The sequence below is a fragment of the Fortiea sp. LEGE XX443 genome (assembly GCF_015206815.1).
Classification (GTDB): domain Bacteria; phylum Cyanobacteriota; class Cyanobacteriia; order Cyanobacteriales; family Nostocaceae; genus Nostoc_B.
In genome coordinates, this window is record NZ_JADEXZ010000017.1 from 1 (window position 1) to 57,671 (window position 57,671).

47 protein-coding genes and 1 pseudogene (1 of these 48 running past the window's edge) are annotated in these 57,671 nt (G+C 40.8%); 30 read left to right on the forward strand and 18 right to left on the reverse strand.

The window, feature by feature from the left end:
- The 4 genes and pseudogenes from IQ259_RS09105 to IQ259_RS09120 form a co-directional block, all read left to right on the forward strand.
- Positions 1-97, forward strand: a pseudogene (locus IQ259_RS09105) (IS1 family transposase); the annotation flags it as partial.
- A complete protein-coding gene (locus tag IQ259_RS09110) occupies positions 84-1,079 on the forward strand; it encodes a WD40 repeat domain-containing protein (protein WP_228014450.1) in 996 nt (331 codons plus the stop codon). The pseudogene IQ259_RS09105 and the gene IQ259_RS09110, both read left to right, overlap by 14 nt.
- Positions 1,080-1,150: 71 nt before the next feature.
- Complete coding sequence (locus IQ259_RS09115; RefSeq protein ID WP_193883859.1) at positions 1,151-1,594, forward strand: hypothetical protein; 444 nt, start codon at positions 1,151-1,153, stop codon at positions 1,592-1,594.
- Between the two features lie 32 nt (positions 1,595-1,626).
- The gene (locus tag IQ259_RS09120) at positions 1,627-2,154 is read left to right on the forward strand and encodes a hypothetical protein (protein WP_193883861.1); all 528 of its coding nucleotides are present in this window, start codon (positions 1,627-1,629) and stop codon (positions 2,152-2,154) included.
- A 169-nt stretch (positions 2,155-2,323) separates the two neighbouring features.
- On the opposite strand, the gene IQ259_RS09125 is transcribed toward IQ259_RS09120, so the two are convergent.
- The 4 genes from IQ259_RS09125 to IQ259_RS27535 all read right to left on the reverse strand — a co-directional run bounded on the left by IQ259_RS09125 (position 2,324) and on the right by IQ259_RS27535 (position 5,084).
- Positions 2,324-2,914: a hypothetical protein gene (locus tag IQ259_RS09125; RefSeq protein ID WP_193883863.1), complete on the reverse strand. Its 591-nt coding sequence runs from the start codon at positions 2,912-2,914 to the stop codon at positions 2,324-2,326.
- Positions 2,915-2,922: 8 nt separating this feature from the next.
- Positions 2,923-3,888 (reverse strand): GTPase, encoded by a 966-nt coding sequence (locus IQ259_RS09130; RefSeq protein ID WP_193883872.1) that lies wholly within the window; start codon positions 3,886-3,888, stop codon positions 2,923-2,925.
- Between the two features lie 549 nt (positions 3,889-4,437).
- Entirely contained in the window at positions 4,438-4,815 is a 378-nt protein-coding gene (locus IQ259_RS09135; RefSeq protein ID WP_193883874.1) for a hypothetical protein, read from the reverse strand.
- A gap of 137 nt (positions 4,816-4,952) precedes the next feature.
- Positions 4,953-5,084, reverse strand: a complete 132-nt coding sequence (locus IQ259_RS27535) for a hypothetical protein (RefSeq protein WP_255525267.1) — start codon at positions 5,082-5,084, stop codon at positions 4,953-4,955.
- A 65-nt stretch (positions 5,085-5,149) separates the two neighbouring features.
- On the opposite strand from IQ259_RS27535, the gene IQ259_RS09140 reads away from it, so the two are divergent.
- Positions 5,150-5,509, forward strand: a complete 360-nt coding sequence (locus IQ259_RS09140) for a hypothetical protein (protein ID WP_228014451.1) — start codon at positions 5,150-5,152, stop codon at positions 5,507-5,509.
- Positions 5,510-5,527: 18 nt separating this feature from the next.
- Positions 5,528-5,905 (forward strand): HNH endonuclease, encoded by a 378-nt coding sequence (locus IQ259_RS09145; RefSeq protein ID WP_193883876.1) that lies wholly within the window; start codon positions 5,528-5,530, stop codon positions 5,903-5,905.
- A gap of 18 nt (positions 5,906-5,923) precedes the next feature.
- On the opposite strand, the gene IQ259_RS09150 is transcribed toward IQ259_RS09145, so the two are convergent.
- A complete protein-coding gene (locus IQ259_RS09150; RefSeq protein ID WP_193883878.1) occupies positions 5,924-6,367 on the reverse strand; it encodes a GNAT family N-acetyltransferase in 444 nt (147 codons plus the stop codon).
- A 320-nt stretch (positions 6,368-6,687) separates the two neighbouring features.
- On the opposite strand from IQ259_RS09150, the gene IQ259_RS09155 reads away from it, so the two are divergent.
- Together IQ259_RS09155 and IQ259_RS09160 are read left to right on the forward strand one after the other, a co-directional pair.
- Positions 6,688-7,518: a dienelactone hydrolase family protein gene (locus IQ259_RS09155; protein WP_193883969.1), complete on the forward strand. Its 831-nt coding sequence runs from the start codon at positions 6,688-6,690 to the stop codon at positions 7,516-7,518.
- Between the two features lie 121 nt (positions 7,519-7,639).
- Positions 7,640-8,440 carry a class I SAM-dependent methyltransferase gene (locus IQ259_RS09160; RefSeq protein ID WP_193883880.1) on the forward strand — a complete coding sequence of 267 codons (801 nt, stop codon included), beginning with the start codon at positions 7,640-7,642 and terminating at the stop codon, positions 8,438-8,440.
- A 74-nt stretch (positions 8,441-8,514) separates the two neighbouring features.
- Here IQ259_RS09160 and IQ259_RS09165 read toward each other — a convergent pair whose 3' ends face one another.
- Both IQ259_RS09165 and IQ259_RS09170 read right to left on the reverse strand, forming a co-directional pair.
- Positions 8,515-9,468 carry a stage II sporulation protein M gene (locus IQ259_RS09165; RefSeq protein WP_193883882.1) on the reverse strand — a complete coding sequence of 318 codons (954 nt, stop codon included), beginning with the start codon at positions 9,466-9,468 and terminating at the stop codon, positions 8,515-8,517.
- Positions 9,469-9,527: 59 nt separating this feature from the next.
- Positions 9,528-9,977, reverse strand: coding sequence for a Fur family transcriptional regulator (locus IQ259_RS09170; RefSeq protein WP_193883884.1), 450 nt, complete (start codon positions 9,975-9,977; stop codon positions 9,528-9,530).
- A gap of 515 nt (positions 9,978-10,492) precedes the next feature.
- Between IQ259_RS09170 and gyrB the strand changes: the two genes are divergently transcribed.
- A complete protein-coding gene (gene gyrB, locus IQ259_RS09175) occupies positions 10,493-12,430 on the forward strand; it encodes a DNA topoisomerase (ATP-hydrolyzing) subunit B (protein ID WP_193883886.1) in 1,938 nt (645 codons plus the stop codon).
- A gap of 1,522 nt (positions 12,431-13,952) precedes the next feature.
- Entirely contained in the window at positions 13,953-15,128 is a 1,176-nt protein-coding gene (gene rpoD / locus IQ259_RS09180) for an RNA polymerase sigma factor RpoD (protein WP_193883888.1), read from the forward strand.
- A 132-nt stretch (positions 15,129-15,260) separates the two neighbouring features.
- Here the strand turns inward: rpoD and IQ259_RS09185 are convergent, their stop codons facing one another.
- Both IQ259_RS09185 and gyrA read right to left on the reverse strand, forming a co-directional pair.
- Positions 15,261-15,443, reverse strand: coding sequence for a chlorophyll a/b-binding protein (locus IQ259_RS09185; protein WP_193883889.1), 183 nt, complete (start codon positions 15,441-15,443; stop codon positions 15,261-15,263).
- Between the two features lie 349 nt (positions 15,444-15,792).
- The gene (gyrA, locus tag IQ259_RS09190; protein ID WP_193883891.1) at positions 15,793-18,294 is read right to left on the reverse strand and encodes a DNA gyrase subunit A; all 2,502 of its coding nucleotides are present in this window, start codon (positions 18,292-18,294) and stop codon (positions 15,793-15,795) included.
- A gap of 227 nt (positions 18,295-18,521) precedes the next feature.
- On the opposite strand from gyrA, the gene IQ259_RS09195 reads away from it, so the two are divergent.
- Positions 18,522-18,926, forward strand: a complete 405-nt coding sequence (locus tag IQ259_RS09195; RefSeq protein ID WP_193883971.1) for a response regulator — start codon at positions 18,522-18,524, stop codon at positions 18,924-18,926.
- A 258-nt stretch (positions 18,927-19,184) separates the two neighbouring features.
- On the opposite strand, the gene IQ259_RS09200 is transcribed toward IQ259_RS09195, so the two are convergent.
- On the reverse strand, positions 19,185-20,063 hold the full coding sequence (locus IQ259_RS09200; RefSeq protein ID WP_193883892.1) for a tetratricopeptide repeat protein: 879 nt from the start codon (positions 20,061-20,063) through the stop codon (positions 19,185-19,187).
- Between the two features lie 158 nt (positions 20,064-20,221).
- On the opposite strand from IQ259_RS09200, the gene IQ259_RS09205 reads away from it, so the two are divergent.
- From IQ259_RS09205 to IQ259_RS09230, 6 genes are all read left to right on the forward strand, one after another.
- On the forward strand, positions 20,222-20,851 hold the full coding sequence (locus tag IQ259_RS09205; protein WP_193883894.1) for a TetR/AcrR family transcriptional regulator: 630 nt from the start codon (positions 20,222-20,224) through the stop codon (positions 20,849-20,851).
- Positions 20,852-21,728: 877 nt separating this feature from the next.
- Positions 21,729-23,270, forward strand: coding sequence for an efflux RND transporter periplasmic adaptor subunit (locus IQ259_RS09210; RefSeq protein ID WP_193883896.1), 1,542 nt, complete (start codon positions 21,729-21,731; stop codon positions 23,268-23,270).
- A gap of 66 nt (positions 23,271-23,336) precedes the next feature.
- On the forward strand, positions 23,337-24,626 hold the full coding sequence (locus tag IQ259_RS09215) for an ABC transporter permease (protein ID WP_193883898.1): 1,290 nt from the start codon (positions 23,337-23,339) through the stop codon (positions 24,624-24,626).
- A 107-nt stretch (positions 24,627-24,733) separates the two neighbouring features.
- The gene (locus IQ259_RS09220; protein WP_305038591.1) at positions 24,734-25,405 is read left to right on the forward strand and encodes an ABC transporter ATP-binding protein; all 672 of its coding nucleotides are present in this window, start codon (positions 24,734-24,736) and stop codon (positions 25,403-25,405) included.
- Positions 25,406-25,847: 442 nt separating this feature from the next.
- Complete coding sequence (locus IQ259_RS09225; RefSeq protein WP_193883901.1) at positions 25,848-27,314, forward strand: efflux RND transporter periplasmic adaptor subunit; 1,467 nt, start codon at positions 25,848-25,850, stop codon at positions 27,312-27,314.
- On the forward strand, positions 27,311-28,528 hold the full coding sequence (locus IQ259_RS09230) for an ABC transporter permease (protein ID WP_193883903.1): 1,218 nt from the start codon (positions 27,311-27,313) through the stop codon (positions 28,526-28,528). The genes IQ259_RS09225 and IQ259_RS09230 overlap by 4 nt, the downstream gene beginning before the upstream one ends.
- Before the next feature lie 80 nt (positions 28,529-28,608).
- Here IQ259_RS09230 and IQ259_RS09235 read toward each other — a convergent pair whose 3' ends face one another.
- Positions 28,609-29,013 carry a DUF4351 domain-containing protein gene (locus IQ259_RS09235; RefSeq protein ID WP_193883905.1) on the reverse strand — a complete coding sequence of 135 codons (405 nt, stop codon included), beginning with the start codon at positions 29,011-29,013 and terminating at the stop codon, positions 28,609-28,611.
- 135 nt (positions 29,014-29,148) lie between these two features.
- On the opposite strand from IQ259_RS09235, the gene IQ259_RS09240 reads away from it, so the two are divergent.
- The 8 genes from IQ259_RS09240 to IQ259_RS09270 all read left to right on the forward strand — a co-directional run bounded on the left by IQ259_RS09240 (position 29,149) and on the right by IQ259_RS09270 (position 36,506).
- Positions 29,149-29,319: a hypothetical protein gene (locus tag IQ259_RS09240; protein ID WP_193883907.1), complete on the forward strand. Its 171-nt coding sequence runs from the start codon at positions 29,149-29,151 to the stop codon at positions 29,317-29,319.
- Between the two features lie 152 nt (positions 29,320-29,471).
- A complete protein-coding gene (locus IQ259_RS27120) occupies positions 29,472-30,251 on the forward strand; it encodes a tetratricopeptide repeat protein (protein WP_228014452.1) in 780 nt (259 codons plus the stop codon).
- 24 nt (positions 30,252-30,275) lie between these two features.
- Positions 30,276-32,591: a CHAT domain-containing protein gene (locus IQ259_RS09245; protein WP_228014453.1), complete on the forward strand. Its 2,316-nt coding sequence runs from the start codon at positions 30,276-30,278 to the stop codon at positions 32,589-32,591.
- A 274-nt stretch (positions 32,592-32,865) separates the two neighbouring features.
- Positions 32,866-33,210, forward strand: a complete 345-nt coding sequence (locus tag IQ259_RS09250; protein WP_193883909.1) for a hypothetical protein — start codon at positions 32,866-32,868, stop codon at positions 33,208-33,210.
- Positions 33,207-34,604: a hypothetical protein gene (locus IQ259_RS09255; RefSeq protein ID WP_193883911.1), complete on the forward strand. Its 1,398-nt coding sequence runs from the start codon at positions 33,207-33,209 to the stop codon at positions 34,602-34,604. The genes IQ259_RS09250 and IQ259_RS09255 overlap by 4 nt, the downstream gene beginning before the upstream one ends.
- A gap of 637 nt (positions 34,605-35,241) precedes the next feature.
- Positions 35,242-35,442, forward strand: coding sequence for a hypothetical protein (locus tag IQ259_RS09260; RefSeq protein WP_228014454.1), 201 nt, complete (start codon positions 35,242-35,244; stop codon positions 35,440-35,442).
- A complete protein-coding gene (locus IQ259_RS09265; protein WP_193883913.1) occupies positions 35,443-35,700 on the forward strand; it encodes a type II toxin-antitoxin system RelE/ParE family toxin in 258 nt (85 codons plus the stop codon).
- A gap of 83 nt (positions 35,701-35,783) precedes the next feature.
- Complete coding sequence (locus tag IQ259_RS09270) at positions 35,784-36,506, forward strand: ABC transporter ATP-binding protein (protein ID WP_228014455.1); 723 nt, start codon at positions 35,784-35,786, stop codon at positions 36,504-36,506.
- Between the two features lie 334 nt (positions 36,507-36,840).
- On the opposite strand, the gene IQ259_RS09275 is transcribed toward IQ259_RS09270, so the two are convergent.
- The 4 genes from IQ259_RS09275 to IQ259_RS09290 form a co-directional block, all read right to left on the reverse strand.
- Positions 36,841-37,701 carry a nitrate ABC transporter ATP-binding protein gene (locus tag IQ259_RS09275; RefSeq protein ID WP_193883915.1) on the reverse strand — a complete coding sequence of 287 codons (861 nt, stop codon included), beginning with the start codon at positions 37,699-37,701 and terminating at the stop codon, positions 36,841-36,843.
- A gap of 586 nt (positions 37,702-38,287) precedes the next feature.
- A complete protein-coding gene (locus IQ259_RS09280; protein WP_193883917.1) occupies positions 38,288-40,291 on the reverse strand; it encodes a nitrate ABC transporter ATP-binding protein in 2,004 nt (667 codons plus the stop codon).
- Between the two features lie 104 nt (positions 40,292-40,395).
- Positions 40,396-41,235: a nitrate ABC transporter permease gene (gene ntrB / locus IQ259_RS09285; protein ID WP_193883919.1), complete on the reverse strand. Its 840-nt coding sequence runs from the start codon at positions 41,233-41,235 to the stop codon at positions 40,396-40,398.
- Positions 41,236-41,328: 93 nt separating this feature from the next.
- The gene (locus IQ259_RS09290) at positions 41,329-42,708 is read right to left on the reverse strand and encodes a CmpA/NrtA family ABC transporter substrate-binding protein (RefSeq protein ID WP_193883921.1); all 1,380 of its coding nucleotides are present in this window, start codon (positions 42,706-42,708) and stop codon (positions 41,329-41,331) included.
- A gap of 648 nt (positions 42,709-43,356) precedes the next feature.
- On the opposite strand from IQ259_RS09290, the gene IQ259_RS09295 reads away from it, so the two are divergent.
- The 3 genes from IQ259_RS09295 (at position 43,357) to IQ259_RS09305 (ending at position 51,416) form a co-directional block, all read left to right on the forward strand.
- Positions 43,357-44,811, forward strand: coding sequence for a YdiU family protein (locus tag IQ259_RS09295; protein ID WP_193883978.1), 1,455 nt, complete (start codon positions 43,357-43,359; stop codon positions 44,809-44,811).
- 993 nt (positions 44,812-45,804) lie between these two features.
- Positions 45,805-50,436 carry a PAS domain S-box protein gene (locus IQ259_RS09300; RefSeq protein ID WP_228014456.1) on the forward strand — a complete coding sequence of 1,544 codons (4,632 nt, stop codon included), beginning with the start codon at positions 45,805-45,807 and terminating at the stop codon, positions 50,434-50,436.
- Positions 50,433-51,416 (forward strand): PleD family two-component system response regulator, encoded by a 984-nt coding sequence (locus tag IQ259_RS09305; protein WP_193883924.1) that lies wholly within the window; start codon positions 50,433-50,435, stop codon positions 51,414-51,416. Before IQ259_RS09300 ends, IQ259_RS09305 begins: the two co-directional genes overlap by 4 nt.
- Before the next feature lie 17 nt (positions 51,417-51,433).
- Here IQ259_RS09305 and IQ259_RS09310 read toward each other — a convergent pair whose 3' ends face one another.
- A complete protein-coding gene (locus IQ259_RS09310; RefSeq protein ID WP_193883926.1) occupies positions 51,434-52,471 on the reverse strand; it encodes a glycerate kinase in 1,038 nt (345 codons plus the stop codon).
- A gap of 30 nt (positions 52,472-52,501) precedes the next feature.
- Entirely contained in the window at positions 52,502-52,834 is a 333-nt protein-coding gene (locus IQ259_RS09315) for a DUF565 domain-containing protein (protein ID WP_193883927.1), read from the reverse strand.
- A gap of 592 nt (positions 52,835-53,426) precedes the next feature.
- On the opposite strand from IQ259_RS09315, the gene IQ259_RS09320 reads away from it, so the two are divergent.
- Positions 53,427-54,059 carry a hypothetical protein gene (locus tag IQ259_RS09320; protein ID WP_193883929.1) on the forward strand — a complete coding sequence of 211 codons (633 nt, stop codon included), beginning with the start codon at positions 53,427-53,429 and terminating at the stop codon, positions 54,057-54,059.
- Between the two features lie 116 nt (positions 54,060-54,175).
- Positions 54,176-56,071 carry a glycosyltransferase family 39 protein gene (locus tag IQ259_RS09325; protein ID WP_193883931.1) on the forward strand — a complete coding sequence of 632 codons (1,896 nt, stop codon included), beginning with the start codon at positions 54,176-54,178 and terminating at the stop codon, positions 56,069-56,071.
- A gap of 22 nt (positions 56,072-56,093) precedes the next feature.
- Here the strand turns inward: IQ259_RS09325 and IQ259_RS09330 are convergent, their stop codons facing one another.
- On the reverse strand, positions 56,094-57,671 hold the 3' end of the coding sequence (locus IQ259_RS09330; RefSeq protein WP_193883933.1) for an ATP-binding protein. It continues 1,812 nt past the right edge of the window; the window shows 1,578 of its 3,390 coding nt (coding positions 1,813-3,390); its start codon lies off the right edge, out of view; the stop codon is at positions 56,094-56,096.

Genomic DNA, 57,671 nt, shown 5'->3' on the forward strand with positions numbered 1-57,671 from the left:
CCGCAAAACTTTATGCTATTCCAAATCAGAACAAATGCTGAGATACTCGATTAAATTATTACTTCATTATTTAAAGTATAAAATTGTACCCATATAAATCAATTCATCTCTTCATTCAGCAACGCCACCCTAATGATTGTATGTTGGCGACAGGTAGTTTAAATGGTTTGATTCAGCTATGGGATGTTGCGTCTGGGTACTCTACTAGAATTTTACAAGGTCACACAGATTGGGTATGGTCAGTTAGCTTTAGTCCCGATGGTTCAATATTAGCGAGTAGCAGTGATGACAAAAGCATTAAGCTGTGGGATGTTATTTCTGGTGATTGTATTACAACCTTATATGGTCATAGCGGTGGAATATCATCAGTTAGCTTTAGTCTAGATGGTCAAACCTTGGCTAGTGCTGGTAGAGACAAGAGCTTGAAGCTGTGGAATATTCACGAGCATAAATGTGTAAAAACATTAGAAGGTCACACTGACGAAATCTGGTCAGTTAGTTTTAGTCCAGATGGCAATACTTTAGCTACAGGTAGTCAAGACTGCTTGGTTAAGTTATGGGATGTGGGTAAAGGTAAATGTATAACAACTTTGTCAGGTCACACTGATGGAGTCTGGCCATTGAGTTTTAGTCCAGATGGTAAAATGCTCGCAAGTGGTAGTGTTGATGGCTCAATTCAATTGTGGGATATCAGTAACTTTACTTGTGTAAGAGTGTTGCAAGAGCATACTTCTACTGTATGGTCAGTTAGTTTTAGCCCTGATAATTACACCTTGGTATCTGCCAGTTCTGACCAAACAATTCGCTTATGGGATCTCAATAACTTTACCTGTGTAAGAGTTTTACACAGTCATAGTAGTAAAGCATGTTCTGTTAGTTTTAATTCTCTAGGTAATATCTTAGCCAGTACTAGTCAAGATGATGTGATTAAGCTTTGGGATGTGGGAACAGGTGAGTGCATTAAAAACCTGAAAGTCGATCGCCTTTATGAAGGGATGAACATCAGGGGTGTGACTGGGTTAACAGCAGCACAGCGATCTGCGCTTTTGGCTTTGGGAGCGGTGGATGGTGTTGGTTAAATTTCAGATTTAAACCAGTTTTAGGTAAAGAAAAAAGTGTACTGGAAATTTGAAAGTTTAATATTGGTTAAATGACAAAAATTTACTACCGAGGAATGGCAGAGAAAGATGGAAAACCGAAAATAGGACGTAGCGCTCGTTTATTAGGGGTTAGACTCGGTATTGATATTGATGTTGAACAAGTTCCTAGAGATTGGTTGGACGAGCAAGGGTATTTGTTAGCAGAACCACAACGCAATAATTCAGGCTACATTGTCGCTGTTGCAATCAGAAACGATAAAGGTATGTCTGTTTCTCTTTCAATAGAAAGTTTACCCGCATTTCGCAGACCTGCTATTTTTGGAGGGACTGGACTCGACCCTTTGTGGCAAATAGAATCTAGTAAAATTACTGGAGAACTTCAAGCAGTTCAGGATAGTGCTACCCATGTCAGCATACTACCAATAACTACAATGTTATTAGAAAAATATGAAACCGCACTTGCGAATACAAAGAATGACTGGGAAAGAGTTTGATCGGCTAAATTATAATCATTAGGAGGCAGATTATGGCAATTATATTTAGCTTATCAGTTGAATGTGGTTCCGATGAGGTTAGCGCAACGCAATTTTCCCAACATTTTGATAACTTAGAATGGGTTCTTGCTAATAATCAACGTTCGCAATTAGTTGTTAATATTTTTCAGGATGTAGAAGAAAATTGGTGGTGTAGAATTGTTCCGAGTGTAATTAGTTCTTTGGGTATTGATACTCCAGAAACGGCGTTTATTATGACTGAATTAGGTCTCATGCTTTATCAACGCCTAAAATCCGCTCCAAGTTTTCGTTACGCTTTGGTAGGTATAGAAGTAGATGAATTTAGAACTTATAGTGAATTAATTGAAAATCCCTCTGAGCTAAATTTTCCAGGATTAGTTATAGCCGAAAATATTTGGCAAAAACTTGGCTCATCAAAGATGTTTAGACCCTTTAGTTTAGGCTATGTTTGGAAGCCTTATGAGGGTGAAGTTTATAAACCACTAATAACATCATTAGATTTAAAAAATAAACTTCTAGAATTGCTGATTTTGCAATAAATTCAGTAATAAATCTTGAAGCATCGCCTTTATGAAGGGATGAACATCAGGAGGGATTTTTAGAGGGGGCGATCGCATTTTTGATACGATTGGTAAGAGGGCGATCTCCTTGACAAAGAAAGGTTGAGGAATATGCACTTTTTGGCATTCCTTAATATTTGATTGTGGACTATTTAGAATTAGGTGGTGTAGTACATAATTGATTTTGTATATTATTTAGCTTCTCGTTTATTTTCTTGAATTCGTCTTGTTCGATAATAATTGGATTGTTTTTGCCTAAACTATCTGTTAATTGTTGCAATTCTTTTACTTTTTTAACTGTATCTTCATTTACCTGTTTCATCTGACATATATTTACTAAAGATTCTTTGAAGCCCTTGTTTGCAGGAGTTCCTAATACAAAAAAATTGAAGAAACTTGAAATAATTATAATTAATGATATAAGCAATGCTATCACAGGTAACTGTTTATTTCCCCAAAAAACATTTAACCACCAATGAAGATTATTTTCACCAAAACGATTATAAATAGAAGCTTTATAATCATATATTTTATTCGTAAAATATCGCCATCCAATACTGGAAATAGGAGCAATTGTAAGATAAAGTAAATTTAAAATTCCTTTATTTGTATTAATTAAAGCAGATGTTGAAATTATGATACCAACTAAGTACATAAATATAAAAGCAATAGATATTCTTTGATTTTTATATACTTCTAACTCTAATTCTGTTTTTTCTTCGGAATCAAAATATGCCATAGTACTTTCTACCTTGTTTTTTTGAGTAAATCTGCAAGATATGCACGCAGTAATAATACAGAAAATCTGCTTTTTTGTTTTGAAGCACCTTCTATTGGCGATTGACCAACAAAAGAGTCATAATTAGAAGATACACCTAAAAAATGTGCTTTTTGATAAGAATTAGCCAATATACTTACCAATTTTTCTATTATTGGATTATTTGTATAATTATCTTTAACTTGCTCATATTTATCACCCCACAAATCCATCTTGTTGGCAACAATTACTATATGTTGAATTTGAATTTTTGGAGGCTGGCATTTAGTTTTTTTGACAAAAGCTTCTAACCAGTCCATTTCTTCTTTTTTTGTATATTTTAGATATTCATCTTTATTGTCAAATTTTATTGCTTGATTATGCAAATCATGTCCTCTTTGTAGCAAAGGATCATCTACAGTCTCAAGATACGAATTAGCTAATACAAGACAAAGTATTTTAGGAGGATAACGTAAACATTCATCTATAAGCATTGAATTACTATCTTGATGTCTTATTCTACCTGGAGTATCTCTTACACAAACTACCTCATTACAAATAGTGGTATATATTTCTTTTATCCCTGGCGTTGATAGTTTAGATTCTTTAATTTCCCCAGAAACAAAAGCATTAACCAAGGTTGTTTTTCCAGCACCACTAGGGCCTAAAAACATTGCTCCGCGATGATCTACAGGTTTTAATTGCGCTAATATTCGATTCCACTGATTCTCATTTTTTGATAAGAATTTAAGTGCTTTTTTTGCTTCTTCTTGTTGTTCTAAGGAAACCTTCTCTTTAATAACATCTTCATCATTTACACAATTGGCAAGTTCGATAATTGCCTCTGGAGATAACTTTGCACCAGAATTTAAAATCGTTTTAACAACATGCTCTTTTCCAGAATTAAAAAGAGCTTTAGCAGCGAGATTAAGTAATGTAGGAACTATCGCTTCCATGATATTTGGATTCCCTCATTATGAAATTCACTTGGTTTACTTCTATTTTTTAACTTAAAATCTATCTAATTAAAAAAAAAGCAACTATTAGAAAAAGCAGTAAACCTATTACCATCCACATAAAAAACTCAAAACCATTCTTCGGAGTTCTAACTTTCATACTATCACGTAATAATAGATAATGCAAAGTTTTAATTTCAATTTATAAACCTTTTCTTACACCTTATAGGTTTAAATTATTGGTTTAGTAAAGAAAACATGGTTTATAAAAAAAGAAATTAAATCAAAAATGTCAGTTAATCTTAATCAAGATTATAATTTATTTCATAATCAATTATCTACCCTTAATAAGTGTCATTTAAAATGAAATAAAATTGATGAGCAATGTAGTTCTTACATATTCCAGTTTCCGTACTTTACCTTACTTACACAAGGCAACTTTAGCAAGTTTAAGTTCAACTTAAACCTTTTGTAAAAAACGAGTGCGATCGCCACATCAACTCCATCATCACAAGTGCGATCGCTCAATACCTCTACTCACTAGAATGACTAACTAGGATTGACAGTAAGAATGTTTGTACATGAATCCGGGGAACAATTATGAACAAAGAGTTCTTTGCATTCATTAGCAACAGCATCCTCAAAATAAATAGGCGTGCTTTTTCCTGGAGCTAAAGAAAAACTTTCATCATAATAATTTGATCCATTCTGCCCACAATTACTCCTCCACTTGCCAACTTTAAAAGAAACTTCTTCTTGTATACGATTACCAATTTTAATGTTGTCTGATTTATAGTTATCTTTTGCACATCGCCATTCACTATTTTTATGTATTTGACATTGTGTAGCTACAGCAAAGCTTGGTGGTGAAAAAATACAGAACATAAGCACGAAGGCTGCAAAAATCGAAAGTAGACGCAATTTCATAATAAAGACTCTGCCTTGAATAAGTAAGTGTTAGGTAAAATGAAACCAAATCGATGAGCGATTGAGTTGTTGCATATTTACAGTTTGCGTACTTTCACTTGCTTACACAAGGCAACTTTAGCAAGTTAAGTTCCAACTTAAGGCTTTTGTAAATAAACAAAAACGATCCGCCACATCACCCCATCACCAGAAGCGCGATCGCCCACATCAACCTCATCATCAAAAATGCGATCGCAGTAACTAGTTATACTAGATACTGATACAATCAAACTATTAGATAAATTTATAGCTAGACTTATAGCTAATAGATTGATTTAAAAAATAACAGAGCTAGATGATGCAAATCACTGTTGAGGTATCTGAGGAGCTAGGACAGCAATTACAGCAGTTCCAAGACCGCTTACAAGAGATAGTAGAACGCGGTCTAAAAGAGTTATTGAGCGAACAGTCTGGCCATTTTCTTGATGAGAAACAGATCATTGCGTTATTAGCTAGTCAGCCTACACCAGAACAAATTTTAGCAATCCGCCCATCACCAGAGTTTCAGGCTCGTGTCAGTGATTTGTTAGCACAAAGTAAAGCAGGAACACTTTCAGCGAAAGGTGAAGCTGAACTAGAACGCTATCTGACCATAGAACATCTTGTCCGGATGGCAAAAGCTCATGTCTTTGAGCAATTACGCCACAACCCATGACTTAATGTATCAGCCCAGTTGCGGAAACTCGTAATTGAACGAGCCAACCAAAGATGTGAGTATTGCTTATTTCCTCAAAGTGCTGCGCTATTTAGCTTTGAGATGGAACATATTATCGCTGAAAAACATCGTGGCACTACTGAACCAGAGAATTTAGCTCTCGCCTGCCCATACTGTAATCGTGCAAAAGGTACTGATTTAGGGTCAATCGATCCTGAAACGGGGAGGCTAACACCATTTTTCAATCCAAGGACTCAAAAATGGAGCGATCACTTTCAGCTAAATCGAGCAGAAATTAAACCATTGACAGCAGAAGGGCGAGTAACTGTTGCAATTCTCCAATTTAATCAATCAGAGAGATTAGAAGAACGTAACAGGTTAATTTCGCCAGGTTAGTATTTTTAGGTTTACATTTCAATGCAATCGCAAAGCATAATGGTAAAACTCTTCATTCTTTATGTAATCTCGCGCTTCATAGAGTTTCTGCGCGGTTATGTTAGAAATTTGAGTAGCTAAAATTACTCGAACTGCTCCACTCCCTTTTGCGTATTCTTCCGCAGCACTCATCAATAGTTTTGCAATTCCCCTCCGGCGATAAGACTCTTCCACATACAAATCGTTCAATATCCATACTCGTTTCATCGACACTGAAGAAAAGCTGGGATAAAGCTGAGTAAATCCAACTAATTCCCCATTGTCATTAGCCGCAAATACTATTGAGTCATTATTCTTGAAACGTTCTTTGAGAAACTCTTTGGCAGCTTCAAGGTTTGATGTTTGATTGTAAAAAATACGATACCGATCAAATAGTACTGAAACACTTTCAAGATGATTAATATTAGCCAAGAAAACTTCCATTGACTGTCCTCATCACTTCAATGCAGTTTACACCTATAGACTGTTCAGAGCGTTGCAACTAATTTAAAGAATATTGATACTGTAAGTTACTTTACTTCTTACCCAGATTATGAGCGTAATTTCTTTAACTGAAAAATGTATAAAATACAAATTAGTTGTGCATTAGGAGTAGGTTAGGTTGTAGAACAAAACCTAACTTCCAAAATCTATTACAACATTTTAGACTAGACACGCTACTACGTGTCTGTTCAAAAATCAAATATGATTCCTATAGCTGATTACTATCAGAGTATTTGCTACATCCAAATAATATAAAAATGATGAAAGACATAACCCGTCGCCAATTTATCGCCACAGCCACCCTGACAACAGGCTTTGTTTTGGCGGTGCAGCCTATTTTTGCCAAAGTGATTACCACCGATAGCAAGGGATTAACAGCTGGCGCGGTGAAAATTCCGGTGAAAGATGGTGCAATCCCAGCCTACAGAGCCGTACCTACCACGGGTAAAAATTTCCCGATTGTTTTGGTTATTCAAGAAATTTTTGGTGTCCATGAGCATATTCAGGATGTTTGTCGGCGTTTTGCCAAGTTGGGGTATTTAGCGATCGCGCCGGAATTATATGTGCGTCAAGGCGATGTGTCAAAATTAAGTAATATAGACGAAATCCGTCCGATAGTCTCGAAAGTTCCAGATGCTCAGGTGCTATCTGACCTTGATGCCACAGTCAAATGGGCTGTAAAATCAGCTAAGGGAAATGCCGATAGAGTAGGAATTACAGGCTTTTGCTGGGGTGGTCGAGTTACCTGGTTATATGCTGCACACAATCCTCAAGTCAAAGCTGGTGTAGCGTGGTATGGAAGACTCGTAGGCAATTCAACTGAACTCACACCCAAACATCCCGTGGATATTGCATCTAAATTAAAAGTCCCTGTTCTTGGACTCTACGGTGGTCAAGATACAGGCATACCTGTAGATACAGTAGAACAGATGCGCGATCGCCTCAAGTCTAGTAACAGCAAATCTAAAATTATTATCTACCCAGATGCACCTCATGCTTTTTTTGCCGATTATCGCCCATCCTACCGTGAGAAAGAAGCGAAGGAAGGCTGGCAAAAACTCCAAGCATGGTTTAAGCAGCATGGTGTGTAATTCGTAATTTGTAATTCAGAAAATTAAATTTCATTTAGGTTTCCGGACTTGAATCTGTTACTGAATTTTAGAAAATTGGTTTAAGTCCAGGAAACTATAGTACAGGCAGAAGTTTTAATACATGAAAAAGTCCAACTACTACGACAATATTGCACCGATTTATGACCAAACACGCTGGTTAACAGAGACAATAGCCGAAGAAGTAGCCGATTTTATTCTTGACTTTGTTTGTGCCACACCAGAAACATCTTTTTTAGAACCAGGCGTTGGCACAGGATTAAATGTTATTCCTTTTGTGAAACGTGGTTATTCTGTAACAGGAATTGATGTCTCTGAACAAATGCTTCATCAATGCCGGCAGAAACTAAATGGCAACCCTTCTAATTTGCAACTGATTCAAGGTGATGCCTCACAGTTACCTTTTCCAGATAACAGTTTTGATATTGTATTAACTGTTCATATGCTCCATACTATCTCTGATTGGAAAAGATTTTTAGACGAGATTGAGCGAGTGCTGAAGCCAGGAGGTTTTTATCTCAATTGTCAATGGATTACCCCACCAGCTAGAAAAGAATTTGAAGGCTATTTTAGAGAAGTGCTATCTAAGTATAAAGAATTAAAACCACAATCACAGCCTGTTAATACAGCAAGAGAAGAGGTCAATGTAGAAGGATATTTACGTCAAAAGGGATACGTATCAAATTACTTGGTAGCGAAAGAATGGACAGTTAGCAATACAGTTGAGGAACTAATAAATTTTTTTCAATTGCGAGCATACGGTTTATGTTGGGTGACTTCAGATGAAAATTTTGACTTGAGCATAAACGAGTTTAAAGAATTTTGTATCAAGCATTATAGTTCTTTGGAAAAAATTATTTCCTCTGAAGCAAAGTTTGAAATCTGGGCTTACAGAGCCGTCTAAACTGCGTTGAAATTGGCTAACTTGCCAAGCTTGGAAGTTGAACAATTTTGATATGTTGCAATTTCGCGTCTTTATTAGGAACGCTTGCGACTACAATACAACACCAAAAACACAAATAATCCCAATCCAGCTAGATATTTAACAACATCTGGCACACTAGGATTCGGAGAAAAAAAGCCTTCAATCGTACCAGCAATAATTAACATTGGCACAATCCCAAACACTAATTGTGCGGCTTGGGAACCATAGAACTTTAACGCATCACCACGGCGATATTTACCAGGAAATAAAATTGCTCTTGCTAATAATAAGCCTGCACCACCAGCAAAAAAAATAGCTGGCAATTCTAAAGAACCGTGGGGAAATACAAAAGCCCAAAAGGGATAAGCCAGATTATTTTGACCGACTAAAGTACCAACGGCACCAATTAATAAACCATTAAATACCATTAAATAAGTTGTATACACTCCCGCAGTGATTCCACCAGCAACCGCACCAAAAGATACAGAAAGATTATTAATCATGATGCTGCTGGATGCTAACGGTTCAATGCCGACAATCGACCCCATCCATAATTTATGCTCGTCTCGTACCTGAGAAATTAACCGCTGTGGTACTATCAGCGACATAAATGTTGGGTCTTGCCAAGCATACCACCAAGCCACCAATGCCCCCAGCAAAAATAAAGCCGTAGCAATGGCAATGTAGGGAAACGTTTGCTGCACTACAGATGGTAACCCCCAACGGTAGAATTCCACCGCAGCGTGCCATTCTTGTCGCCGCGAACCTTGGTAAATCTGCGTGTATGCACGAGTTGTTAAAATTTGTAGACTTTGGACTAATGTATGACCAATTTGTTGTGTACGGGCTTTTGCTAAATCTGCTGCTACTGAACGGTATAAACTGGCTAATTCTCTAATTTCCGCTGCTCGGACTGATTTTAGCCCTTTTGTTTCTATTTGTTTTAATAGGGCATCTAAACGTTGCCAATTGAGTTCTCGTCGTGTAATCCAACGTTGAATATTCATAGATTTTGGGAATATGAGGAATTAACACCCAAAAACCCGATAAAACTCACAGCATACCCTTACACATCCTCTGATGGATTACGATAACCATAAAAGTTAATACTGTATTCAGTAATCCGCACGCCTGTTTGTTGTTCAACTTGACGCAATAACTCTTCTGGTAATTCTATGTGTACATCGACGATTTGATTAGTATCAAGACAGTTCACATGGCTGTGAGCATCGCTAATATTGCCATATAAACGACCATCGCAGCGTTCAATACATTCAATAATACCTTGACTAGATAAGGCTTCTAGATTTTGATATACAGAAGTATGTCCAATGTCTTTGCCTTGTTGGTTCAGGCGATCGTAAATTTCTCTAGCAGATAGATGCTCATTTGCTTGCCATAGCAATTCTAAAATAAAGCGACGTTGGCGACTGACGCGCATACCTAGCGTTTGGCACTGTTCAAGCGCATCTTCTAGGGAACGAATTGGTTTTTTAGATGTTGTTGGCTTTTGCATATTAAAATTCGTTAACTAGTCAGAAAATTTTTCATAATTATTGCTGCTGTTTGATATGAACAAATATTACATGCTGCTGTTTTCTTATCGCTGTTTAACTCACAGTCTAAAACAATGATATTTACAGCTTGTTGAGGGGTCACTCATCATATCCCTATCTAAAACAAACTCATTACAACTTTAGCTTAAAATTCCAGTCAATGTCCACCTTGGGATAGGTGTGATTTCCATGACTTACTCTGTCGCCATAGCCATTTTTTTCATAGGATTTAGCACAACTTTTCATTTTGATAATCAAGTTTTCTTGCTCAAAACTTATGGAGTTTGGAGTAAATAAGTGAATTTTGCAATCATGCGGCTATTCATCCGAAAAACTTATTGGGATACATCCCCTATAGAAACTTCTCACAAAATTGCCCTACAGTCGTCACTAAGGCTTTTGTGCTAGAATTTTGGGGTGTTTTTACTTTTTAAGCCTTTAGGCAAGTTCAACCCCACGCATCAGGAGAATTTTCATGACGAGCAGTTACAGTGCCGATCAGATTCAAGTTCTGGAAGGTCTGGAAGCCGTCCGCAAACGACCGGGGATGTACATTGGAACTACCGGGCCGCGAGGACTCCACCATTTAGTTTATGAGGTGGTAGATAACTCTGTTGATGAAGCTTTAGCAGGACACTGCACTCATATAGAAATAGACCTTAATGCTGATGGTTCCGTGACTGTAACAGATGACGGTCGAGGTATTCCGACAGATACTCACTCGCGCACAGGAAAGTCGGCTTTGGAAACCGTGATGACGGTACTGCACGCTGGAGGTAAATTTGGTGGCGGCGGCTACAAAGTTTCTGGAGGATTGCACGGGGTTGGGATTTCTGTAGTTAACGCTCTGTCTGAAGTTGTAGAAGTGACAGTTTGGCGAGATAAAAAGGTTCATACCCAACGCTATGAACGGGGTGTACCGGTGACTGAACTGGTAGCTAAAGCGTATAAAGAAGCAAGAACTGGGACTTCTGTTAGTTTCAAACCAGATGCTCAAATCTTCACTACTGGTACAGAATTTGATTTCATTACCCTAGCTGGCCGTTTGCGAGAATTGGCTTATCTCAATGCAGGGGTTAAAATTACTTTCACAGACAACCGTTTAGAACTGCTCAAAAGCGATACACCCAAAGTAGAAACCTACGAATATAAGGGTGGAATCAAAGAATATATCGCTTACATGAACCGTGATAAACAACCATTGCATGAAGAAATTATCTATGTGCAGGGAGAGCGGAACAATGTACAGATAGAAGTCTCTTTGCAATGGTGTACTGATGCTTACACGGATAATGTTTTGGGTTTTGCCAATAATATTCGCACCGTTGATGGCGGGACGCATTTAGAAGGTTTGAAGGCGGTGCTGACTCGGACATTAAATGCGATCGCTCGTAAGCGCAATAAAATTAAAGAAAATGAACCAAACCTCAGTGGTGAACACGTCCGAGAAGGTTTGACAGCGGTAATTTCTGTCAAAGTTCCAGATCCAGAATTTGAAGGACAAACCAAAACCAAACTCGGTAACACCGAGGTGCGGGGAATTGTTGATTCTTTGGTGGGAGAAGTTCTGACTGAGTACCTGGAATTTCACCCTGGTATTGCTGATTCCATCCTAGATAAAGCTATTCAAGCATTCAAAGCCGCAGAAGCAGCACGCCACGCACGGGAGTTGGTACGGCGTAAATCTGTACTAGAATCCTCACCATTACCTGGGAAATTGGCAGATTGTAGTTCCCGTGATCCCAGTGAATCAGAAATTTATATTGTGGAAGGTGATTCAGCAGGTGGTAGTGCGAAACAAGGACGCGATCGCCGCACCCAAGCTATCCTGCCCCTACGTGGTAAGATACTCAACATCGAAAAAACTGACGATGCCAAAATCTATAAAAATAACGAAATTCAAGCGTTAATTACAGCCCTGGGTTTAGGGGTAAAAGGTGAAGAGTTCGACTCCACCCAACTACGCTATCACCGCATCATCATCATGACTGACGCGGACGTGGATGGAGCGCACATCCGCACACTGCTGCTAACATTCTTCTACAGATATCAGCGATCGCTGATTGAACAAGGATTCATCTATATTGCCTGTCCTCCTTTATATAAAGTAGAACGCGGTAAGAATCATGAGTATTGTTATAGCGATCGGGAACTGCAAGAAATCCTCGCCAAATTCCCCGCTAACGCCAATTATACGATTCAACGTTTCAAAGGTTTGGGTGAAATGATGCCAGCGCAACTCTGGGATACCACCATGAATCCAGAATCTCGCACTCTCAAGCAAGTAGAAATTGAAGATGCTGCCGAAGCCGATCGCATTTTCACAATTTTAATGGGCGATCGTGTCGCACCCAGACGTGAATTTATCGAAACCTACGGTTCTAGACTCAACTTGGCCGAGCTAGATATCTAATATCAAGCTAATATCAATTGTTATCCTGATGTGCAGTCATGATGGGTAATGGGCGATCGCTCATTACCTTTTTTATCATCCGGGACATTGTTTGCTAGAATACATAAGTATTAATTACTAAACCTATCAAGTTTATCCCAATACACTAATACATAAAAGTTTTTTGTTGTCAAGTTTTTAATTAAGTTTTAATCATGGATGCCAACCTAAACTGGTACTCCAGTAAAGTTTACAAACCATCATCAATAACTTATGTGATCAACTTTCTTATAAGCTAGAAAAGCATTTGTTATCCTGGGAGTACAAAGCTTAATCTTGTCTAACTGGCAAAATTGGCTTAGTATCCGAGGATAAAGAGAATTACATCAAGCAATAATTCCCTTGAGGAAAAAGTATTGTATTTGACATATTCGTACGTAAGCAGATTAACTAATAAATTCCGAACTCAACTTTAAACTTCTCTATGTTCAAATTATTGGTTGCTAGTGATAGGCAATTGCTAATGACAAACGTGCGAACATCGTTTATCTTGTCATAATCAAAACTATTATTTTGTCTGTATCCAACAAAATTTTGTTAAAGGTAGCCAAGTGTTTCAAATTATCAACTGCCAAATCCTTGATGAATTGATTAAAATATCTTTGTATACAATAGGAACAGTTTGTCAAGATTCATAGGGTTGAAATCTCAGCAGTGCGCTAATGTGTGAATAAGACTGAATTAGTTAAATCTTTATTTAACGCCATCCAGCAGATTCTGCCTCAACCTCAACTCCTCAGTTAAGGTAGCTGGCAAACACAAAGTTCATTATCTTGAGATAAACACTGTCATTCTTACTGTATCTACCATGCAGGAATTCCCATCTGAGTGTTTGAAATGAGTCATTTGTGAAGGAAATGTAAAAATATGAGCCTAAACACTTCTTCTCTAGGTTAATATAAAACACAATGCTTCTAGGTAATTAATGTTGTACTTAATACCTAAAATCGTGTAAATGTCGGAGCAATTTCCTTTGAATGTAAAGATATTGCCACTGTGATTCCAAAAAGGTTTAAAAAAAATTTAAGGGCATATCTACCGTTTTTAATGTCTTTTTGATAGTAGTGGCTTTAACTTACTTAATGACTTCATGATTAATACACAAGAAGAGTGCAATTTCTGTGAAACAGGCTACAATCGGAACAGTCTTTGTAAGAAAATATGCCAACAGTCATAATTGTCTATAGGCATTGGTTGATTTTTTATCAAGACAAAGACAAACCCTGTTTTAGACAAATAAGTTAAAAGTTGTGTGCGACAGCAACACGCGACTATTACTAAAGTGAGTAAGTCAGCACTAAATGTGGCTTTTCACACTTCAATAAAAAACTCCTTAAAAATGGAGCGAAACTACCGAAAAAATTTCAGGGAAAACAGCCTAAAACCCGATTTTCGGTTGTGAACTAGCCCTCATAAACAGAGAGCTAAATATATCTTGAGTAATTGAAGTAATTGATTCTGCAAGGAGCATGAGGAACGCGGCATGAACCAGGCTAACAACGTACTCGAAAGCAATTATCAGCCTGACCTAGAAATAATAAATCAGCCTGATTTCGAGGAGCTAGAAGACCTCTTAATTGAAGAAGAGGATGACTTGCTACTCGGTGATGATGGCGAAATGGATGAATTTTTAGAGCCTCAGTCTGATGAGGACGACGCAAAGTCTGGAAAAGCCGCTAAATCGCGTCGTCGCACACAAAGCAAGAAAAAGCACTACACAGAAGATTCGATTCGCCTTTATTTGCAAGAAATAGGGCGAATTCGCTTGTTGCGGGCAGACGAAGAAATCGAATTGGCACGGAAAATCGCGGATTTACTCGAATTAGAAAGAGTAAGAGAAAGACTGTCAGAACAGTTAGATCGCGATCCACGTGATAGCGAATGGGCAGAAGCAGTGCAATTACCATTGCCAGCTTTTCGTTATCGCTTGCATGTTGGCCGCAGAGCCAAAGATAAAATGGTGCAATCGAACCTACGGCTTGTGGTTTCAATTGCTAAGAAATACATGAATCGTGGCTTGTCATTCCAAGACTTAATTCAAGAAGGTAGTCTAGGTTTGATTCGTGCTGCTGAGAAGTTTGACCACGAAAAAGGATATAAATTCTCCACCTACGCTACATGGTGGATTCGTCAAGCTATCACCAGAGCGATCGCGGATCAATCTCGTACTATCCGCCTACCAGTTCACCTTTACGAAACCATCTCGCGGATCAAGAAAACCACCAAGCTACTTTCTCAAGAAATGGGGCGTAAACCCACAGAGGAAGAAATCGCTACTCGCATGGAAATGACCATTGAGAAACTGCGGTTTATTGCTAAATCTGCCCAGCTACCAATTTCATTAGAAACACCCATCGGTAAAGAAGAAGATTCTCGATTGGGTGATTTTATTGAATCCGATGGTGAAACTCCAGAAGATCAGGTTTCTAAAAATCTGTTGCGTGAAGATTTAGAAAAAGTCCTCGACAGCCTCAGCCCCCGCGAACGCGATGTTCTCAGACTTCGCTATGGCTTAGATGATGGCCGCATGAAAACCCTTGAGGAAATTGGCCAAATTTTCAACGTCACCCGCGAACGTATTCGTCAAATTGAGGCGAAAGCACTCCGCAAATTACGCCACCCCAACCGTAATAGCGTTCTCAAAGAATATATTCGGTAGTTAAAAGTCGAAGCTAAATAGTCATGAGTTTTTGACAAATGACTACTAGCAAAAAATAAATAACCTGGTAGTTAATCACCACTACCAGGTTTTTATTTTTTATATTTTTAGACAATCTACGTTACTCAAAACTTATAGAATACCCCAGAAATGCAGGAAGCCTTGACCAGAAAAAATCTCAATCAATACAGCCGCTGAAAAACCAATCATTGCCAAACGACCGTTCCAAATTTCTGCTTGAGGGGTAAAGCCCCAACGCCAAGCATTGCGATCTTCTACTGCTGGGGCGGTAATTTTTGTAGTTGTATTAGTCATGGGTAGGACTCCAAACAGGATTTACTTAGGTTGATTACCTTATGTAAACTAATATAACAATTTTTTTCAAAAATGTAATGTTAAGGTGTAGTTTTTTTAAGAAAATCAGTTCTTATTAGTAATCATCTCCCTCAAGCATAAGCAAATATACTTAATCCATCCCTGGATTAAGCTGTTAATAACTTCATTTGCATGTTAAGACCGAAGGGAAGCAAGGGAGAGGGTTTGAAGCTTTTATCTACAATTTAAATGGTGTGTATGCACAACAGCTTACTTAATCTGGGGTCATACCATTTCACGGAATACTTGATACAAATAATGAGTCCCTAGTCCCTAATTAGCATCTGTGCTAACGTACTTCAGCAACAGCGATAATTTTTTCATCTCGATTGAGTTGAAGAATACTTTCACCTGTAGCATCTCGCCCTAAGATAGGTACTGAATCTACAATTAGCCGAACTACGCGCTCTTTATTTGTTACCAGCGCCACTTCTGCCGAAGTTGCCTTCACCATACTAGCCAAGTTGTCAGTTTTACTAGCAAATTTTAGTGCTTGTGTGCCTAAATCCCCTCGATTAGCAGCTCTTAATTGACTCGCAGCGATGCGCTTGGCATATCCTTGTTGAGTAATTAACAACAGCTGGTCATCTTTAGCTATAGTCGCACAGCCCACCATTTGCTGATTTCTCAACAGGCGAAAGGCTTGCAAACCCATTGCTGTGCGCCCCATCACTGGTAATTGTTCATCATTCACCGCAAACCGCAACAGTCGCCCACCTGAACTAGCTAAAATCAGATGTTCTCCGGCATTAATGGAGTGGGTAAATAACAATTCGTCATCATCTTTGAGTTTGACAATCGTAATCCCGCGACGAGTCAGATTAGTAAATTCGGCCAAAGACAAACGCTTAATTCTGCCTTGTTTTGTGATCAGAATCATTTGCTGGGAGTCTAAATCTTCTGGTAATAAAAAACGGCTGACTACAGCTTCTTGAGTACCTTGGGCTGTAGTTGTGAGTGTGGTGATCAATGGTGTTCCTCGTGGAGAACGGCCGGTAGTTAGAGGAATATCTCCCACGCGTACAGGATAGACTTTGCCACCACTGGTCAGAATGAGTAAATCTTTGTTGGTGTTGGTTAACTCAGTTTGGATGAGGAAATCATGATCCGGTAGACCGTTTTCTGCTTTTGATTTTTTTCCAGAGGTGGGAAGGCGACGCACATAACCCCGTTGGGTAAATTCTAAAATTGCTTCTTCCGCAGGTTGTTCGGTAGTCAGATTTTCATCAATTTCCTCTGACTTACGACTTCTTGACCCTTCTGCGGCTTTGCTTTTCAATTCCTCGCTAATACTGGATAGTAGCTTAGTACGCCGAGGATCGCCATACTTGCGCTTGAGCGATCGCAAATCTTTTTTCAGTGACTTTAATAATTCGCGGCGATCGCTGAGTAAATTTTGCAAAATGGCAATTTGTGTCGTTAGTTGCTCAAACTCTTGCTGCAAATTTTGTTGTTCTAAACTGGTTAAGCGACGCAAGGGCATTGCTAAAATTGCATCTGCCTGCACTTCACTCAATTCCAGACGACTACACAGGTTCATTTTTGCTGTGCTACCATCAGCAGCTTGCCGCAAAATGGCGATGACTTCATCCACCTGAGATAAAGCTTTGAGTAAACCTTCAACAATGTGCAATCGACTTTCCGCCTTACCCAACTCATAACCATAGCGACGGTTCAGGGTTTCTTCTCGGAAATTCAAAAACTCTTGCAACAATTGGCGCAAGCTTAATTGTCGGGGTTGCCCATCCACGATCGCCAACAGAATTGACCCGAAGTTAGATTGCAATGCGGTTTGGTGATACAAATTTTGCAGTACTTCTTGGGGGTTAGTGTCGCGTTTGAGTTCAATTACCACTCGCATACCTTCGCGATCGCTTTCATCTCGAAGATCCGAAATTCCTTGCAAGCGACCTTGATTGACTAATTCTGCTACTTTTTCAATCCAACCTGCCTTATTCACTTGATAAGGCAATTCGGTGATCACAATTGCTGTCCGGCGCTTACTTCCTCTAACAGGGGCAATTTCTTCTATTTGGGCAACTCCCCGCAGGACAATCCCACCTTTACCTGTGGTGTAAGCTTCTCGAATGCCTGTATCACCAACGATTTCGCCACCTGTGGGAAAGTCTGGCCCAGGAATTAACTCTAATAACTTTTCATCGGATAAATCTGGTTGGTCGATTAAGGCAATTAAGCCATCAACTATTTCTCCCAAATTGTGCGGCGGAATATTCGTAGCCATCCCCACGGCAATTCCCGAACAACCATTGAGTAACAAAAAGGGTAGCTGTGCAGGTAATACTGTTGGTTCCTGCTGGGAATTATCAAAGTTACCGATAAATTCCACCGTTTCTTCACCGATTTCTGTCAGCATCCCCTCATGACTAATGGGTGCTAAACGAGTTTCGGTGTAACGCATCGCCGCTGGTGGGTCATTATCGACACTACCAAAGTTGCCATGTCCTGCCAGTAAGGGATAGCGACTGGAAAAGTCTTGCACCAGCCTAACCAAAGCATCGTACACGGCTTGATCACCGTGGGGATGGTATTTACCCAGCACATCCCCTACAACACGCGCACATTTACGATAAGGTCTATCGGGTGTCAAACCTAGTTCGTGCATGGCATATAAAATGCGGCGGTGAACAGGCTTTAAACCATCACGCACATCTGGCAAGGCTCGCCCAACAATCACACTCATGGCATATTCTAGGTAAGACCGTTGCATCTCGGTGTGCAGGGCTATTGTAATTACCTGTCCCGTTGAGAGAAGGTTTAACTGTTTTGCCATGAGTTTTTTCCCTGAAATTTAACTACACAAAAATCTCTATAACTGAACAATGCAGCAAACACAGCATAACGGATGAAAAGGGATTCCTAACACAATCTTGTTAGTCATAGGATAAACGGCAGTAGTATTATCCTTGATGACGGGGATACGCATTCATGATTACAAAGGAGCTAGGCAACTGTGTTGCTCAAGTTGTTCTCCCCTTCACCTCTATAAATAAAATTCTCATGAAAACTGTTTTAATTGTTGAAGACGATCTGATTAATGCTCGCGTGTTTTCCAAAATTTTGATCAAGCGCGGTGGCTTAGATGTGAAACACACCGAAAATGTCGAAGAAGTGATGCAAATTGCTCAATCAGGAGCAATAGACTTAATTTTAATGGATGTTTCTTTATCTAGAAGTGTTTATCAAGGTAAGTCTGTTGATGGCATCAAAATTACCCAAATGTTGAAGTCTGATCCGCAAACAGCAAATTTACCTGTAATTTTGGTGACTGCACATGCGATGGAAGGCGATCGCGAAAACTTTCTTAAACAAAGCGGTGCTGATGGCTATATCTCTAAGCCTGTTGTAGACCACCAACAATTTGTTGACCAAATCATCGCACTTCTCCCCACTAATGACCACTAAAAACAAGGCAAAAGTAAAAAGAAGAAATACTCATACCACAAGCTTTTTACTCATTTAGAATGACCTGCTTCTTTTTGCGCTGACTGTACTATACTCTGCGTGAAATGTTCGCCCCCAACATTTAAGGGGCGAATATTTTCATTCAATCTAGTATAGATGTACTACAAGATACTGTTTTCCGCAAGTGGTAGTTGAAAAAGTCAAAAAGTAAAAAGCAAAAGTCCAAAATTTTTGACTTTTAACTTTTGCCTTTTGGCTTTACTGAGTAGGTGGTTGCTGTAGAGCAGCTTGAATGCGGGGTAGTTCCAAAAATTTCTGTGTATCAGCTAGTAGACGTTCACCCCAAAGATTTTCCTTGAGGAAATCCAAATCAGCATAGCGCTGATCGATGCGTAAAGCAGCTTCACCCATTGCTAAACTTTGCTGGCGATCGCCTTTGGCATATAGTGCCACTGCTAAGGCCAATAAAGGCTCGGCGGCTTGCTTATCGATAGATATAGCCGTTCGCCATTCCTTAATTGCAGCATCAACATCACCCTGTTCGTATTTGATCAAGCCAATGTTATTAATCGCCGCCCAGAATTTTTTATTTTGGGCAACAGCTTGATTGTATTGAGCGATCGCCTCTGGTAGTTTACCAAGCATATAGTAGGCGTTACCTAAATCAAACAACCCTTCTGGGTCATTAGGTTTGAGCTTTAAACCTGCTTGATAATTAGCAACAGCGGCATCATACTTTTTCTGTTGAAAATTAGCCGAACCCATAGCAAAATGAATGTCGGCATTTTTGGGGTTAAGCGACTGCGCTCTTTTTAAAGCTGCGATCGCCGGCTCAAATTCTCGATTTTGTAAATGCAAACCACCCAATAGAAGCCAAACTTTATCATTTTTGGGAGCTAGTTGACTAGCCAACCGCGCTCGCGGCAAAGCCAAATCAATCTGCTGAAATTGAGCTAGTTGTGCTGCTTCTTGTGCTAAAGTCAGCCCTTGCTTCTCTAACTTAGCTGGATCTAATTGCAGCGTATGGGGAATTAGTGCCTGTGCGTGAGCAGCTTTGGGCATACTCAATAGACTACAGGCAACCAGAAATGAAATCAAACCAACGTGTTTAGGCACACTACCGCCTCTTAGCCACATATCAAATAATCTTCCAGTTAGCTTAAACGATCTCCACTTTAGGCGAAAGGCAAAGTTTACAGTCGTTATTGCTGGCTGTATTCATCACCTTAACTTAAAAAAATTCTTGACAAGAGCATTAACCAAGAATAAATTAGTAAGTGTGTAGTTACTAATTTATGGCGCGTAAACCTAAAATTACTAATCAGCAAATTTTAGAAGCTGCCCGCGAAGTCTTCCTTCAGCAAGGTTTTGGTGGTTCAACCGTAGAAATTGCTCAACTAGCAGGTATTTCTGAGGCTTCAATTTTCAAGCGCTTTTCCACCAAAGAAGAATTGTTCTTTGCGGCGATGGGGCTTCCTGAAAGGTCTTTGTGGATGAAAGAACTGGAAAACTTATGCGGTAAAGGCAATCTCAAAGAAAATCTGATTCTAGTGTGTCTTCAAATTCTAGAATTTTACAGTGAAGCACTGCCCCGCTTCATGATGCTGCGTTCTCGTGGCAGCGCTCTCCCAGAACCTGGAATCAGACTAGAACAGGGGCCAGTGCAAGATGTCACAGTCCTAACTTCTTTCCTAGAGCGAGAAATCAGCCTAAATAGATTGCGTTCTGCTAATGCCAAAATTGTGGCTCAGATTTTAGTAGGGACGCTGATGAACTATGTTCTCTTGGAGCAGCTACCATGCTCTCAGGCTGGGTTAGTAACTGAAGCAGTCAGAGGCATTGATTCAGAAAATCCATCAACAGCAGTGTTTTCATTTATTCAGAGTCTTGTAGAAACAATCTGGTTAGGTGTTGCACCTATTTAGGTTGAGAGAATTTGCCAAATAAAAATTTTATTGATTAATAGATAAGTTAGTTTTTGTCTGAACTTTTTGATATTTACTAGAAGTGACCACCAGAAAACTAATAAATAAAAACATAAATATAGCAGTCCTAAATCATTCGTGAAATTCTTTTTCTTCTCTTTATTCTCCTTCTTCGTGTCCTTTGCGTCCTTCTCTGCGAGACGCTGCGCGTAGACTTCGGCGTGAACTCAGTCGAACGCTTGCTCCCCCGCAGGGGTATGCGGTTCGTTAAAAAGAATATTTTTCAAAATTAGTGACTTTAGTCATATATAAAAATGCAACTACTAGTGACTTTAGTCATGCTATAAATATGGACTTTCTGGTTGATAATTTAGTTGCATAAATTTCCAAGTTTCTTGGTTGAAACTCGAAAATTTTATCATCAATAAAGAGTCAATATTATGCCGTCTAAAAACCGTGCAATGCTTGTTTTAGCTGCCACGTTATTTATTACTCCAATTTTTGCAGCTACACCTGCCAGCGCCGAAAGAACAATTTATCGCAGAACTGTTAACTCAAGACGGGTAAGTAGAAAGGTGCAAATAAACCGAACTATGTAACGGAAAGTAAAGTAGCTTGAAAACCTCTTCCCTTCTGCCTTCTGCCCTCTGCCTCTTGCCTTGTCATAACGACAATTTTTAACACCGACCTACTTAGTTAATCCCAGAGTAGGTAGACCAGTCGTTGTTAACCGTTGGTAATTGAGCAAAATTTCCTCAATCTATATAGTCACTTCTGCGATTGCATACAATGAGGAAATTAAAAGTATGGGCTACCAAGTTACAGTTTTAGCCCGGAAGAACTGGCTCGGTAGCCATTTTTTACAACGGACATAGTTATGAAACTTGATACATCAAACCCTGTAGATTCATCAGCTTTAGCTCCAGAGTCGAAAAAGCAACGTCAGTATCATTGGCTATCTTGGTTACTGATCCTTGGGCTGTTGGGTGGAATTGGCTATGCAATTTATTACCAAATCACAGTGATGCCCCGTCAAGAAGCCAGACGAAGGACTGTCACACAGCCAGTAGAAAGACAAAATTTAGCGATCGCTGTTTCCGCCAATGGCACAGTCAAGCCTGAGCGCTCAATTAACCTCAGTCCCAAAAACTCTGGTGTACTAAAAAAACTGCTAGTCAAGGAAGGAGATATTGTCAAACAAGGCCAAATTCTGGCTTACATGGATGATTCCAACCTGCGAGGCAATCTGATTCAAGCACAGGGACAATTGGCACAAGCCCAGGCAAATCTGCAAAAAGCCCAAGCAGGTAATCGCCCTCAAGATATCGGCCAAGCTCAAGCACAACTAGACGAGTCCGAAGCAAATCTGCGTAAAGTAGAAACAGGTAATCGCCCCCAGGATATTGCCCAAGCTCAGGCACGTTTGAGAAGCGCTCAAGCTAACCTAACTCAGGCAGAAGATGATTTACGTCGCAATCAGGAACTCTACAACTCTGGGGCTATTTCTCTCCAGACTGTGATTCAAAAACGGTCGGCGCGTGACAGCGCTCAAGCTCAAGTGAATGAAGCACAGCAAGTATTAGCATTACAACAAGCAGGTTCACGCTCAGAGGATATTCAACAAGCTAGGGCTACAGTCAAACAGAGACAAGAAGCTTTGGCATTGTTAAAAGCTGGCACACGCCGAGAAGATATTGAAGTAGCCCGCGCTCAGGTAACTTCCGCTCGTGGCTCACTGCAAAACATCCAAGCCCAAATCAATGACACGATAATTCGCGCCCCTTTTGATGGTCTTGTAACGCAAAAATTCTCTGATCCTGGCGCTTTTGTAACACCAACTACTTCAGGTAGTTCCGTTTCTTCCGCCACTTCTTCTTCGATTTTGGCTTTAGCTTCGGAGAATCAGGTTGTAGCTAATTTATCAGAATCGAATATTGCCAAAATTAGCCTTGGTCAAAAAGTGACAATTAAAGCCGATGCTTACCCAGGAAAAGTTTTTGAAGGTAAAGTTAGCCAAATTGCTGCTCAAGCAACCATCGAACAAAACGTTACCAGTTTTCAGGTAAAAGTATCTCTGTCAGATCCACAAAATCTACTCCGGTCTGGGATGAATGTGGATATGGATTTCCAAGTTGGTCAAATAGAAAATGCCTTAGTTGTACCCACAGCTGGAGTTGTCCGCCGAGAAAGGGCTACAGGCGTATTTGTTTTAGACGCGAAGGAGCAACCTGTATTCACTCGCATTGAAACTGGCGTTACAGTGAATAACTTTACGGAAGTGAAGTCGGGATTAACAGGTAATGAAAGAGTATTGCTGAGTTTCCCACCGGGTTCAAGACCGCAATCAACACCACGCGGAGGTGTATTTCCTGGTTTAGGAGGTGGCGGTGGACGTTCTCGTGGTAATGCTGCCCCGTAGTCAAGTCAAAAGTTAAAAGTCAAAGTTGAAAGGTTCATACATTAAGGCTGTTAATCCAAAATTGTTATGCTTCAGGGTTTAGAGAAAATTCAAAAAATTCCGAAAATTCCGAGTAAGTCTACAGTGCCATTGACAGAAATATTATCAATGGCGGTAGAGACACTGTGGAGTAATAAATTACGCACAGGACTTACCATGCTAGGGGTGATTATTGGTATCGCTTCAGTTATTGCCATTACTTCGGTTGGTCAAGGGGTGCAAAAAAGCGTTGAGAACCAAATACAGGCATTGGGTACAGATGTGCTGCAAGTTTTGGCGGGTGCGCCCAGAAGTGGAAATGTTCGTCAAGGGTTGGGTTCTACCAGTACCTTGACTTGGGAAGATGCCAAGGCCATAGCTCAACAAGCACCATCGGTAGATTTGGTTGCGGCTTATCTGCAACGGAATGCCCAAGTAGTGTATGGCGGCGAAAACACTTCAACCACAATTTACGGCACAGATTTAAATTATCCAGACGCACGAAATACTTATCCTCAAGAGGGGCGATTTTTTAATCAAGAAGAACTCGATTCTCGTAAGCAAGTTGCGGTGATTGGGCCGACAGTCCGAAGGACACTGTTTGGGAATAGTACTAACGTTATAGGTGAAAAAATTCGGATTCAGGGTGAGACTTATGAAGTGATTGGGGTTACGGAGCCTAAAGGCGCTCAAGGGCCTATGGATCGAGATGACCAAATTTTTATTCCCCTAACTAGTATGTCGGGGCGACTAGTAGGAAACAATGCCTTAACAGGTGTGTCGGTAAGTGGAATTTTAATCAAATCTAGTAATCAGGAAAAATTAGAAGCGGCGCAATTTCAAGTTACTAATATTTTACGCTTGCGTCACGAAATTTATCCACCACAAGTAGATGATTTTCGCATTACTAATCAAGCTGATATTGTTAGTACTTTTACTAATGTTGTGGGTTTATTTACCATTATGGTAGTGGCGATCGCAGGGATTTCTCTGGTGGTTGGGGGAATTGGTATTGCCAATATTATGCTGGTTTCTGTGGTGGAACGGACAAGGGAGATCGGGATTCGTAAAGCAGTAGGAGCAACTAATTCAGCGATTCTTAATCAATTTTTAGCCGAGGCGATTGTTATATCTATTGTTGGTGGTGGGATTGGTATAGGCAGTGGTATTTTAATTGCTTTTGTAGCAGCTAATATTTTTAAATTTCCTTTTGTAATTTCTTTTTTATCAATAATTGTTGGATTTGGTCTTTCTTTATCTGTGGGTTTAGTTGCTGGGGTAATTCCGGCTCGGAATGCAGCAAAGTTAGATCCAATTACGGCTTTGCGTAGTGATTAATTGTTTGAAAAATATTTTTTAATCGAACCACAGAGACACGGAGAAGCCAGTGCGTTGCGGGGGTTCCCCCCGTTGTAGCAACTGGCGCGACGCAGAGAGATAATAATATGACAAACATGATTTGGATGGAATCTATTACTAAAACCTACCAATTAGGAGAAATGGATGTTCCAATTTTGAAGGGAATTCAACTGGCGATTGAAGAGGGAGAATATGTAGCAATTATGGGTGCGTCAGGCTCAGGTAAGTCTACGCTGATGAACATTCTCGGATGTCTAGATAGACCTACTAATGGCAACTATATTTTTGAAGGCAGAAACTTGACTACTTTTAATGATGATGAATTAGCTTATATTCGTAATCAAAGGATAGGTTTTGTTTTTCAACAATTTAACTTATTGGCACGGGCGACAGCGCTAGAAAATGTCATGTTGCCGATGGTTTATGCTAACTTACCCAAACGTAAACGTCGTGAAAGGGCGTTGGATGCTTTGACAAGGGTGGGATTGAGCGATCGCATTCTTAACCGCCCTAGTCAACTCTCTGGGGGACAACAACAACGGGTAGCGATCGCGCGTGCTTTGGTTAATCGGCCAGCATTGGTTTTGGCTGATGAACCAACGGGTGCTTTAGATACTGAAACTTCTTATGAAGTCATGAATTTACTCACAGAACTGAATCAGCAGGGGATAACGATTGTGATTGTTACCCATGAGCCGGATATTGCTGCTCAAACTAAAAGAACTATTCGTGTACAAGATGGTTTGATTGTTGGTTGAGTCTTGAGTTGAAGAAGAATTAACCGCAGATATACGCGGATATAAAGAGCGATACAAACCAGAGCTAATACAATTTTGGATTTTGCGAAAAGTTGTAAGGAGGGTTTCCCTCCGTAGCAAACTTTTCAAGACGGATTTTGGAATGCTTTACTGGTGAGCCAATCATTTTTCAAATTGGTCTAATTCTTCCCCCCTGCTCTCTACTTTCTTGCAGCCTATTTGTATCAACCTTAAAGTAAAACGGTATCAGTTCACCCATTTAGGTGAAGGCATATAAAATTACTAAAGACTAATATTAAGAGAAGTTAATTTATATCTTGCACAATTGTGAATAACTATAAAAACTGCTATCTACACTGACTCTTACAACTTGTGATCCATCCCGACTGGTAATTCTAGACTACCTTAAAAGCTCAAAGCACTGATTTATTAGGCCGTTATCATGAACACGTATATAGAAGTTCCCGTTATTGGCAAAATTTATTACCCATCACGCTGGCTGATGGGGTTGATAGGAACGGCGGCTGTGGTGGTTGGTGTTACGACTACCATCAATATGGTTAATCAGGGAAATGAACAAGATGTTACACAACTAACTGTTCCTGTAGAAGCTAAAAATGTTACTTTAAAAATTCCTGCCAGTGGTAAGGTTGTACCGGTTCAAAGTGTAAATATCAGTCCTAAAAATCCTGGGGTGCTGGCAGAATTATATGTAGAACAAGGCGATCGCGTCCAGCAAAATCAAATTATCGCTCGGATGGATATAGGGGATTTGCAAGCCCAAATCCTTCAGTACCGCGCTAACTTAGCACAAACTCAAGCCCAATTAGATCAAGCCTTAGCAGGTACTCGTCCCCAAGAAGTTACTCAAGCGAAAGCACGTTTGAGGCAAGCACAAGCACAGTTAGCTCAAGCCCGTGCGGGTAATCGTCCCCAAGAAATTGCTCAAGCTCAAGCCCAAGTGGATGCAGCGCAAGCAAGGGTGAACTACACCGCTGAACAGGTGAAGCGTTACCAATACCTCTACCAACAAGGTGCGGAGAAAAAGCAATTACTAGATCAAACAGTCAGCGAAGATAAATCTGCTCAAGCTAATTTAGAAGAAACTCGTCGTCGGTTGTCGTTGATGCAAAGTGGCTCTCGCAGCGAAGAAATTGAGATGAGGGAAGCAGCAGTCACCGAAGCACAAGCCGCACTAGTATTATTGGAAGATGGTACGCGCAAAGAAGAAATTGCCCAACGCCGAGCCGCAGTCAAAGCGGCGCAAGCTCAGTTAGCAGCCGCAGATGTCAAAATGCAAGAGACTGTGATTCGCGCACCATTCTCAGGGATTGTGACGCAGAAATACGCAAACATTGGGGCATTTGTGACACCAACTACATCTGCATCTGCAAGTGCGTCGGCGACTTCTAGTTCAATTGTGGCTGTTGCTAAAGGTTTGGAAGTATTAGCACAAATTCCAGAAGCAGATATTGGCAGAGTTAAACCAGGACAAGCAGTAGAGATTGTGGCTGATGCTTATCCCGACCAAGTTTTTAAAGGTAATGTCCGCTTAATTGCGCCAGAAGCAGTTGTAGAACAAGGTGTCACATCTTTTCAGGTGCGAGTAGCATTAAATACAGGCACAGATAAACTACGTTCTGGCTTAAATGTAGACTTGACTTTTTTAGGCGATCGCGTCAACAATACCCTAGTATTACCAACGGTGTCTATCGTCACCGAAAACAGTAAAACTGGTGTATACGTCCTTGATGCTAAAAATCAACCCCAATTTCGGGAAGTGACAACAGGAGCGCAAATTCAAGACCAAACTCAGGTTTTGTCGGGAGTGGAAGCAGGCGATCGCGTGTTCGTTGACTTACCGAAAGACTATAAAATCAAGAAGGCGCAGGAACAACAAAACCAATGAACTTCTTAGAAAGTGTGCAAATGGCAGGGAAAACTCTGCTATCAAATAAGTTGCGTACTGCTCTCACCATGCTGGGAATCGTGATTGGTAACGCTTCGGTAATTGCTATGATTGGCATTGGTGAAGGCGGACAGAGATTCGTTAGTCAAGAATTAGAATCTCTGGGGCCGAACGTGTTATTTGTGATTCCTGGGAATAGAGAAACCCAGCGTATTTCTCGTGATGTGCCGAAAACTTTAGTTTTAGAAGATGCTAGAGCGATCGCTACTCAAGTACCAACAATAGCAGAAGTGACTGGAGAGTTGAATAGCAGACAGGTGGTGACTTACGCTAACAAAAGCACCGATGTCAACATTATTGGTACAACGCCCAGCTTTTTGAAAGTACGAGACTTTGAACCTGACAAAGGGCGGTTTTTTTCTGATGTCGATATGAAACGCAGTAACCAAGTTGCGGTGCTTGGCGCAAAATTAGCCCAAAGACTCTTCGGTAATAATAACCCTGTTGGTCAGCAGTTACGCATTAACAATACCAGCTTTCGCGTGATTGGGGTTTTAGCCGCCAAAGGTTCAAATCTGGGTGTTGATTATGATGATGCAGCCTTGATACCTGTAATTACAATGGCAAACCGCATTGTCGGGCGGACTTCTCCTTATGGATTGGAGTTAACTTACATCGTCGCTTCGGCGAAGAATGCCGATAGTGTAGATGCAGCCGTTTTTCAAATTACTAATTTGCTGCGTCAACGCCACAAAATCATCGGTGAAGATGACTTTACCATCCGCACCCAAAAAGATGCGTTGCAAACCGTCGGACAAATTTCAGGTGCATTAACAATTATGCTGGCTGCGATCGCTGGCATATCCTTATTTGTTGGCGGCATTGGTATCATGAATATTATGCTCGTTTCCGTCACCGAACGCACCCAAGAAATCGGATTGCGAAAAGCGATCGGTGCAACCGAACAAGATATATTATTACAGTTCATGATTGAGGCGGTGATTGTTTCCGCCATTGGTGGTTTAGTTGGGACTGCTGTTGGTGTCAGCGGTATTATGATAGTCGCAACTTTGACACCTCTAGAAGCAGGTATCTCTCCTGTGGCGATTGCTACGGCTGTTGGTGTTTCTGGTGCGATCGGTTTATTCTTTGGTGTTGTTCCCGCCCGCCGTGCAGCTAAACTTGATCCAATTGTGGCTTTGAGAAGCGCTTAGTATAAAAAAAATCGGCGTACCTCTGCGTTTACCTCACGCAAAGTAGCGCTGAAGTAAACGCTTCTACTTAATTTTCCGCCTTAAAGTTCAGAGGATGAGATATTCGCTAAATAATCAATCAAATCGCTTTGGCTGGAAAAATCTAACAAAGCCTCAGCTAAATCTTCCAGTTGAGTAAGAGATAAAGTGCGAATCTGCTGTTCTGTCTGTGGCTCAATTGCACCAAAGCGACGCGTTAGCTGACGTAGAATCAGTTCTTGCGCCTCCTTTTTCTTTCCTCGTTCTTCTCCTTGTTGCAGCCCTTGTTGCAATCCCTTCTGCAAAATGTCTTGGTAAATCACAGATTCTTGCATAATTTCCTCTCTGAAAAGCTGTGTAATCAAACTTTTATCAAACCGCAAACCAGCTAAAACCTGTACACAAGCTGATATATTTTGTCGCTCGTCTTTCTCTTCAATATATTGTCGTCTAAATATATCACCCACATATTTGAGTATGTAAACCTCATCTATGTTACGATCTGGAGTTTTTGATTATTCTGTTGTGTCATTGCGACGTAAGTAAGCAATCTCATAATCTCGATAAAAAACTACGATTCTCAAAGTAGACGAGGTTTAATTATGAACGATCGCAGATTTTTTCCAAAGAGCGATCGCCATCTCATTCCTAACGACACAAGTTGCATTCATAGCGATCGCCATTTTATTCCTAACGACACAAGTTGCATTCGTAGCGATCGCCATCTTATTCCTAACGACACAACTTGCATTTGTAGCGATGTCTCTGCATGAGGTAAATTCCCAAATTTTTCCGAAATTGCGGATAATACTGTTGTAATCAGTTACCAGTTGTCAGCACCGCACTGAGCCTACCGAAGTGTTATCAGCACAAAAAACTCTGATCACTGATAACTGTTCACTGTTCACTGATTTAACCTCTACTCATGAACGAACAGCGCCTACAGGCTTATTATCAGCTAATTCAAACTCTGCTCAGTTGCTCTAGCGGAGAAGAACCGGAAATATTAGCAGCAAATACAGAATTGCTGGATACGGGCTTTGTGCGGGTGGTAGCAGCAGTAGCAGAGAATTTTTCACAGCAAGGAGAGGAAAACACCGCTAATTGGCTGAGGAACTTAGCCACACAACTCACCCCAAAAACTCCCGCCATCACAGAAGAAGATATAGAGATTTACGGGCAATTTATCTTCACAGTATTGCGAACAACAGCAGAAAGCAAGGGCAATCCTCAAGTAATTTACCCGTTGCTGGCAGCTAACACCGATAAACTTAACCCGATTTTTGCAGAAATATTGCAACCTTGGGCAACCAATACCCTAGCGGAAGCAGAACCAGAAGCAGCAACATCCATCGCCGCAGTTATTGGTGAATTTAGTAATTTGATTCAGCAGTTCCCCTTGGGTAGCAAAGCCAGCAACATGGAAATTGCTGTTGCTGGCTACGAAATCATTCAAACTGTTTACACTCGCAGCAATTTTCCTGAACAATGGGCAACAATACAAAATAATCTGGGGAATGCTTACTTTGTCAGAATATTGGGAGAGCGGGCGGAGAATATTGAATTAGCGATCGCGGCTTATAGAGCGGCTCTGGAAGTCAGAACCCGCACTGCCTTTCCTCAACAATGGGCAACAACGCAAAATAATCTGGGGAATGCTTACTTTGTCAGAATATTGGGAGAGCGGGCGGAGAATATTGAATAAGCGATCGCGGCTTATAGAGCGGCTTTGGAAGTATTAACCCGCACTGCCTTTCCTCAACAATGGGCAACAACGCAAAATAATCTGGCGACTGCTTACTCTGACAGAATATTGGGAGAGCGGGCGGAGAATATTGAACAAGCGATCGCGGCTTATAGAGCGGCTCTGGAAGTCAGAACCCGCACTGCCTTTCCTCAAGAATGGGCAATAACGCAAAATAATCTGGGGAATGCTTACTTTGTCAGAATATTGGGAGAGCGGGCGGAGAATATTGAACAAGCGATCGCGGCTTATAGAGCGGCTTTGGAAGTATTAACCCGCACTGCCTTTCCTCAACAATGGGCAACAACGCAAAATAATCTGGCGATTGCTTACAAAAACAGAATATTGGGAGAGCGGGCGGAGAATATTGAACAAGCGATCGCGGCTTATAGAGCGGCTCTGGAAGTCAGAACCCGCACCGCCTTTCCTCAAGATTGGGCAATGACGCAAAATAATCTGGGGGAAGCTTACCGTAACAGAATATTAGGAGAGCGGGCGGAGAATATTGAACAAGCGATCGCGGCTTATAGAGCGGCTCTGGAAGTCAGAACCCGCACCGCCTTTCCTCAAGATTGGGCAATGACGCAAAATAATCTGGGGAATGCTTACTCTGACAGAATATTGGGAGAGCGGGCGGAGAATATTGAACAAGCGATCGCGGCTTATAGAGCGGCTCTGGAAGTCAGAACCCGCACTGCCTTTCCTCAAAGCAATGCCGAAACTTTGTTTAATCTCGGCAGACTATACCAAGAAGAATCACAATTTAACTCGGCTTATAATACTTTTGCTCAAGCAATAGAAACAGTTGAATTTATCCGGGGTGAAATTAATTCTGGGGAAGAAGCCAAGCGTAAACAAGCCGAAGAATGGAATGCGCTTTATCGCTGCATGGTGGAAGTTTGCCTAGCATTAAACAAAGACACCGAAGCTATAGAATATATCGAACGCAGCAAAACCCGCAACTTAGTCGAACTGTTAACCAAAGCCGCATCAACAACACCAGAAAATCTGCCTACAGTTAACAGCAGCATTCAATTTACCGAAATTCAACACCTCTTAGACAACAAAACTGCAATTATCCAGTGGTACATTTTTAATGATTGCTTCCGCGCCTTCATCATCACCCGCAACAACCAACCAATAATCTGGCAATCCGAAAAACAAGACTTAGACAATCTTTTTGATTGGATTAAAAATTACCTTTTGCTTTACTTTACAGATAAACCAAAGTGGCGTTCTGAACTAAACGCACAACTTAGCCAATTAACGCAAATTCTCCACCTCAATCAAATAACTTCCCTCATTCCCTCGCACTGCTCAAAATTAATTCTCATTCCCCATCGTTATTTACACCTGTTACCTCTCCAAGCCATCCCCTTATCTGCTCACAACTCCACCACACCAGAATATTTATTTGATAAATTCCCTGGTGGCGTGAGTTACGCACCAAGTTGTCAACTATTGCGGTTTACTCAACACCGAGCTAAACAATTAGATAACTCACCATTAAATCAACAAAGTCATCTCTTTGCCATTCAAAACCCCAGCAATGATTTACCCTTCACCGATATCGAAGTCGAAACCATCGCCACCGACTTTCAACCCTACCAAATCCTCAAACATCAACAAGCCACCAAAACAGCATTAGCAACACCATCAACCAATCAAACTCTTACCAATTCTCAATGGCTACACTTTTCTTGTCATGGTTATTTTAACTTTGATTCACCTTTAAAATCCGGCTTACAGTTAGCCAATGCAGTTGTTTCTAAAACTCCCGCCAATAGCAACTCATCTCGCCACCTGCGAGTTGATGACGAAAAATATTTAGATTTAGAAAAATGCCTCACCTTAGAAGACATCTTTCAACTCAACTTAAATAACTGTCGTTTAGTTTGTCTTTCCGCTTGCGAAACCGGCTTAATTGATTCTACAAATAACAGCGACGAATATATAGGTTTAGCCAGTGGCTTTATCAGTGCTGGTGCAGCCAATATAATTAGTACCTTATGGGCAGTCAGCGACTTTCACACAGCATTATTAATGATTAAATTTTATGAAAACCTGCCAAACCATCAATATAATATGCCCTTAGCCTTAAACAATACCCAAAAATGGTTACGCCAAGCAACCCAAGCACAAATAATAGATTGGCTAAAAAATTTAAACAATATGCAGTTAGTGCAAAAACAGTCAATTCTCAAAGTTTTAGAAACCGAATATAAACCAGAACAACAGCCATTTAAAAAACCAGAATACTGGGCAGCATTTTGCGCCATCTCTCCTGTTTACACCCCTTAATTCCCTACCGTGTATACACAAGTCGAACCGATCCTCCCTAACCCTCCTTAAAAAGGAGGGAACCGGATTACAAGTCCCCCTTTTTAAGGGGAGCCACTGTGTTGCGGGGGTTCCCCCCGTTGTAGCAAGTGGCGTGGATTTAGGGGGATCAAGCCAAGTTTTTGCTTCTCATCCGAGATGTGTGTACACCGTAGCCTTTATAAGTGCTAGGCAGGGGTAATTCGAGGACTAGTAATAAGATACAATCAAACTCAACCAACCCAAAACTAAACCAATGGAACCCGATAAACTCATCCAAGCATTTACCCAAGTGGTGCGAAATCAAGATTACGTTTTCTCACCAGAAGCCATCACAGCCATTCCCGAACTGCAACAAGAACTGACGCAATTAGAAACTCAAACGCCTAATATATTTGCGGAAGCAATTCGCCAATGGTATCTCGATTACGAAGATGTCAGAGACGCAGTATTAATTGAAGAACGCGAAATCGAAAAAATCAGCAAAACCAAACCAGAAACCCAAGAAAATACCCAAGAAAATCGCTATCGTGTTTTGCAAGACGAACTGCAAAAACTACACGATAATAAGACAGCCACAAATCAGTCAAACAAATCATGAAACTTTATGCGCCTAACATTCATTTATTTGCCTTTCAACTTTATAAAAGCTCTAATATTGATTTAAATAACTCATCAATAAATCAAAACTTTCTCTGGAACACTGGCGATGAGATAGTAAACAACACTCTAAACAAAAAAGATTTACATCTCCATCAGCAAATCGATGTCAACAAAGAACCAAATAATCCTCGTGTAGATTTACTCAAAGATACAGAAATTATTGATGACAACTACGCCGTCACCTTTGACGGTAAAATTCCTCTAGACCAAAATCAAGACTTATTAATTAAAGGCTTTGCTCATCCGTTACGACTTTATGACAGTTACAGTTTATGGTTAAATCTCCGCCGCCCAGAAAAAGTAAATAATAATCATACAGATGACGTAGATATTGCTTTTTTACGCAAATTAAACTCAAATAACTGTTTAATTGTTAAAAGCAATCCTCTATTTCTCGGTCAAACTTTACTAATTACTGGTTGGTTAACAGGCGCAAAAGACAAACAAATCACCCAGCAAATAGCAAATGAATGTTTAAAATCTATATTTCATGGCTACCCTTTACCTCCATTTAACCGCCAAGGTGAATTATTTGGTAGCCCCATATTTGAATATGGTTTATTTAGCCAATTAGCAAATTATCAACACGTTTTAATTTGGCTATTTGTTGATGAACAAGCAGATGCTAATTTAAATAAATGTCAGCAAGAGTTATTAGATTTATTTTTCTTTCGTACCAAAGCAGTTAAAGCTTTTAAAGACAGTAGAGAAATATATAAAGCATTAGACTTAGCTTATCGTCAAATAGAAACAATACTCGAACAATTACCAAAAATAGAATCTAGCATTAACACAGATTTAGAAGATTTAAAAAATAAGTTAAAACAGTTACCCCAATTATCATTAACCTACACTCGTCTGTTACGAAATTTAGAAGATTATCAAAACACCATCGTCATTAACACGCATAACTATGCCGAAAGATTACAGCAAATTCGTGATTTTACCAATAGTGACATCACCTTTTTAGAAAATTTCAGCCAAAAAAATAGCCCTTTTTTCCAACAACAAATAACCGCAGACTTAGGTTATTTCCGTCACGGTTCAGAATTATTGAGCCAAGCTATAGACTCAATTCGTGGCATAGTAGAAATAGAACAAGCTAAACGCGATCGCTCTCTAGAAAACACCATCCAAATACTTGGTATCGGCTTTGGTGGTGGTGCAATTGTTTCTGGCGTAGTCGTCCAACACATTGACAAAATCAGTCAACCCCTAGCAGCCATATCACCAGATAATCAACCTCATCCTTTTTTCGCATCTTTAATTTTAAGTATTATCGCTACCTTATTGTTTACCGCCTTGGGTTGGTGCATAACTAAACGGAGATAGAGATGTTTTATTAATAATTTTACAAATAATATCTTTCCAAAGAGTAAATTTTATGCCCCGATAATCTTTCATTATCAACTATTTGTTTGAATGATTCCAAATATTTTTCTCTTTGGATTGATTAGAGGCAGGGGGCAGGGAGCAGGGAGAAGAGGGGACTGTAGGTACAAACCGAACTTCGTTCAGGCTCACTTGCTCCCTTTCACCTTTGGTTAAAACCCCATCTCTTGTAGGTGGCTTTTCTCCCCTGCTAAGAGCTCCCTTCCCCCCTGCTTTTTTATTCTGCCTCTGATACTTCTTCTTCTATCTATTTTTGCAAAAGTTTCATTGCAGCTTGATTTCTTTGCAATTGTTCTTCTGGCGTTTTTCCCATATTCTGCAAAAATAGCGTTAAATTATGTTTACCTGTTACCGTCATATTTGCTGCTAAAAATACCTTTTGATCTAATTTTAAAGTAGCTATGCCAAGACGGCAAAAATTTTTTCATTCCAGTTCCTACCCTACGGGAACGCTGGCGCGAACCCTTCGCTCAAGACTGCATTCAACATGACAAAGAAACAGACTTTTAAGACAACCTCTAATTGATATAATTATGTGTATATTTCCTTGCTCGGAGAAACTATGCAAATAAAAGATATGACAACAGAACAGTTACAAAACCTGATCCGTAACACAGTAGATGAAATTCTAGATGAATACTTCGGTGATCCTGATGAGGGAAACAAAGTTAAAGAGTCATTCCAGCAAACTTTATTAGAAATACGGCAAAAACGGCTAGAAGGAAGACCTACTATTCCAGCATCGGAGGTGTATAAAAGGTATGGGATAGAGCATTAAATGAGTTATTCTGTAAATTTTGAACCAGAGTCTATAACTGATTTAGATAATCTGGCTCAGGTGGTGCGGCTACGGATTCTTAATAAAATTGAATGGTTAAGTATCAATTTTGAGCAGATCACTCCTTTACCTCTTACGGGAGAATGGTCAGGGTTTTATAAGTTAAGAGTAAGAGATTATCGAGTCATCTATGATTTTGATGTTGAGAGTCAGTTAATCATAATTACTAAAATTGGTCATCGTAGTGAAATTTATTAGGGTTGTGTAGCGCCTTGGGTTGGTCGATCACAGACTATCCTAGAAACAAGAAGTAGGGTAAAACAATTATTAATAAACGACCAATGACAAATGATAAATCAACAATCATTCGTTTAGAAAATATCTTTAAAGTCTACGGTAGTCGAGAAACTGAAGTTAAAGCACTCAACGATGTAAATTTAACTATTCACGAAGGCGAGTATTGTTCAATTATGGGGCCTTCTGGTTCAGGTAAATCTACAGCCATGAATATTATTGGCTGTTTAGATCGTCCCACATCTGGACATTATTATTTAGATAACCTTGATGTCGCCCAAATAGATGATCAAGCTTTGGCTCATATCCGCAACAAAAAGCTGGGGTTTGTCTTCCAACAATTTCACCTCTTAGCCCAACTTACAGCCTTAGAAAATGTGATGTTGCCAATGGCTTATGCTAATGTTAACCCAACCGAGAGACGCGATCGCGCCACCGAAGCATTAATCCGAGTTGGGTTAGAAAAACGCCTCAACAACAAACCAAATCAACTCTCAGGAGGACAACAACAAAGAGTAGCAATAGCACGGGCGATCGTCAACCGTCCCGTTGTTCTCCTCGCTGATGAACCCACAGGCGCACTTGACTCTCGCACCACCCAAGAAGTGTTGGACATTTTCTCTGAATTAAACGCCAGTGGTATCACCGTAGTCATGGTAACTCATGAACCAGAGGTAGCCCGTCAAACCCAGCGTATCGTTTGGTTCCGTGATGGTGAAGTGATACACTCTCACATGACACCAAACGATTTGACGCACTTGGCTGTTTGATCAAATTATCGTCGCCAAGGAATTGCTGATCAAACGATGCAAATCCTTTAAATTTTTTATACCTCTTCCCGGCTTAACTGAGAAATAAAGTAATCAGACAGAATTAATTACACAAATTTTTAACTGTAACCTGTCCCCTGTAACCTATCTCCATCCATGAATTTTTGTGTCCGACTACTTATTTCCGCATTTCTCACAAACAGTAGGGGCGGGTTCACAGATATGCTCAAATCATTCACGAATATTTCGCTCAACCCGCCCCTACGGACTCTGGACTGAGGTTGCAATAATTGGTGAGAAATCCGGGTTATTGAGGTGTTTATTACTGTTTCAGCTAACCTACATCATCATGAGCAAAACGGTTGAATAGGAAGTCTAAAGCATGGTTCCGTAGTTTATAGTATTGCGGATCTTCCATAATTCTGGCGCGATCGCGGGGACGAGAAAAGGGAATTTCCATGACTTCGCCAATTTTGGCATGGGGGCCATTGGTCATCATCACCAACTTATCGGCTAAAAACAGCGCCTCATCAATGTCGTGGCTAATCATTAGCACTGTGCAGCGATTCTCGTTCCAAATTTTCAGCAGTTCTTCTTGTAATTCTTCTTTGGTAATCGCATCTAACGCCCCAAAAGGTTCATCTAAAATCAGCACTTTCGGGCGAATTGCCAAAGCACGGGCAATAGAAACCCGTTGTCTCATACCGCCAGACATTTGCATGGGCTTTTTGTCCATCGCGTCACCTAGTCCCACCATCGCCAAATGATCACGGACAATTGCCCTTTTCTCCGCTTCCATTTTGTTGGGGTAAACTGCATTGACAGCTAAGTAAATATTTTCAAATGCAGTCCGCCACGGTAACAGCGCATAGTTTTGAAACACTACCATCCTGTCTGGCCCTGGCTTGGTGATTGGTTGACCTTCGAGTAACACTTGCCCAGAGGTAGGAAAGTTAAAACCAGATACCATATTTAGCAAGGTTGATTTGCCACAGCCAGAGTGACCAATGACGCAAATGAATTCACCTTGGTTGACATTGAGGTTAACACCATCAAGGACAGTGAAAGGGCCATTTTTGGTGAAATAAACTTTGCTCACCTCTCTAATTTCTAAGAAAGGTCTGTTATTACCTGTTGCAGTTGCTAATGGTTTTCTAGAGATGTCAGTAACTGTAGTTAAATTGCGGTTTTGCATAGCTGTGAATGAAGGGTGAAGGGTGAAATTATTTGGGTGGAACTTGATTTTTTACGGTTGTCAAGAACCTCTCTCCAAACTTCTCTCCTGCAAGGAGAGAGGCTTTGACTTCTCCCCCTTCCCTCGTCTACGGTGTACACACAAATCATCTGATCCCCCTAAATCCCCCTTAAAAAGGGGGACTTTGATTCTAATTTCCCCCTTTTCAAGGGGGGCTAGGGGGGATCGAAATGCTGTTATGCAACTTTATACAACTTGTGTGTACACCGTAGCTTCCCTCGTAGGGAAGGGGGCTGGGGGGTTAGGTTTTTAATTGTTGGGTTTCGTAAGTGAACCTTTTATCTTCATCGCTGAAGTTCGGAACTCGGTGAGTGAACCTTTTATCTCCATCGCTGAAGTTCGGAACTCGGTAAGTGAACCTTTTATCTCCATCAATGAAGTTCGGAACTCGGTGAGTGAACCTTTTATCTCCATCAATGAAGTTCGGAACTCGGTGAGTGAACCTTTTATCTCCATCAATGAAGTTCGGAACTCGGTGAGTGAACCTTTTATCTCCATCGCTGAAGTTACAATACTCAACTGTCAGTTATGCAACTCTTCTGCTGGGCAAATCAAGAACAACTTCGGCAACTGAAAAGTCGCGTTTAATCGGTAAACTGTTGAGATAGGCGATGGGATCGTCGGCGTTAAAGGGAGTCCCATCAAATAACTGAATTGGTTGGCGAGTGTAGCTGATATCTAAACCTAATTCCCTAGCAGCGGTGCTGAAAACACGCACTCGACAAACTCGTTCCACAACCTCCACCCAATTTCTAGGAAAGGGAGTGTCACCCCATCGCGCCAACTGACTCATAATCCAGATTTGTTCTGTGCGACTAGGGCGGTTAATGGCAGACTCAGAATAAAACTGGTGATGGGCGTAGTCCCGCAGAGGATGGTTGATGTCACATACTAGGCTATCTGGGTCTTCCAGTTGGATATACTCTAAATCTGTGCTGACGTAATCTCTACCCGCCACAATTCTTCTGACTTCTTCGGCGTTGTCGGGATTTGCACAGTACTGACAAGCTTCTAACAAAGCTTTAGTTAAAGCAATATGAGTATTAGGATACTTTTCTGCCCAATCTTCCCGCACACCGAGGACTTTACCTGGGTGTCCTAACCAAACTTCCAAGTCAGTAGCAATAGTAAAGCCGACATTTTCCACGGCGGCGCGATAGTTCCAAGGTTCACCCACGCAGTAACCGTCAATACTTTTGTTTTGCAAGTCGGCGACCATCTGTGCTGGTGGAATTGTGTGCATATCCACATCTGTATCCGGGTCAATACCGCCAGCCGCTAACCAGTAACGTAGCAATAAGTTGTGCATGGAAGCGGGATGGACTACGCCCATTGTGTGACGCTGCTCACGGGTGCGGAGGAGGTAATTTTTGAAGTCAGATAAGGTGCGAACACCTTCATCATAAAAGCGTTTGGCTAAGGTGATGGCGTTACCGTTGCGGGTCATGGTGAGGGCGGTAACAACAGGGAGGGGTTGGTTTTTATTTCCGCCCAAGGTTAACCACATGGGCATCCCAGAAGGCATTTGCGCTGCATCCAAATAACCGCCACTGATGCCGTCAACAATACCCCGCCAGCTACTTTCCCGAACTAAGTTCACTTCATCTAAACCATGCTTGGCAAAGAAACCTTTTTCTTTTGCTACAGCTAAGGGAGCGCAAGCAGTTAGAGGTAAGAAGCCAATTTCTAAGTTAACTTTTTCTAACCCATGACGGGCAACATCCGCTGTTTTCCGCGCCCGGAGTTTCTTAATGCGTTTTTGCTGGTTGAGGAAGTAAATCATTTCACTCCGCAAGCTGTAGTAGCTGGGGTGTTCCACAACTTCCATGCGTTTGCGGGGTCTGGGAATATCAACTTCTAGGATGTCGCCAATTTTAGATTCGGGGCCATTGGTCAACATCACAATTTTGTCAGACAACAGCACTGCTTCATCTACGTCGTGAGTCACCATGACTGCTGTGACTTCATTTTCTTCACAGATTTGCATTAACTGTTCTTGTAAGTTACCCCGTGTTAAGGCATCCAACGCGCCAAAGGGTTCATCTAACAGTAACAGTTTAGGACGAATTGCTAAAGCGCGAGCGATCGCCACCCGTTGTTTCTGTCCACCAGATAACATTCCCGGCTGTTTGTCAGCATGGGGACGCAAACCCACCATATCTATATGTTTATCGATAATGGCTTTACGTTCACCCGCAGCTAAACCCCGCATTACTGAATCTACCGCCAAGGCGATATTTTCTCTCACTGTTCGCCAAGGCAATAGCGAGTAATTTTGAAATACCACCATCCGGTCTGGCCCTGGTTTGGTGATTTTTTGTCCTTGCAGAGTCACAATACCCTCAGTTGGCAAATCCAAACCCGCAATCATATTTAATAATGTGGATTTTCCGCAACCAGAGTGGCCAATTAAAGAAACAAATTCACCTTTCTTAATTTGCAGGTCAATACCTTTGAGGGCAATATATTGACCACCACCAGTTAAATTAAAGACTTTATCAATTTGGTCAACAGCAACGAATACAGACATAGTAATGAAGTATGAAGTGTGAAGTGTGAAATGGAGAGATGAGGGACTGAGGAAAAATACAAATTGTTTTTAGTCCTGCCCTCTGCCTCCTGCCTTCTGCCTTTTTATTTTTGTTCTGCTGGTAAAATTAGGTTTTGCAACCAAACCATGAACTTATCGAGCAATAAACCAACTACACCGATATAAACTAGTGCCAAAATTACTTCACTCACGTTGTTATTTTGGTAAGCATCCCAGATAAAGAAACCAATACCGACAATCCCAGACATGACGATTTCTGCTGCAATAATCGCTAACCAAGCCAAACCAATCGCAATTCTCAATCCAGTGAAAATGTAAGGTAAAGCAGCCGGAATCAAGATATTAATAAAGTATTCTTTGCGGCTGAGTTGCAGTACTTTAGCAACGTTGTTGTAATCTTGGGGAATTTGATTCACACCCACCGCAGTATTTAGTAATATTGGCCAAATTGCGGTGATGAAAATTACGAATAATGCTGCTGGTTCGTTTTGGCGCAATGCTGCTAAGGAAATGGGAACCCAAGCTAGAGGTGGTACAGTCCGCAGTAATTGAAATAGCGGGTCTAAAGCCTTGGACATGGTTTTATTCACCCCAATCAAAATGCCCAAGCCAATCCCAACAACTGCTGCGAGGCTGTAACTAATAGCTACACGCTGCAAACTAGCTAAAATCTGCCAAAACAACCCTTTGTCAATGCCGCCTTTGTCATAGAATGGCCAGAAAATTAATACCCAAGTGTCTTGAACTACTTGTATCGGCCCTGGTAATGTGGCTCCGGGAGTCCAAGCAAATAGTTGCCATAATGTGAGAAATATTGCGATCGCAACAGCCGGAGGTACAATGTTAGGAATTTGTTTTTGAATCTGCGATACAAAACTGTTATCAAACTTGGGGCTGGCTGGTCTTTTTTGGGCAAGTGTCATAAATTTGTTTTCCTTGAGAATGAATAATTAACCGCAGATAAACGCAGATGAAGCTGAAAGTCACTTTCTTTTCTTACTCAGCACGCAGCACTTTTACAAACTCACTTTCTTAATCGTGAGACTCTTGAGATATGCTTCGGGTTTTTCTGGGTCGAACTTAACTCCATCAAAAAATTCTTCTACGCCGCGCGATGTGCTTGTGGGAATGTCGGCCGCAGTAATACCTGCTTCTTTAGCAGCTTCTTTCCAAATGTCTTCGCGGTTAACTTTATTAATTAACTCTTTAGCCTTAGCTGCATTATTTGTGATGTAATCTTTGGGTAAAAATCCCCAGCGAACACTTTCAGTGATGAACCATAAATCATGACTCTTATAGGGATAAGACACGCTACCTTTCTCATCTTTCCAGTAATAAGCAGCCATTGATTTATCATCAATTTTGCGGCCATCCCCCATGTCATATTTACCTTGGAATGGATCTGCAAGAATTTCGGGTGAAGGTAAGTTGAAATAATTGCGTCCAGCCAGAATTTGCGCGGCTTCTTTGCGGTTGTCAAAGTTATCCAACCACTGTTGCGCTTCCATAATGCCTTTTAAAATTGCTTTTGTTGCTTTGGGATGTTTATCAACCCAATCAGCCCGCATTGCCAAGTATTCTTCAGGATGATTCTTCCATATCTCTGCGGTTAATGCCGCCATAAAGCCGATTTTATCTGTCACAATCCGATAAGGCCAAGGGTCGCCAGTACTGAAAGCATCCATTGTGCCTGTTTTCATGTTGGCCACAGTCTGCGCCGCAGGTACAGTCAACAATTTCACATCTGTATCAGGATTAATACCACCGGCTGCTAACCAATAGCGAATCCAAAAGTCTTGGTTAACATGGGGGAAAGTTTGAGCGGCGGTGAAGGGTGTAGAGGATTTTAGTTCTGTGAATAGAGACTTAGCACTAGCAAGTTGTAGACCGATTTTACCTTGGTGTTTGTTGGCGATCGCAATTCCATTTCCATGTGTAATCAATTGACACAACACATACATGGGGATTTTCTGATTGCCTTTAGTAATAATACCTTCGGTAATTAAATGTGGCATTGGCATTTGCCATTGTCCACCATCTATACCGCCACCAGCCGAACCAATTTCCACATTATCCCGCGCAGAACCCCAAGAAGCTTGCTTGGAAAGGTCAACTTCGGTCATGCCATACTTCGCAAAAAAGCCTTTCTCTTTAGCAATAATTAAAGGTGCTGCTTCTACAATCGGGATATATCCTAACTTCACACTCTTAGTTTCTGGTGTTTGTTCAGGTGCTAAATTTGCTACAGTTTGCGCCGTTGGTACAGCTTGCGAACTACCACCAGTCAAGTTTTCTGGAGGATTTCCTAAACAACCTTTGAGGAATACAGAACTTGCCGATGCCCCAGCTGTTAAGATGAATTTACGGCGAGAAATTTGATTAAAAAAACCTGACATAATATCTCCTCAAAGGTGAATTGATTTTTTTTAGACATGAAAATTAACGCAAGCAAAATATAATTTCGCTTGTGGCGATCGGATGATAATTTCGAGTTATATTCCAACAAGCCAATCCTAGCCAACTACCCCTCGGTAAAGGCTAATATGACTGACTGAAGAGAAAATCAATTGCTCAAATTATTTGGGATTTAATCTGTTTGTTGGCTATCACTTAATTCGTTGAAATTTAGTTTACAGGTTTTAAAATCAAATTGGTTAACTCTCAACCGATAAATCTTAAATAAATATTATATTAACAACATAATTAATGTTTATAACAGCCGATAAAGTTAATGGAAATTCGTAATGTATGGGTAATTATTGATGACAACCATTAACTTTATATGATGCTTGAGCCGTATAAAGGTGATTTTTTTTAAAATCCATCAATAATTAATTATGCCAACTATTGAATAATTCACATATATCGCTTTTCAAATAAAATGTACCTGAAATAATTGGTAATTTCTGATGCTAATTATTGTTTTAAATCTATAGATAAATTTTTATACCTGTTTTTAGCCTACACAATGAACTTGGCAATTGACGCGCTTGGTTGATGTCAGAGTTACGATGAAAGGAAGAATCCTTTTAGCTTTGCTCGTAATGACTCTGGCTGAAACTCCCAACCACGACAACTTCTCCAATCCTTTGCTCACCCTCAACTACAAACCAGCTTTAGAATCGTTGGGTGATGATTACTACGATGAAGTAGCCGCAGAGGAATTCCCGCAACATATTTTGCGTTGGCGCAATGACGCACTGTTATCCCATTTAGGACTAAACGCCCAAGCCGTCACAGACGAACATTTCATCACGGCTTTTGGCAAATTCCAAGGACGCAAACCTTTATTAGCTCTGCGTTACCACGGTTATCAATTTGGTACATACAACCCTCATTTAGGCGATGGTAGAGGCTTTCTGTACGGACAAGTGCGTGCCAGCGATGGAGAGTTGTACGATTTTGGTACTAAAGGTTCTGGCCGCACACCCTACTCTCGTGGTGGCGATGGTATGCTCACACTCAAAGGTGGGGTGCGAGAAGTTTTGGCAGCTGAAGCGTTATACCGTATGGGAGTACGCACCTCTCGCTGCTTAAGCATGATTGAGACTGGTTTATCTCTATGGCGCGGTGATGAACCTTCTCCCACCCGTTCATCAGTCATGGTGAGGATGAGTAATTCTCACATTCGCTTTGGTAATTTTGAGCGTTTGCACTATTTACAGCGTCCAGACTTAACCAAAAAACTCTTAGACCATGTAATTGAGTATTATTATCTTCACTTAGTCACCGAAAAAGATAAATACGCCTTATTCTATGCAGAATTAGTCAAGCGAGTAGGCAAACTAGTGGCACAGTGGATGGCAGCGGGTTTTTGTCATGGAGTTTTGAATACTGACAATATGGCTATTACTGGGGAAAGTTTCGACTACGGCCCCTATGCCTTTATTTCTACTTATGATCCCTATTTTACTGCTGCGTATTTTGACTATTACGGACGTTATTGTTATGGTCATCAACCCAGTATTTGCCAATGGAATTTAGAAATGCTCCAGGAACCATTCAAGGCAATTATTGACCCCACTGATATGGCAGCAGGATTAGCCAACTTTAATGACTATTATGGTGCGGAATATCGCTGTTTGATGTTGAAAAAGTTAGGTTTTGTGAAATTATCACATCCCGAAGCTGATGAGCTTTTAGAATTAACGATCGCATTTTTAAAAGAGAGTCAAGTTGGTTATCACCTGTTTTTCTCAGAAATGGCTCGGACTTTTTCTGCTAAGTGGCGAGATGAGCCAGCTTGTGTACTAAACAGTTCAGATATTGTGCCAACCGCAGATAAGTCAGCAATTTTTGATAATTGGTGCATACTCTACCATAAAATTTTGAATGATTTTGCCGTAGATCAGATGAATACTATAGCTCAAACCTTGGCTGACCATAATCCTAAAACTGTGCCACTACGACCTGTAATTGAATCGATTTGGAAACCAATTGCTGAGGAAGATAATTGGCAATCTTTTGTTGAGATAATTGATCAAATCCAATCTAAGTAGCAATCCTGTTTGATTTGCAAAAATTTCAAGCCTCAAATCCCCGACTTCTTGCAGAAGTCGGGGATTTTTTTGGAACCAATGATTTAGGACTGCTGTAGATACTTTCATTTTATATAGCAGTAGCCAAGACAGTTAGGACATCGGCCAATGATAAAACTCATGCACTAAAAGACTTTTAACCCTGTCACATGCGGTCACTGAGCGGCTGGTGAGCGCAGTCGAAACATGCCGAAGTGTCACCTGTTCCCTGTCACCTGCTATATGAGTTCTATAAACCTTTTCCCAGCCCCTCTCTGATGCGGAGAAGTGCAGAAACCTTCCCAGTTTTGAACTAAAAAATCCAAGTTTCAAAGCCTCTCATCCCGTGGGAGAGAGGTTTAGATAGGGGTTTTTGACATCTGTCGAATTCACGTTTATTTGAGATTTCTGGAACAATCTTTTGCAAAAGGCTTTTACTCCAAAATTAAAAATCGGTATTTATTATAAAAAGTAAAAATCAGCTATAGTCTTTAGAATGTTCTTATTTTTTAATTATTAGTTTCTGCTAAATTGGCAACAATTATCAAGATGATAGACTAAACTTAAAATAAGAAATTAAAAGTATACGAATTTTAATTTTAAAGCCATCAGGTAGCTGGTTAATGACACAATAGCTGTGTTGAATAAAAAGATTTATCTAATAAATATAAAAAACAACAGTTTATAAAAATAAATTTATATTAATTTTTGTTGAAAAAATAAATATTATTTTTTGGGTAAGCAGCAGATAATTGCTCAAGAAAAAAAACACAAGTAAAATTTAATCAGTTTATTACAAAAATACAAGAAAAAACCTAATTTAAAAAATGTCGATATTGTAAAATTGATATTCATAATTTTAATTAACAGTAATAATCATTACGACAAATGCTGAAAGTGCTAGAGGATGAATAAGTGGTTAGGCTGCACAGATATCATCAGTTCCAAGCAATAAAACTTTTCAGCAAACGAAAGTTGCTGCCATTATTGGTTGGTATTGTTGTCTCAATTGCTGTAGTTCTGCTGTGGCAGAGACTAGTAATTGAAGAGCAAAGTAACATTAAACAACTTGTTCAACAACAGGCGATCGCAGTTCAAACGGAATTAACTGCCCAATTGAATACCCGGATTCTAGCATTAGAGCGGATGGGCAAACACTGGCAACTGTATGGTGATCTGGAGCAGACACAATGGCAAACCGAAGCAGCAGCTTATGTCAAAGATTTCGGAGGATATCTAGCGCTGGAATGGGTTGATCCATCATTGCGAGTTAGATGGACTGTACCTGAAGTTGCCAAAAAAGCTACTCAGAATCTCGAACCTCAACGACGGACAGCACTAGAAGCAGCACGCAACCGCCGTCAAACCACTTTTACCCGCACACTTGAACTTATCCAAGGCGGTAAAGGATTTTTTGCATACGTACCACTTTGGATTGGAGAGCAGTTTGATGGCTTTATTTCAGGAGTCTTTCAAATTCAATCCTTTTTGGATTCAATGGTGCATTTGCCGCAGGGTTATAAAATTAGAGTTTTTGAGGGTGGAGAGTTAATTTACGGACAGAACCCACTACCAACACAGCTACTGCTTTGGCAACAAAAAATCAGCATTGACTTATACGGAGTCAACTGGCAAGTGGCAGTGTATCCCTCTTCTGAATTATTAACAACATTGCGATCGCCCCTGCCAATAATTGTCTTAATTTTCGGGTTACTAGTTGCCAGCACACTGGCATTATCCATTTATTTCGCCCAGACTGCTGAACAGAGAAACCAGCAGATAGCTGGCATCAATCAAGAATTAGTAGAGCGAATTTGGGAGCAAAAAAAGACCGAAATTGCCCTCAGAGCCACTGAAACGCGACTGCGGGAGTTACTCGAAACAGTGAAAGTAATTCCTTGGGAATTCGATGTCAAAACTGGGCGATTTACCTATGTCGGGCCACAAGCCGAAGCTCTATTGGACTATCCCCTAGAAGAATGGTATCAAAAAAATTTTTGGTTCAATCATCTGCATCCCCATGACCGAGAACAGGCGATGCGAATCCGTCAAGAAGCAACAGCAAAAGGAGAAAACCACGCATTTGAATATCGGATGTTAGCCGCCAGTGGGCAAGTTGTCTGGTTGCGAGACATTGCAAATGTTGTACAGGAAGTTGGAACCCCCGTGATGCTCAGGGGGTTTATGTTTGAGATTACCGATTTGAAGCTAGTAGAAGAAACTTTAAGATTGCGGGAACGCGCCCTAGCCGCTGCTAGTGATGGAATTACAATTGCAGATGCCAGACTCCCAAATCAACCAATTATTTACGTCAACCCCGCCTTTGAAGTGATCACAGGCTATAGTGCTACGGAGACAATTGGCTATAACTGTGCATTTTTGCCAGGTACAGATCCCCTACAACCAGCAATTCAACAACTACTGTTATCCTTGAATGCAGGAACAAGTTGCCAGGTGCTGTTACGTAACTATCGCAAAGATGGCAGCTTGTTCTGGAATGAATTAAGCATTTCACCAATCCATGATGAAATCGGTAAGTTAACCCATTTTATTGGGATTCATACCGATGTTAGCGAACGTAAACAAGCAGAACTGGCTCTGCATCGCCAAGCCCTCATCTTTGAAAATATGTATGATGGCGTAATCATCACTGATTTAACCGGAAAAATTATTGACTGGAATGGTGCTGCTGAGTGGATGTTTGGCTATACCAAAGCCGAAATATTGGGCAGAACACCGAATATTTTGTATAAACCTGAAGTTTTTCCTACATTCATACCCCAACTTTTGCCAGAGATTCAGCAGCATGGACGTTGGTCTGGTGAAATTCAATTTATACGTAAAGATGGGAGTGAAGGAATTTGTGAAACTACCGTCATTCTCTTACAGGATGAGCAGAGACAACCAATTGCAAGTGTGAGTTTCAATCATGACATTACAGAACGAGTGTTAGCAAAACAAGCATTGCAACAACAATTACATCAAACATTACTATTAAAACAAATCACACAGCAAATCCGTCATAGTCTCGATAGCAAAAAAATTTTTGAAACCGCAGCAATTCAAATTGGAAAAGCATTTCGAGTTGAACGCTGTATAATTCACTCCTATATTAGTGGCCCCATACCACGCATTCCCCTGGTCGCACAGTATAATAATTTTCCTAACTATTACTGTCAGCAAGTATTAGAAATTCCCGTAGTCGGCAATCCTCATGCCGAGCAGATGATCAAGGAAGATAAAGCAATATCCTCTCCAGATGTGTATGCCGATCCTTTACTGCAAGAAGCGCAAGCAATTTGTCGAGACATCGGCTTAAAGTCCATGTTAGCAGTTCGTACCTCCTATAAAGGAGAACCCAATGGTGCGATCGGTGTACACCAGTGCAGCTATTTTCGTCAATGGACACCAGACGAAATTGAATTATTAGAGGCATTGGCAGCACAAATCGGTATTGCCCTAGCCCAAGCTCATCTACTAGAACAAGAAACCCGCCAACGTGAAGAACTCACCTTAAAAAACTTTGCCCTAGAGCAGGCAAAACGTGAAGCAGAAGCAGCCAACCGGGCAAAAAGTGAATTCTTAGCCATGACAAGCCATGAGATTCGTACCCCAATGAATGCGGTGATTGGTATAACAGAACTTTTGTTAGATACAGACTTGACTCCCCAACAGCGAGACTTTGTAGAGACTGTTCATACTAGCGGCAATGCTTTATTGGCCATCATCAATGATATTCTCGACTTCTCCAAAATTGAGTCGGGTAGGCTGGAACTGGAAGAAACATCCTTTGATTTAAAAGCTTGTGTGGAACAGGTAATTGACCTTTTAGCGCCAAAAGCCAATCAAAAACACCTAGAACTGATTTACCTCATCCATCCCCAAGTTCCCACAAAAATTATTGGTGATATCACACGTCTGCGCCAAGTTTTGATGAATTTGCTCAATAATGCAATTAAATTCACCCAACAAGGAGAAGTTGTACTCTCTGTATACGCCAACCAACCAGAAACTCAAAATCTAGAAACCACCTGCAAAATTATTTTTAGCATCCAAGACACAGGTATTGGTATTACTCCAGAGAAAATGACACGGCTATTTCAACCTTTCACTCAAGCCGATGCCTCAATGACCAGACTCTACGGAGGTACTGGACTAGGACTAGTAATTAGCCAACGCTTAAGTGAGATAATGAACGGTAGCCTATGGGTTGAAAGCCGTGGTTGTATTGGTGGCAATCCTGATCCTGGATGGCAAAATAGCAAACCCATCTCGTCAACTTGCTCCAATTCTGGAGCGACTTTCTACTTCACAATTACAACTAAAGTTGTTACCCATCCTGGATTACAAGAACTTACTACCTCATTAGCTCAGTTGGCTGGTAAGCGGCTGTTAATCGTAGATGATCATCCCACCAACAGTAAAATTCTCAGCTTGCAAGTGCAGCCCTGGCAAATGCAAACATATATTGCTGAATCAGGTGAAGCCGCTTTAGCCCTAATGGCGCAGGGCGTGGAGTTTGATATTGCCATTCTCGATATGCAAATGCCGAAAATTGACGGTCTGAAACTAGCACGAGAAATTCGTCAGCAGCCTAGTGGTCAACATCTACCCTTGGTGCTATTGACTTCTTTGAGTAAACCAGAAATAGTTAATGACTGTGAGGATATTGAGTTAGCTGCCTGTTTGACTAAACCAATCAAACAATCTCAACTCTACTACGTCCTGACCCATGCTTTTAGACATCAGCCGCTCCCAGCCAGTATTTCTCCGCCAGATTCTTCCCAGTTTGATTTTCATTTAGCTGAGAAAATGCCACTGCGGATTCTCTTGGCAGAAGATAGCCTTGTGAATCAGAAAGTGGCATTACTAATGTTAAAGAAAATCGGCTATCAAGCAGATGTGGTCACTGATGGGCAACAAGTCATTCAAGCATTGCAACGTCAACCTTATGATGTAGTGTTGATGGATATCCACATGCCAGAAATGGATGGACTAGAAACCAGCCAAAGAATTTGTCAGCAATGGGAAGCTAGTGAGCGTCCTTATATTATCGCCATTACTGCCAATGCTATGCGGGGCGATCGCGAAGTTTGTCTGGCATCTGGGATGGACGACTATATTAGCAAGCCCGTACAAATGGCAGAGTTAGTTCAAGCATTGAGCAAATGCCAACCCCGCATTCCGACAAAAGCACCACCGATACAAACATGGCCGCAAATCCACCCCAAACCTAAAACGCCAAATTTAGCAATATCTACAATTGATCGCAAAATTTTGCAATCTCTGCGTCAGATGTTGGCAGGAGATCGGGTAGCATTTGCAGAACTGCTGAATTGTTATTTTGTCGAAGCGCCTAAACTTATACAAGAAATTCAGGCATCTGTGGTAACTCAAGATGGCGAAACTTTATGGAAGACTGCTCACAAACTCAAGTCCAGCAGTGCTTCTGTAGGCGCAACCAGCCTAGCGCAACTTTGCAAGCATTTAGAAGCTAGTGGTAGAAGTAATGATCTCCTCGGATGTGCAGATGTCTGCTCACAACTTCAGCAAGAGTATGAGCAAGTCAAAACTGAACTGCAAATGGAACTAGAGGAGGAATCATGAAAACAAACTTTCAAAAAAACCAATCTCTAGTGCTGATTGTTGACGACGAACCATTTATCCGCACCCAACTGCGACTAGCTCTAGAGCGGGAAGGTTATCAGATAGTGGAAGCACGAGATGGCAGAGAAGCCTTAATCATGTTTCAGCAACTGCACCCCCAGATAGTCCTGATGGATGCCATCATGCCTGATATGGATGGATTTGAATGTTGTATGCAGTTGCAATCTTTGGATCATGGTAAATATACGCCAGTGTTGATGATTACTGGGCTGGAAGATCAAGAGTCAGTTGATCACGCCTTTGATGTGGGTGCGGTAGATTATGTCACTAAACCGATTCACTGGCCTGTGTTGCGTCAACGGGTAAAACGCTTGATTCAGCAATGTCAGCTACAGCAACAACTGGAAGCCGCTAATCAAGAACTGCAAAAATTGGTGACTATTGATGGTTTAACCCAAGTAGCCAGTCGCAGACGGTTTGAAGAGTATTTTGCTCAAGAGTGGCAACGGATGGCGCGAGAGCAATTATCTTTGTCTTTGATTCTCTGTGACGTTGATTACTTCAAATCTTACAACGATACTTATGGGCATCGGGCAGGCGATCGCTGTCTGCAAAAGGTAGCACAAGCAATCAAAGATAGTGTTAAACGCCCAGCCGATTTAGTTGCTCGTTATGGCGGCGAAGAATTTGCGGTGATTTTGCCGAAAACAGAGGTGCAGGGAGCAATGGTTTTGGCTGCAAAAATTTGCTCGGTTGTCAGGAGATTGGCAATTCCCCATAGTAATTCCCAGGTAAGTGGTTATGTGACGATTAGTGCTGGGGTAGCAGCAGATATTCCTCAGCCTGGTTCTGACTTTCAAGATATGATTTCTGCGGCAGATCGAGCATTATATCAGGCCAAAATTGAAGGACGCGATCGCTTTCTGCAATCTACTCCGCAACTATCTTCTAATTTTTCTCTCCCTCGTTGGGGTGCGTAATATCTTTTGAAGCCTATTTACAGACTGTAAATTGAGCCAAAAGAGCGATCTGGATAAATTTCAATCACCAAATCAGCAACTGATGGCGATCGCAGCATTGGCTTGAGGAATAATTCTGGATGTAGCGATCGCCAAAAATAATTTACAAATTCGACAATTTGTGTATCACTCATCCCCGATTTGCCAGCAGCAATCATCTGTTGTTCCGCTTGTTTGCGCCACTCTAGGGAACTGCGATAATCGGTGGGATGCAGCAAAATTAAGCTGTCTAATCGCTGCCACAAGGGTAAATAATCGTTCAGTTGATGATTCATATCACGAGCAAATGCCTTGTCTGCTTCTGTAATAATTGGCAGCGGTGCTAAATTAAATGCCTCTGGGTTAATTGGTCGCACACCCACAAACCAGCCTTCAAATAATACAATATCTACGTCGGTGACAATTTCTGGTGTGGCGCGATCGCCTGCGCCTGCATGAGCAGATTTATCAAACCGAGGGACAGTTACAGAAGTCTCTCTCTGGCGAATTTGATCTAATACTTTTATACCTAAATCTACATCGTGGGTTCCCGGTGGCCCTCGCCAAATCAAGCGGGAGTCTTGTTGGAATAAAGCCAAGCGATCGCTATAAGTTTTATATAAGTCATCTAATGACCAACTCAGGGTGCGATATCCCAACTGCTGGAGAATCAAGGACAGAACCTGGCACATCGTAGTTTTTCCGGTTCCTTGTACTCCCAGGATTCCTTGGATTAAAGGACGGTTTAGCTGTTGACGCTGTGCTGCTAATTTCATCCCTAAAGGCAGCCATAAGTCCCATAACAGGATTAATTTTTCCTCAATGTCAACTTTGAGGTTAGTTTGGCAAAATTGCCGAAAAGCTGGCAGAACAGATTTGAGTAATTGCGATCGCTCTTGAATAATTACATCGACGTTAGTCGGTGTAATACCAAAAGCTTCTGCTCTTGAGAGATCAGTTAATTCTGCCACTCGTGCTTGCTGCCAAGTTAATTCTGGAATATCATCTGCTATAATTTCCCTGAGCCAAGAATACATTTACATCACCATCAATCAATTACGAATTTTCTAAGAGCCTAGCTTGAAGGCTTCAACAAATAAGCTGTAGGTGAAACCCACTTTTAGAAGATTCAGCGATTCTACCCAGAGCGCTCTCTTGGCAAAAAAGCTCTGACTATAAAATAGTCTGCTAGTAACCTCGGTTAACAGCACTAAAAATCCTGCCACAACAATGTCTAATTCTGAGCTTTGTCCCGCTATTGTAGAAATCGCTGTCCCTAGAAAAAATCCAAATAAAAAACTAATGATTAGTAGCGACAGTCGCCGCCAAGGATTGAGAAACAATTTTCCTAAGCTACTGGCAATAGCATCTAATAAATTATTGATTCGAGTGTTTTGCATCAATCAAATCCTCCCAATTATTTAGTTTAAAAGTTACCATTGCAGACCATATTTGAACAATGTGATGAATTGCTGTTGTATTTTATGTATTTATTAATAATTTATACTTTTAAATCACACAGTTAAAATTTTGTTGAATTAAATGTATATTTTATTACTTTTTTTGATGTTAGTGGGATTTATTGAAATGATGAATCATAAATTGTTAATAAATATAAATAATTTCTAGCCAATTTGTCTGGGGGTTTAATCACAGACACTCTGTTGTCGATAATACGCCAAAGACAAAAAGTTTTGCGTGTAATTTCACTGGTTTTTATTTATTTTATGTATTAAATATTTCCCATCATCACTGTTTTTTGAGTAAAAAGCAACGATATCATCAGGAATTGATCGCTTTTTTTGGTAAAAATAAAGGTAATTCTTAATATAAATGGTTTTTGAGAACTATGATAAGTATGATACACTGCATAACTCAATTTCACGAGATTCTATGCTAGACAAGTCAGCAACTTTCTATAATTCTGACAGCGGAGAATAGGCTAATATTTGGCCAAGACTACAAAAATACTTATTTCTAACCAATATCAAAATGAAATCTCAGGTGTATCGTAAGGCTGCTGTTACAGCTTGTACCTTGGGGCTGCTTGGATTGATAGTGGGATGTTTAGATTTAACTGTGTCATTTGAGACTACAAATCCTGACACATCTGACACAGCATCTACTGATATGCCTCAGTCAACAAGTAATTCAGAATTGCCTATTTTAGATGCTACAGCTACTTCGACGAGTGTTTCAAATACTACAACAATACCAGCTAACCAAGTAGAACAAAGCACCAGCAAAGTTGAGTCTATCTTGGTAAATCGTCAAAATGTGGCTGGTAGTACTAAAGCGCCAGGAACTTTGCGGATGAGTAATCAAACTGATCAGCCTGTGCGTCTAGCTTTACTAGCGAGACAATCAAAAGTTAAAGGTTCGACTAGTAGTAAAATTAACTACGACATTCCAGCACATTGGGATTTTGCACCTCAGGAAGGTAGTAATAAGGGTTTGCTGCTTTCTTTGCCTAATGGCAATTTAAAGCTAGAAAAAGGAGATATTTTAGTTGCTTTTGCCCAAGATGGTTCTCGACGCTACTGGGGGCCATATGTTGTGGGAGAAACTTCCCTACCAACGTGGAATGTCCAAACCAAAGAATGGCTGTTAGTACTTAGTCCATAGTCAAGAGTCTATCATTCATAATTTTTAGCTGACGACTAGTGCAAAGCAGAAATAATAAAGAACAAAATATCGCTAGTTAACGACTAACAACTATTGACTGTTCGACTAATAATCAAATGAGGATGAAATTGAGTAATTTCCACACTGTTGACCAATGGTTCAACAAGATAGCAAAGCGTCCAGCCCTAGCGGTGACTTTATCTGTTTTGTGGTTGATGCTGATTGGTTGGATAGGCTATGGGTGGAATTTAGGCAGTGTTGGCTTGATTGATGAAACAGAGCCGTTATTTGCTGAAGCATCCCGGCAAATGTTTGTCACGGGTGACTGGATTACGCCATTTTTCAACGGCGCAACTCGTTTTGATAAACCTGCTTTAATTTACTGGTGTCAAGCGATCGCCTATGCAATTATTGGTGTGAATGAGTGGGCTGTGCGTCTCCCTTCCGCGATCGCCGCAATAGCAGTGATTAGCTTGGCTTTTTATACTGTATATTGGCATCTGGCAAAGCAAGACACAGCCGAGCAGGTTGATCGCCCAACTCGTCGCTACTTAACAGCGGCGATCGCATCTGCTATGATCGCACTCAATCCAGAGATGATTGTCTGGGGAAGAACAGGTGTCTCGGATATGCTACTAACTGGCTGCATAGCATCTTCTCTCTTATGTTTTTTTCTAGGCTATGCAAAAAACAAGCAGGGGAGCAGGGAGCAGGGAGCAGAGGAGAAGATTTCCCTCTTATCTCCTAACCCTTCCGTTTCTGCTTCCCATTCCCTACTCCCTAATAAGTGGTATTTAGCTTGTTATGTACTAATTGCTGGGGCAATTTTAACTAAAGGCCCTGTGGGCATAGTCTTACCAGGGCTAGTTATTCTGGCTTTTTTGCTGTATTTGGGTAAGTTGCGCGAAGTTTTGCGAGAAATGCGCCCCCTGATCGGGCTACTGGTGATTTTTGCTTTATCAGCCCCTTGGTATGTATTGGTAATTTGGCGCAATGGCTGGAATTATATTAATTCCTTTTTTGGATATCACAACATAGAGCGTTTTACAGAAGTAGTTAATGGTCACCAAGGCCCTTGGTATTTCTACTTTTTGGTAGTGCTTTTAGGCTTTGCACCATACTCTGTGTATTTACCTGTGGCCTTCGCCAGACTAAAATTTTGGCAGCGATCGCAATGGCTGGTTCAAGAACGTTCTCAGCAATTGGGTTTATTTGCTTGCATTTGGTTTTTTGGGGTTTTTGGTTTTTTCACGATTGCTGTTACTAAACTACCTAGCTATGTTTTGCCGCTCATGCCAGCCGCTGCTATTTTGGTAGCCTTATTATGGAGTGATTATTTTCCAGCGCCATCTGCTTCTATTTCTCGATCGCCAGACAATTTTTTCCGGGTTAGTGGTTGGGCAAATGTCGGATTTTTTGCTGTACTATCAGCGGCTATATTTCATATCACCCAATTATTAGGCAATGATCAAGCTGCACCAAATTTCCGTCAAAACCTGCAAAATTCTGGTCTAGTACAACTAGGCGGTGCTATTTGCCTTTTGATTGCTGTGAGCTTGGCATTTTTGTTACTAACTCGGCGTTGGCGAGGAATTATTGCTGGGAATTTGTTGGGTTTTACCGCATTTTTAATTGTTGTTTTGATGCCTGCTATGTTTTTGATGGATCAAGAACGGCAGTTGCCTTTAAAAGAACTGGCTGCTGTTGTCGCTCAGGTAAAACAACCAAACGAAGAGTTACTTATGGTTGGCTTTAAAAAGCCTAGTGTAGTTTTTTATAGCCACAAACAAGTAAATTTTATCAAATTGACGACTGATGCTCTTGTGTATATCCAAAATCAAACGAATATTCCGGTAAAACCGTCTTCATTACTGGTTTTAGCGGAACATAGAAACCTCGTTAAAATGGATTTACCACCTGATAATTATGTAAATTTAGCCTCAAAAGGTGCTTATCAGTTGATTAGAATTTCTTTCAAGAAAATGAAAAATCAAAAGCCGAATATTTCCTAATTAACTTGATGGGAGACAACAATCAACTCTTTTCTTGCCGATGGTAAAATAAGGCTTGATTAATATGATGCAATAAATCTTCCATTGAGATCGAGCGAGGCAGAATCTCCGTGGCGATCGCACTGACAGATTTATCTACGCCATCTCGGCTGCTATTTTTGTGCTGTTCAATTTCTCCTAAACCATCAGTTCGGTAACGATCTGAACGCTGGTCAAGCACCAAAATAGGCGGTAAATTGAAAGATGAATCCTGTAATGCTTTGAGTGCTTTTAGTACGTCCTGATGAAGTGGGGATTCTCCTAAGCAAATTAGCAGCAAGTCCACCGTTTTGTGACGAATTTGTTGGTTTACTTCTGCCCAACAGCGCCCGATTGCGGCTTTCAAACCAGCTGTTTGTAGGTACTGAATTAAAGCTTGAAACCACTCAGTTCCCAATACAGCAGTTGTATTAGTCAGTGCGGAGTTTCTCAGGGTGCGGTAATTTCTCACCTGTTTACGCCTGATTTGGGGTAAATCATGCAGTGTTGTCAAATCCACCACTAAAATACTTGGTGGGCAACAAATACCAGAGGCAATTTGTAAAACCGACAAGAGTGGGTCTATTTTGTCAGTGCGACTTTTGTTGTTTTGGCCAAGTGGTATTAAGCAGGGAAATACTGAAAGCCCAGGTATCTGAGAAGCAGCCAAACTAGTAGCGACATCACAAGTTACCAATGGTAGAGCTACCAAACGGGGGTACTGAATTAATTGTTGTAAATAAGTTTGGGCTAAGGAACTTTCTACATCTAGTAAGATGACATCAAACTGCCATACCCGCGCTAAAAGTTCTGCTTGATCTAGGCTATCCACTTCGATAACCCGATGCTCTTGTAATGAGGGGTGGGGGTTGATAGATAGTAACTCTGGATTAACCAATCGGAGAATTCGCAATGGTTTGGTTTTGGCCATAGCTTGACTACAGTCAAGTTCTGACTGGGGAATTGTTGGTGTAGCACACAACTTTTCCAAAAGTGGTGCTAAAGCCTGATTTTCTATGGGTAAACTCAAGAAACCATCGGCTTGATTGGCAAATGCTTGCTCCTTTTCTGCTCCTGTGGCGGTGACAATCACGGGTATATGGCGCGTCGCTATGTCAGATTTCAATAAGGTTAGAACATCCCAACCAGAAAGTAATGGTAATAAAGGATTTAAAAAGACAGCTTGTGGTTGCAAGCGCCGCGCTTTTTCGACAGCTTCTGTACCTGAGCGAGCAATAATGACTCTGTAACCTAGACCTTTGATCTGTTCTGCCAAATCTTCAATATATCGAGCCACCGCCTCGACTACCAGCACTAGCCTTTGGGAGCAACCAGCGTGATGCTGAGTGGTAGTAGTAATAGGGGAATTTACGGAAATAGGAACTTTTTGGATGCCGATATTTTGCTGTGTTTCTGCTTCTTGGTTGCTGGTTTCGGAATCAGCAAAACCTGTGGTTGGGGGACAAGGTGGAAGCAATAGTGTAAATTGGCTACCTTTCCCTTCTTGGGATAAGAAGCTGACATCGCCTCCATGCAGACGGGCTAAAGCTCTCGTTAAAACTAGTCCTAAACCAGTCCCTTC

Excerpts from the sequence above, each read along its gene's own strand:
- IQ259_RS09115 (WP_193883859.1), top strand. The coding sequence starts at position 1,151 with ATGACAAAAATTTACTACCGAGGAATGGCAGAGAAAGATGGAAAACCG.
- IQ259_RS09120 (WP_193883861.1), top strand. The coding sequence starts at position 1,627 with ATGGCAATTATATTTAGCTTATCAGTTGAATGTGGTTCCGATGAGGTT.
- IQ259_RS09125 (WP_193883863.1), bottom strand. The coding sequence starts at position 2,914 with ATGGCATATTTTGATTCCGAAGAAAAAACAGAATTAGAGTTAGAAGTA.
- IQ259_RS09130 (WP_193883872.1), bottom strand. The coding sequence starts at position 3,888 with ATGGAAGCGATAGTTCCTACATTACTTAATCTCGCTGCTAAAGCTCTT.
- IQ259_RS09135 (WP_193883874.1), bottom strand. The coding sequence starts at position 4,815 with ATGAAATTGCGTCTACTTTCGATTTTTGCAGCCTTCGTGCTTATGTTC.
- IQ259_RS09140 (WP_228014451.1), top strand. The coding sequence starts at position 5,150 with ATGATGCAAATCACTGTTGAGGTATCTGAGGAGCTAGGACAGCAATTA.
- IQ259_RS09150 (WP_193883878.1), bottom strand. The coding sequence starts at position 6,367 with ATGGAAGTTTTCTTGGCTAATATTAATCATCTTGAAAGTGTTTCAGTA.
- IQ259_RS09155 (WP_193883969.1), top strand. The coding sequence starts at position 6,688 with ATGAAAGACATAACCCGTCGCCAATTTATCGCCACAGCCACCCTGACA.
- IQ259_RS09160 (WP_193883880.1), top strand. The coding sequence starts at position 7,640 with ATGAAAAAGTCCAACTACTACGACAATATTGCACCGATTTATGACCAA.
- IQ259_RS09165 (WP_193883882.1), bottom strand. The coding sequence starts at position 9,468 with ATGAATATTCAACGTTGGATTACACGACGAGAACTCAATTGGCAACGT.
- IQ259_RS09170 (WP_193883884.1), bottom strand. The coding sequence starts at position 9,977 with ATGCAAAAGCCAACAACATCTAAAAAACCAATTCGTTCCCTAGAAGAT.
- gyrB (WP_193883886.1), top strand. The coding sequence starts at position 10,493 with ATGACGAGCAGTTACAGTGCCGATCAGATTCAAGTTCTGGAAGGTCTG.
- rpoD (WP_193883888.1), top strand. The coding sequence starts at position 13,953 with ATGAACCAGGCTAACAACGTACTCGAAAGCAATTATCAGCCTGACCTA.
- IQ259_RS09185 (WP_193883889.1), bottom strand. The coding sequence starts at position 15,443 with ATGACTAATACAACTACAAAAATTACCGCCCCAGCAGTAGAAGATCGC.
- gyrA (WP_193883891.1), bottom strand. The coding sequence starts at position 18,294 with ATGGCAAAACAGTTAAACCTTCTCTCAACGGGACAGGTAATTACAATA.
- IQ259_RS09195 (WP_193883971.1), top strand. The coding sequence starts at position 18,522 with ATGAAAACTGTTTTAATTGTTGAAGACGATCTGATTAATGCTCGCGTG.
- IQ259_RS09200 (WP_193883892.1), bottom strand. The coding sequence starts at position 20,063 with ATGTGGCTAAGAGGCGGTAGTGTGCCTAAACACGTTGGTTTGATTTCA.
- IQ259_RS09205 (WP_193883894.1), top strand. The coding sequence starts at position 20,222 with ATGGCGCGTAAACCTAAAATTACTAATCAGCAAATTTTAGAAGCTGCC.
- IQ259_RS09210 (WP_193883896.1), top strand. The coding sequence starts at position 21,729 with ATGAAACTTGATACATCAAACCCTGTAGATTCATCAGCTTTAGCTCCA.
- IQ259_RS09215 (WP_193883898.1), top strand. The coding sequence starts at position 23,337 with ATGCTTCAGGGTTTAGAGAAAATTCAAAAAATTCCGAAAATTCCGAGT.
- IQ259_RS09220 (WP_305038591.1), top strand. The coding sequence starts at position 24,734 with ATGACAAACATGATTTGGATGGAATCTATTACTAAAACCTACCAATTA.
- IQ259_RS09225 (WP_193883901.1), top strand. The coding sequence starts at position 25,848 with ATGAACACGTATATAGAAGTTCCCGTTATTGGCAAAATTTATTACCCA.
- IQ259_RS09230 (WP_193883903.1), top strand. The coding sequence starts at position 27,311 with ATGAACTTCTTAGAAAGTGTGCAAATGGCAGGGAAAACTCTGCTATCA.
- IQ259_RS09240 (WP_193883907.1), top strand. The coding sequence starts at position 29,149 with ATGAACGATCGCAGATTTTTTCCAAAGAGCGATCGCCATCTCATTCCT.
- IQ259_RS27120 (WP_228014452.1), top strand. The coding sequence starts at position 29,472 with ATGAACGAACAGCGCCTACAGGCTTATTATCAGCTAATTCAAACTCTG.
- IQ259_RS09250 (WP_193883909.1), top strand. The coding sequence starts at position 32,866 with ATGGAACCCGATAAACTCATCCAAGCATTTACCCAAGTGGTGCGAAAT.
- IQ259_RS09255 (WP_193883911.1), top strand. The coding sequence starts at position 33,207 with ATGAAACTTTATGCGCCTAACATTCATTTATTTGCCTTTCAACTTTAT.
- IQ259_RS09260 (WP_228014454.1), top strand. The coding sequence starts at position 35,242 with ATGACAACAGAACAGTTACAAAACCTGATCCGTAACACAGTAGATGAA.
- IQ259_RS09265 (WP_193883913.1), top strand. The coding sequence starts at position 35,443 with ATGAGTTATTCTGTAAATTTTGAACCAGAGTCTATAACTGATTTAGAT.
- IQ259_RS09270 (WP_228014455.1), top strand. The coding sequence starts at position 35,784 with ATGACAAATGATAAATCAACAATCATTCGTTTAGAAAATATCTTTAAA.
- IQ259_RS09275 (WP_193883915.1), bottom strand. The coding sequence starts at position 37,701 with ATGCAAAACCGCAATTTAACTACAGTTACTGACATCTCTAGAAAACCA.
- IQ259_RS09280 (WP_193883917.1), bottom strand. The coding sequence starts at position 40,291 with ATGTCTGTATTCGTTGCTGTTGACCAAATTGATAAAGTCTTTAATTTA.
- ntrB (WP_193883919.1), bottom strand. The coding sequence starts at position 41,235 with ATGACACTTGCCCAAAAAAGACCAGCCAGCCCCAAGTTTGATAACAGT.
- IQ259_RS09290 (WP_193883921.1), bottom strand. The coding sequence starts at position 42,708 with ATGTCAGGTTTTTTTAATCAAATTTCTCGCCGTAAATTCATCTTAACA.
- IQ259_RS09295 (WP_193883978.1), top strand. The coding sequence starts at position 43,357 with ATGACTCTGGCTGAAACTCCCAACCACGACAACTTCTCCAATCCTTTG.
- IQ259_RS09305 (WP_193883924.1), top strand. The coding sequence starts at position 50,433 with ATGAAAACAAACTTTCAAAAAAACCAATCTCTAGTGCTGATTGTTGAC.
- IQ259_RS09310 (WP_193883926.1), bottom strand. The coding sequence starts at position 52,471 with ATGTATTCTTGGCTCAGGGAAATTATAGCAGATGATATTCCAGAATTA.
- IQ259_RS09315 (WP_193883927.1), bottom strand. The coding sequence starts at position 52,834 with ATGCAAAACACTCGAATCAATAATTTATTAGATGCTATTGCCAGTAGC.
- IQ259_RS09320 (WP_193883929.1), top strand. The coding sequence starts at position 53,427 with ATGAAATCTCAGGTGTATCGTAAGGCTGCTGTTACAGCTTGTACCTTG.
- IQ259_RS09325 (WP_193883931.1), top strand. The coding sequence starts at position 54,176 with ATGAGGATGAAATTGAGTAATTTCCACACTGTTGACCAATGGTTCAAC.